Source organism: Maridesulfovibrio zosterae DSM 11974 (assembly GCF_000425265.1).
GTDB lineage: Bacteria > Desulfobacterota > Desulfovibrionia > Desulfovibrionales > Desulfovibrionaceae > Maridesulfovibrio > Maridesulfovibrio zosterae.
Window position 1 is genome coordinate 1 of sequence record NZ_AUDC01000010.1, and the last position, 57,671, is coordinate 57,671.

The 57,671-nt window shown below is 42.0% G+C and carries 47 protein-coding genes, 1 tRNA gene and 1 other RNA gene (1 of these 49 running past the window's edge); 16 read left to right on the top strand and 33 right to left on the bottom strand.

Annotated elements, in window-relative coordinates; genetic code table 11:
- Positions 1-348 precede the first annotated feature (348 nt).
- Positions 349-1,542, bottom strand: coding sequence for an SLC13 family permease (locus tag H589_RS0100650; RefSeq protein ID WP_027720236.1), 1,194 nt, complete (start codon positions 1,540-1,542; stop codon positions 349-351).
- Between the two features lie 192 nt (positions 1,543-1,734).
- Between H589_RS0100650 and dnaE the strand changes: the two genes are divergently transcribed.
- The 9 genes from dnaE to H589_RS0100695 all read left to right on the top strand — a co-directional run bounded on the left by dnaE (position 1,735) and on the right by H589_RS0100695 (position 11,420).
- On the top strand, positions 1,735-5,259 hold the full coding sequence (dnaE, locus tag H589_RS0100655) for a DNA polymerase III subunit alpha (protein WP_027720237.1): 3,525 nt from the start codon (positions 1,735-1,737) through the stop codon (positions 5,257-5,259).
- Positions 5,260-5,342: 83 nt separating this feature from the next.
- Positions 5,343-5,729: a 6-carboxytetrahydropterin synthase QueD gene (gene queD, locus H589_RS0100660; RefSeq protein WP_027720238.1), complete on the top strand. Its 387-nt coding sequence runs from the start codon at positions 5,343-5,345 to the stop codon at positions 5,727-5,729.
- Positions 5,730-5,732: 3 nt separating this feature from the next.
- On the top strand, positions 5,733-6,200 hold the full coding sequence (dtd, locus tag H589_RS0100665; protein ID WP_027720239.1) for a D-aminoacyl-tRNA deacylase: 468 nt from the start codon (positions 5,733-5,735) through the stop codon (positions 6,198-6,200).
- A 134-nt stretch (positions 6,201-6,334) separates the two neighbouring features.
- Positions 6,335-6,766 carry an ATP-binding protein gene (locus H589_RS0100670; protein ID WP_027720240.1) on the top strand — a complete coding sequence of 144 codons (432 nt, stop codon included), beginning with the start codon at positions 6,335-6,337 and terminating at the stop codon, positions 6,764-6,766.
- Positions 6,748-7,077, top strand: coding sequence for an STAS domain-containing protein (locus H589_RS0100675; RefSeq protein WP_027720241.1), 330 nt, complete (start codon positions 6,748-6,750; stop codon positions 7,075-7,077). Before H589_RS0100670 ends, H589_RS0100675 begins: the two co-directional genes overlap by 19 nt.
- 31 nt (positions 7,078-7,108) lie before the next feature.
- Positions 7,109-8,218: a FapA family protein gene (locus H589_RS0100680; protein ID WP_027720242.1), complete on the top strand. Its 1,110-nt coding sequence runs from the start codon at positions 7,109-7,111 to the stop codon at positions 8,216-8,218.
- 7 nt (positions 8,219-8,225) lie between these two features.
- Entirely contained in the window at positions 8,226-8,981 is a 756-nt protein-coding gene (locus tag H589_RS0100685) for a motility protein A (RefSeq protein ID WP_027720243.1), read from the top strand.
- A 15-nt stretch (positions 8,982-8,996) separates the two neighbouring features.
- Entirely contained in the window at positions 8,997-9,743 is a 747-nt protein-coding gene (locus H589_RS0100690; protein WP_027720244.1) for an OmpA family protein, read from the top strand.
- Between the two features lie 9 nt (positions 9,744-9,752).
- On the top strand, positions 9,753-11,420 hold the full coding sequence (locus tag H589_RS0100695; RefSeq protein WP_027720245.1) for a CgeB family protein: 1,668 nt from the start codon (positions 9,753-9,755) through the stop codon (positions 11,418-11,420).
- A 492-nt stretch (positions 11,421-11,912) separates the two neighbouring features.
- Here the strand turns inward: H589_RS0100695 and H589_RS0100700 are convergent, their stop codons facing one another.
- The 9 genes from H589_RS0100700 to rfaE2 all read right to left on the bottom strand — a co-directional run bounded on the left by H589_RS0100700 (position 11,913) and on the right by rfaE2 (position 20,545).
- A complete protein-coding gene (locus H589_RS0100700; RefSeq protein WP_027720246.1) occupies positions 11,913-13,616 on the bottom strand; it encodes a sensor histidine kinase in 1,704 nt (567 codons plus the stop codon).
- Between the two features lie 119 nt (positions 13,617-13,735).
- On the bottom strand, positions 13,736-15,193 hold the full coding sequence (gene cysS / locus H589_RS0100705; RefSeq protein WP_027720247.1) for a cysteine--tRNA ligase: 1,458 nt from the start codon (positions 15,191-15,193) through the stop codon (positions 13,736-13,738).
- A 29-nt stretch (positions 15,194-15,222) separates the two neighbouring features.
- Positions 15,223-16,128, bottom strand: coding sequence for a hypothetical protein (locus H589_RS0100710; RefSeq protein ID WP_035074622.1), 906 nt, complete (start codon positions 16,126-16,128; stop codon positions 15,223-15,225).
- Positions 16,129-16,136: 8 nt separating this feature from the next.
- On the bottom strand, positions 16,137-17,330 hold the full coding sequence (ispD, locus tag H589_RS0100715) for a 2-C-methyl-D-erythritol 4-phosphate cytidylyltransferase (protein WP_027720249.1): 1,194 nt from the start codon (positions 17,328-17,330) through the stop codon (positions 16,137-16,139).
- Positions 17,331-17,413: 83 nt separating this feature from the next.
- Positions 17,414-17,774, bottom strand: an RNA gene (gene rnpB, locus H589_RS20270) — RNase P RNA component class A.
- A 112-nt stretch (positions 17,775-17,886) separates the two neighbouring features.
- Positions 17,887-18,636, bottom strand: a complete 750-nt coding sequence (locus H589_RS0100720; RefSeq protein ID WP_027720250.1) for a zinc ribbon domain-containing protein — start codon at positions 18,634-18,636, stop codon at positions 17,887-17,889.
- 160 nt (positions 18,637-18,796) lie between these two features.
- Positions 18,797-19,606, bottom strand: coding sequence for a Nif3-like dinuclear metal center hexameric protein (locus H589_RS0100725; protein ID WP_027720251.1), 810 nt, complete (start codon positions 19,604-19,606; stop codon positions 18,797-18,799).
- Positions 19,607-19,815: 209 nt separating this feature from the next.
- Positions 19,816-19,891 (bottom strand) — tRNA-Ile (locus H589_RS0100730).
- A gap of 147 nt (positions 19,892-20,038) precedes the next feature.
- On the bottom strand, positions 20,039-20,545 hold the full coding sequence (gene rfaE2, locus H589_RS0100735) for a D-glycero-beta-D-manno-heptose 1-phosphate adenylyltransferase (protein ID WP_084146813.1): 507 nt from the start codon (positions 20,543-20,545) through the stop codon (positions 20,039-20,041).
- Between the two features lie 70 nt (positions 20,546-20,615).
- On the opposite strand from rfaE2, the gene H589_RS0100740 reads away from it, so the two are divergent.
- Entirely contained in the window at positions 20,616-21,269 is a 654-nt protein-coding gene (locus tag H589_RS0100740; RefSeq protein WP_027720253.1) for a CPBP family intramembrane glutamic endopeptidase, read from the top strand.
- 76 nt (positions 21,270-21,345) lie between these two features.
- Here H589_RS0100740 and H589_RS0100745 read toward each other — a convergent pair whose 3' ends face one another.
- The 6 genes from H589_RS0100745 to H589_RS0100770 form a co-directional block, all read right to left on the bottom strand.
- Positions 21,346-22,116, bottom strand: a complete 771-nt coding sequence (locus H589_RS0100745; RefSeq protein WP_027720254.1) for a YkgJ family cysteine cluster protein — start codon at positions 22,114-22,116, stop codon at positions 21,346-21,348.
- Positions 22,117-22,118: 2 nt separating this feature from the next.
- Positions 22,119-23,795 carry a glycosyltransferase family 2 protein gene (locus H589_RS0100750; protein ID WP_027720255.1) on the bottom strand — a complete coding sequence of 559 codons (1,677 nt, stop codon included), beginning with the start codon at positions 23,793-23,795 and terminating at the stop codon, positions 22,119-22,121.
- Between the two features lie 211 nt (positions 23,796-24,006).
- Entirely contained in the window at positions 24,007-26,082 is a 2,076-nt protein-coding gene (locus tag H589_RS0100755; protein ID WP_027720256.1) for a glycosyltransferase, read from the bottom strand.
- A 65-nt stretch (positions 26,083-26,147) separates the two neighbouring features.
- Positions 26,148-27,929 (bottom strand): amino acid ABC transporter permease, encoded by a 1,782-nt coding sequence (locus tag H589_RS0100760; RefSeq protein ID WP_027720257.1) that lies wholly within the window; start codon positions 27,927-27,929, stop codon positions 26,148-26,150.
- Between the two features lie 142 nt (positions 27,930-28,071).
- Positions 28,072-28,893, bottom strand: coding sequence for an ABC transporter substrate-binding protein (locus tag H589_RS0100765; protein WP_027720258.1), 822 nt, complete (start codon positions 28,891-28,893; stop codon positions 28,072-28,074).
- A 73-nt stretch (positions 28,894-28,966) separates the two neighbouring features.
- On the bottom strand, positions 28,967-29,695 hold the full coding sequence (locus H589_RS0100770; RefSeq protein WP_027720259.1) for an amino acid ABC transporter ATP-binding protein: 729 nt from the start codon (positions 29,693-29,695) through the stop codon (positions 28,967-28,969).
- Between the two features lie 460 nt (positions 29,696-30,155).
- On the opposite strand from H589_RS0100770, the gene H589_RS0100775 reads away from it, so the two are divergent.
- A complete protein-coding gene (locus H589_RS0100775; protein ID WP_027720260.1) occupies positions 30,156-31,586 on the top strand; it encodes a sigma-54-dependent transcriptional regulator in 1,431 nt (476 codons plus the stop codon).
- 163 nt (positions 31,587-31,749) lie between these two features.
- Here H589_RS0100775 and serS read toward each other — a convergent pair whose 3' ends face one another.
- Both serS and H589_RS0100785 read right to left on the bottom strand, forming a co-directional pair.
- Positions 31,750-33,027 (bottom strand): serine--tRNA ligase, encoded by a 1,278-nt coding sequence (gene serS / locus H589_RS0100780; protein ID WP_027720261.1) that lies wholly within the window; start codon positions 33,025-33,027, stop codon positions 31,750-31,752.
- Positions 33,028-33,137: 110 nt separating this feature from the next.
- Positions 33,138-33,545 (bottom strand): hypothetical protein, encoded by a 408-nt coding sequence (locus tag H589_RS0100785; RefSeq protein WP_051249560.1) that lies wholly within the window; start codon positions 33,543-33,545, stop codon positions 33,138-33,140.
- Between the two features lie 162 nt (positions 33,546-33,707).
- Between H589_RS0100785 and H589_RS0100790 the strand changes: the two genes are divergently transcribed.
- The 3 genes from H589_RS0100790 to thpR are packed head-to-tail and all read left to right on the top strand — an operon-like array spanning position 33,708 to position 36,013.
- Positions 33,708-34,187 carry a CinA family protein gene (locus H589_RS0100790; protein ID WP_027720263.1) on the top strand — a complete coding sequence of 160 codons (480 nt, stop codon included), beginning with the start codon at positions 33,708-33,710 and terminating at the stop codon, positions 34,185-34,187.
- Between the two features lie 3 nt (positions 34,188-34,190).
- Positions 34,191-35,426: a carbohydrate porin gene (locus tag H589_RS0100795; RefSeq protein ID WP_027720264.1), complete on the top strand. Its 1,236-nt coding sequence runs from the start codon at positions 34,191-34,193 to the stop codon at positions 35,424-35,426.
- Positions 35,427-35,455: 29 nt separating this feature from the next.
- Positions 35,456-36,013, top strand: a complete 558-nt coding sequence (thpR, locus tag H589_RS0100800) for an RNA 2',3'-cyclic phosphodiesterase (RefSeq protein ID WP_027720265.1) — start codon at positions 35,456-35,458, stop codon at positions 36,011-36,013.
- A gap of 241 nt (positions 36,014-36,254) precedes the next feature.
- On the opposite strand, the gene H589_RS0100805 is transcribed toward thpR, so the two are convergent.
- The 3 genes from H589_RS0100805 to H589_RS0100815 all read right to left on the bottom strand — a co-directional run bounded on the left by H589_RS0100805 (position 36,255) and on the right by H589_RS0100815 (position 40,946).
- The gene (locus H589_RS0100805; RefSeq protein ID WP_027720266.1) at positions 36,255-37,607 is read right to left on the bottom strand and encodes a trypsin-like peptidase domain-containing protein; all 1,353 of its coding nucleotides are present in this window, start codon (positions 37,605-37,607) and stop codon (positions 36,255-36,257) included.
- Between the two features lie 33 nt (positions 37,608-37,640).
- On the bottom strand, positions 37,641-38,489 hold the full coding sequence (htpX, locus tag H589_RS0100810) for a zinc metalloprotease HtpX (protein ID WP_027720267.1): 849 nt from the start codon (positions 38,487-38,489) through the stop codon (positions 37,641-37,643).
- Between the two features lie 135 nt (positions 38,490-38,624).
- Positions 38,625-40,946 (bottom strand): cache domain-containing protein, encoded by a 2,322-nt coding sequence (locus tag H589_RS0100815; protein WP_027720268.1) that lies wholly within the window; start codon positions 40,944-40,946, stop codon positions 38,625-38,627.
- A gap of 367 nt (positions 40,947-41,313) precedes the next feature.
- Here H589_RS0100815 and H589_RS0100820 point away from each other — a divergent pair, with 367 nt between their 5' ends.
- A complete protein-coding gene (locus H589_RS0100820) occupies positions 41,314-45,483 on the top strand; it encodes a FecR domain-containing protein (protein WP_027720269.1) in 4,170 nt (1,389 codons plus the stop codon).
- An 82-nt stretch (positions 45,484-45,565) separates the two neighbouring features.
- On the opposite strand, the gene H589_RS0100825 is transcribed toward H589_RS0100820, so the two are convergent.
- The 11 genes from H589_RS0100825 to H589_RS0100875 form a co-directional block, all read right to left on the bottom strand.
- Positions 45,566-45,817: a hypothetical protein gene (locus H589_RS0100825; RefSeq protein ID WP_245577006.1), complete on the bottom strand. Its 252-nt coding sequence runs from the start codon at positions 45,815-45,817 to the stop codon at positions 45,566-45,568.
- Entirely contained in the window at positions 45,804-46,058 is a 255-nt protein-coding gene (locus H589_RS0100830; RefSeq protein WP_027720271.1) for a hypothetical protein, read from the bottom strand. The genes H589_RS0100825 and H589_RS0100830 overlap by 14 nt, the downstream gene beginning before the upstream one ends.
- 54 nt (positions 46,059-46,112) lie before the next feature.
- Positions 46,113-47,441 carry a tetratricopeptide repeat protein gene (locus H589_RS0100835; RefSeq protein WP_027720272.1) on the bottom strand — a complete coding sequence of 443 codons (1,329 nt, stop codon included), beginning with the start codon at positions 47,439-47,441 and terminating at the stop codon, positions 46,113-46,115.
- A 45-nt stretch (positions 47,442-47,486) separates the two neighbouring features.
- Positions 47,487-48,239, bottom strand: coding sequence for an MBL fold metallo-hydrolase (locus H589_RS18875; protein WP_051249561.1), 753 nt, complete (start codon positions 48,237-48,239; stop codon positions 47,487-47,489).
- 25 nt (positions 48,240-48,264) lie between these two features.
- Complete coding sequence (sppA, locus tag H589_RS0100845; RefSeq protein WP_035074628.1) at positions 48,265-49,146, bottom strand: signal peptide peptidase SppA; 882 nt, start codon at positions 49,144-49,146, stop codon at positions 48,265-48,267.
- Positions 49,133-50,881 carry a 30S ribosomal protein S1 gene (locus H589_RS0100850; protein ID WP_027720274.1) on the bottom strand — a complete coding sequence of 583 codons (1,749 nt, stop codon included), beginning with the start codon at positions 50,879-50,881 and terminating at the stop codon, positions 49,133-49,135. Before H589_RS0100850 ends, sppA begins: the two co-directional genes overlap by 14 nt.
- Positions 50,860-51,021: a hypothetical protein gene (locus H589_RS20725; RefSeq protein WP_156891585.1), complete on the bottom strand. Its 162-nt coding sequence runs from the start codon at positions 51,019-51,021 to the stop codon at positions 50,860-50,862. Before H589_RS20725 ends, H589_RS0100850 begins: the two co-directional genes overlap by 22 nt.
- Before the next feature lie 238 nt (positions 51,022-51,259).
- Entirely contained in the window at positions 51,260-51,925 is a 666-nt protein-coding gene (gene phoU / locus H589_RS0100860) for a phosphate signaling complex protein PhoU (protein WP_027720275.1), read from the bottom strand.
- Between the two features lie 90 nt (positions 51,926-52,015).
- Complete coding sequence (pstB, locus tag H589_RS0100865; protein WP_027720276.1) at positions 52,016-52,777, bottom strand: phosphate ABC transporter ATP-binding protein PstB; 762 nt, start codon at positions 52,775-52,777, stop codon at positions 52,016-52,018.
- A 253-nt stretch (positions 52,778-53,030) separates the two neighbouring features.
- Positions 53,031-53,810, bottom strand: a complete 780-nt coding sequence (locus H589_RS0100870) for an AMIN domain-containing protein (RefSeq protein ID WP_027720277.1) — start codon at positions 53,808-53,810, stop codon at positions 53,031-53,033.
- A 236-nt stretch (positions 53,811-54,046) separates the two neighbouring features.
- Positions 54,047-56,527, bottom strand: coding sequence for a glycogen/starch/alpha-glucan phosphorylase (locus H589_RS0100875; RefSeq protein ID WP_027720278.1), 2,481 nt, complete (start codon positions 56,525-56,527; stop codon positions 54,047-54,049).
- 579 nt (positions 56,528-57,106) lie between these two features.
- On the opposite strand from H589_RS0100875, the gene H589_RS0100880 reads away from it, so the two are divergent.
- Positions 57,107-57,502 (top strand): Ros/MucR family transcriptional regulator, encoded by a 396-nt coding sequence (locus H589_RS0100880; protein WP_027720279.1) that lies wholly within the window; start codon positions 57,107-57,109, stop codon positions 57,500-57,502.
- Between the two features lie 123 nt (positions 57,503-57,625).
- Here the strand turns inward: H589_RS0100880 and H589_RS0100885 are convergent, their stop codons facing one another.
- On the bottom strand, positions 57,626-57,671 hold the 3' end of the coding sequence (locus H589_RS0100885) for an OmpA/MotB family protein (RefSeq protein ID WP_051249562.1). It continues 707 nt past the right edge of the window; only the last 46 of its 753 coding nucleotides appear in the window; the start codon falls outside the window, past its right edge — the gene reads right to left on this strand; its stop codon occupies positions 57,626-57,628.

Consider the following 57,671-nt stretch of genomic DNA (forward strand, 5'->3'; position numbering starts at 1 on the left):
GAGCTCCGTCCAGCAAAACCTTCCGAAACCAGCTCGCGTCATCTATTCAAGATATCCGCTCAGCCTGCTGCTCAATTAAACTTTTATTCAATGATCTCAACACCTTGCGTTTTCGCTCAGTGCGGATTGGGAAACTATGTGAACCCGATCCAGAAGTCAACCATTTTATGACCGGTCAGTCAAAAAAAATCTCAGCTGCGCTGTGCCACTTAAGGCCGCACTCAGCCGAGAAAGAGGTTCTAGATAAAACACACCGCCACGTCAACTGCTTTTTGAATTATTTGTTATATATCTTTTATATATCACGCATTACCTCTTCAATGATACGTTTTATTAATATTAACGCACTCAACTGTATATTACAGGCAGAACTCTCCAAATCCAGACAGAGAGTAATAATGCTCCTGAGATATTTAACACCACTCCCAGAACAAACATTATCCGCAGAGAGATACCTCGCATCTCCCCGACTGCTAAACTGTTGCAAGGCGTAGCTACCGGAGTCATGAAAGCGCATGTTGAAGCCGCAGATACAAGGACCATAAGAGGTAATGCATTAAGTGAGTAAGTCGCTGCAACATGGACAGTGATTCCAAAGAAGGCCGTTGAGACAACAGTATTACTTAAAAACTCAGTCAGGGTTATAACTACCAACGCCGTAACCAGATAGAGGGTATATTCACTTTGAACACCTACATTCATATGAGAAAGGACAGAAATAAAAGCTCTAGCAGCGGTCTTATCAAAGTTTAACATATGCACAACAACGACAAGCAGTCCGAGCAAAACCAGAAAGATTATTCCTCGTAAAGGCACACCTTGCAACAGGTCTCTGAATCTTAATACCTTGTTACTGAATATCAGCCATAAATAAACCGCTGTGAAAAATACTGCGACCATAGGCTCATAGTCTCTATATATAGGAACGAATTCTCGAAGGATTGAGGAACAAGTCCAGTAAGCCATGAACAGGGCAAATAATTTCAAGCCTGTTTTCTTAAATGAATCTACTTCATATTTGCCTTCGGACATTTCAGGCAGCTGCAATACTTTGGGTACAATAAATCTTAAAAGCAGCCATGCCAGTAAAAGAAAAAAGATGACCAGAGGAATGGCCCAGATAAACCAGTTAATAAAAGTAATCTGACTCCTGCCGGGTACTTTAAAAAAATCAAGTGCCCCCATAAGCAGTAAGTTTGCAGGACTGCCTATGAGCGACCCCATCCCCCCGATATTTGCGCCATATATAATTGAAAGAGTCAACGGAGTAGTCATTGACTCCAACTCACTATCGAGCCTGCGTATAACGGGCAGCATGGCCAGAACAGTAACAGCATTTGGTATAAACATAGATAGAGCTGCGGAAACAATCATCAGTGAAAGCAGCAGCACATCTGCTCTGCCCCGACTCATGCGTATAGCTTTTGACGCAAAATACTCTGGAAGCCCGACTGTAGCTATAACTCTGTACAGAATATATCCCGTAGCAAAAAGCAGCACCAAAGGTGCCCTGTTATATATATAGATAGTAGAGAATTCCATTTACAGCTCGTTTTAAAAAAATAACACAACTTGTTGCCCTGTGAGAAATATGCGCCAACGGTTTAAGAAATTAACAAATTTCATTCGCTACAGAAAATAATAGCCTGAGCATCATATGATTTAGTGTTGACGTTACGGATTAAATGTAAATACTACCTATTTTTTAATCCACACATTTTCATCAAGGTTAATATGTCAGAATTTGTACATTTGCACGTTCACACAGAATACAGTCTGCTTGACGGTGCTATTCGCATTAAGGATTTATGCCAACAGGCCAAAGACTTCGGAATGCCGGCAGTTGCTATCACCGACCATGGCACCATGTTCGGAGCAGTCAACTTTTACATGACAGCCCTTGAAATGGGCATCAAGCCTATTATCGGCTGTGAAGTATATGTTGCTCCCGGCGACATAGATGATGAGAATGCTCATATAAGTAAAGAGCGTAGAGAACGCTACCATTTAGTTTTACTGGCTAAAAACCAGCAGGGCTACAAAAATATTATTAAGCTCTGTTCATTGGGCTATCTTGAAGGATTTCACTACAAGCCACGAGTCAGCAAATACCTGCTTAACAAATACAGTGAAGGCATAATAGCCCTTTCAGCCTGCCTTGCGGGTGAAGTGTGCCGCACTCTGACTACAGTGGGACTTGATGCCGGTGTTGATATGGCCCGGCAGTATGCTGATATCTTCCCGAACAATTTCTATATTGAAGTTCAGGCTAACGGGTTGCGTGATCAGGAGATTGCTAACGAACTGCTCATCCAGTGCGCCGAAAAAACAGGCCTGCCTCTTGTTGCCACAAATGACTGCCATTACCTTACGCAAGAAGACTACGAAGCTCACGACTTGCTGTTGTGCATCCAGACACAGACAACAGTCGACGCTGAAAAACGTATGCGCATGGACACTGACCAGTTATATTTTAAGCAGCAGGAAGAATTTGAACAATATTTCGCTCATGTTCCAGAAGCAATCGCCAACACTCAAAAGATTGCTGAGATGTGCAATCTTGAGATTGAGCTGGGCAATTACTACTTCCCGGAATATGAACTTTCAGAAGGTATGACCATTGACACAGAATTTGTGAAGCTCTGTAAAGAAGGTCTGAAAAAACGTATTGAATTAGCTCCGTATGAAATTGATGAAAAAGTATACTGGGACCGTCTTGATTATGAACTCGGAGTCATCATCGAAATGGGGTTCCCTGCCTACTTCCTTATCGTTCAGGATTTTATCAACTGGGCAAAGAACAATCGTATCCCAGTAGGACCGGGCCGTGGTTCTGCAGCAGGCTCCATTGTTGCATGGGCACTACGTATCACCAACATTGACCCACTCCCTTATGATCTGCTCTTTGAAAGATTTCTTAACGTAGAACGTATCTCCATGCCGGATATTGATGTCGACTTTTGCGAACGTCGTCGTCTTGAGGTTGTAAAATACTGCTCCCAAAAATATGGATGGGACCACGTAGCCCAAATTACGACCTTCGGAACAATGAAAGCCAAAGCGGTTATCAAAGACGTTGGTAGGGCAATGGGCATGCATTTTTCCGAGACCGACCCCATTGCCAAGCTCATCCCTGATGATCCGGCCCTGCTTGCAAAAATGATGGGAGTCAAAAAGGCAAAAATCAATGTTGAAAATGCAGTCAAAGGGGTTCCTGAACTGCAGAACATGGTGGATACTAATCCCAAGATTGCAAAACTTATCGACATTGCCAAACGTCTTGAGGGAATGTCCCGTCATGCTTCAACACATGCAGCGGGCGTTGTTATTTCCGATAAACCCATGACCGACTACCTTCCCTTATACAAAGGGAAAAAGGGTGAAATCGTAACCCAGTTTGATATGAAGAAGGTCGAAAAAGTCGGCCTGATTAAATTTGACTTTCTGGGCCTGCGCACCATGACAGTTGTCGAGGACTGTCTTGATATCATACGTGAACAAGGTAAAGACGCTCCAGATCTTGATACACTCGCACTTGATGATCCGGATACATACGATATTTTTTGTAAAGGTGATACAGACGGAGTTTTTCAGGTTGAATCATCTGGCATGCGTAAATATCTGCGTATGCTGCGCCCAAACTGCTTTGAAGATATCATTGCTATGCTTGCACTCTACCGTCCGGGTCCACTCGGCTCAGGGATGGTTGATGAATTCATTAAACGTAAACATGGCGAAATCGAAGTATCCTATCTATGGCCGACTCTGGAGCCTAGCCTTGCACCTACATACGGAGTTATCGTCTATCAGGAACAGGTTATGGCTGCGGCAATGACCATTGCTAACTACTCACTTGGAGAGGGTGACCTGCTGCGACGTGCCATGGGTAAAAAAATCCCTGAAGAAATGGCAAAACACCGAGTTCGTTTCCTTGAAGGAGCCCGTGAAAATGAAATCCCTGAAAAAACCGCTAACGACATTTTCGACCTTATGGAACAGTTTGCGGCCTACGGTTTTAACAAATCTCACTCCGCAGCGTATGCTCTGATTTCATATTATACAGCATTTCTTAAAGCTCACTTCCCAGTAGAATTCATGGCAGCTCTTATGAGTACTGAAATGAACAATACTGAAAAAATAATTATGTACATTAATGCCTGCCGGGATATGGACGTTACTGTACGCCAACCTGATATCAATCTCGGTTTGGCTCGTTTCTCAGTATATGATGGAGATATTATCTACGGCATGGCCGGCATCAAAAACGTAGGAGAAGAGGCTATTGATGAGATCGTTATCGAAAGAAAAAACAATGGTCCATTCACCAGTCTTATCGACTTTTGTACCCGTGTTAATCTACGCAGAGTAACCAAAAGAGTTGCCGAATACCTTATCCGTGCTGGAGCTATGGACTCACTTGGAGTGTCTAGAGCTGGTCTTATTGCCGCTCTTGAAAAAGCCTTCACATACGGCCAGAAAAAGAACAAAGAGAAAGAATCCGGTATGCTCAACATGCTGGACATGCTCGGCGGCGGGGGAGGAAGCGATAGCAGTGAGCCCGTTCCACTCAGCTTTGAAGAATTCAATATGGAAGAAATGGATGATAAAGAAAAATTGCGTCTTGAAAAAGAAGCTCTCGGATTCTTCCTGACCAGTCATCCCCTTCTAGCCTTCCGTCATGAGATGCAACGCATGGGACTTGTAACCATAGAAGATTGCAAGAATATGGCTAACGGGACTCAGGTCCGTATTGGAATCATCATCCCGACCTTTAAAGAATATATCACCAAGAAAGGCGACAAGATGGCTTTCTGCCAGATGGAAGACATGACTGGCTCAGGTGAACTGACTATGCTTCCCAACACGTATGAAACTGCCGCACAATTTCTCGGACAGGACCAGCCTCTACTGGTCAAAGGCAAAATAGATCTGCGTGACCAGGAAGATGCACCGGACGATGCACCTAAGCAGGCTAAAATTCTGGCAGAAGAAGTCTCTTTACTGGAAACAGCCCAAGCAGGATGCCAAGAGGCTGTTCCGCTTCCTGTACATCATAAGCTGTGCACGGAGGAAGGAATTACAGAGCTCAAAGCTATTCTGGGAGGTTATCCGGGGTCAGCTCCGGTAACATTGCAACTATTTCTGGATGAAGTCGTATGTACATTACGTTTAGGGCACGGATATAATATCCGACCAAACGGAGACTTTTGGAAAGAATTCAACCAGTGGCGAAAAAAAAGTAATAACAAATCAGCTTAATAATCTCAGTAAAAATGAATACGGCAAAATATAAAACATTTTGCATCCTTACTTTAAAAGATAACAAATGAGTGGAGAACATAATGAGCAAAGGTATATGGAAACTTAAAGTTAAGAAAGATTTCAGCGCAGCACACCAGCTTAGAAATTATGGTGGAAAATGTGAAAATATGCATGGCCATAACTTCGGTGTTGAAGTTGAAGTTAAGGGCAATCGGCTTGACTCAAGAGTTGAAATACTCATGGACTTTAAAGAGCTGAAGAGAGATCTTTCTGAAGTATTGGAAACGCTGGACCATAAGCATCTTAACAGCACAGAGTTTTTTGAACACCAGAACCCTTCATCCGAAAACATTGCCCGCTACATATATAAAGAAATGCAAAAAAGAGTCGAGACCGAGCATGTCAAAATGGTTTATGCTTCTGTTTCAGAAAAAGATTCATCCGTAGCCAGTTACTCTGAGGAATAAATCATGAGACTGGTAATTCAAAGAACCAGCGGCGGAAAAGTTGAAGTTGAAGGAACAACAGTTGGTGAAATAGGTACAGGAATAATGGTTCTTGTAGGATTCGGTAAGGAGGACACCTTAGAACTTCCCAATTCCAAAGTCTGGAACATGCTTATTGATAAAATGATCGGACTAAGAATCTTTGAGGATGCAGAAGGGAAAATGAACCTCTCCCTTGCAGACATAGGCGGTGACATACTGCTGGTTTCACAGTTTACTCTTTATGCCTCATGTAAAAAAGGTCGTAGGCCGTCATTCACAGCTGCAGCAGCTCCTGATCTGGCAAGAGAACTTTGTGATCAATTCACCAAAGCAGTTACACAAAAGGCTCCTGCAAAAGTTGCAAAAGGACAATTCGGGGCCATGATGAATGTTGATTTTGTAAACTGGGGACCGGTTACAATTATGCTTGATTCAAACGATTTTATCTGAAAATTTTGATTTTAGCTTGACTTCCTTTGCTAAAAAGTGAGGATTAGGTATATTATTTTTAAGCAATAGAAGTCTCAATATGTTGTACAATTGACAGAGAAAGTTTTCTATCAGTTTTTTACTTTGGAGCAGTCATGCATAACTATGTGCTGGAAGCAATCCCCACCCCAGAAGAAAGCCGGGAAATTGCACGAAAGGCAGTCCATATTCTGAAAGGTTTCATCACGGATGATGACTTACTTCATGACATTGATCTTGTCCTGACAGAGGGCTGTTCAAATGTAGCACGCCATGCATATTCAACACATGCTCCATGCAACAGGCTTGAGTTAAAAATTACAATTATTCCTGATAAATCCGTTTCTTTTGAAATTTCAGACTGGGGGAAGGGGCTGTGCTCTGAATTAATAGATTTCAGTATGCCTTCTCCGGAAGCGGTTGGGGGAAGAGGGATGTTCATTATGTCGAAGTTAATGGATTCATTTGAGATAACACAAATAAACGGGAAAAATACAATCAAATTAACCCGCAATATAAAGGAAGAACAATGGCTGAGGAAAGAATAAGTATTTCTGACGGTACCCTTACTCTCAACTGCGGTAAAGAAGTAACGATCGAGACAATATACGACTACAAAGAGCAAGTTGAAAAAGAAAGTGAGTCTGCGGAAATACAAATAGTAATAGCAGACCTTTCTGAAGCTTTATTCTTGGACAGCTCAGGTATTGGTTTCCTTGTGTCTCTTAACTCACGTCTCAGAAGTATAAATAAACACATGTATCTCCTCCAGCCAAGTGAGCAAATATGCAAAACGTTGGAACTGGTTCGCCTTATATCCTTTTTTACTATTATTGAAGATGAACGAGAAATTCCTTAGGCCATCGTCCAGTTAGTACGGAGTTCACAGCATGCCTTGCCTTAAGCACTATTTTGATCCGGATTTTGATTACCAGAATCTTAAACCTGTGGAAAAAAACGATGGGAGCGTCGATTATTACAACATGGGTTACGTGCAAAGTGTCATTAAAGACCAAGTTCTAGCCCAATGGGAAGATGAACCTGAAGATGGCTGCCCCATGGGTTATCGGCATTTTCCCGAAAAGAAATTCCCTAAAGGTCCAAATACAAAAGTTAATCCTGAAGACATTAATCAGCTGATAGCAACCCGAAACGGATATGTTTTTTATAATGAAGATGGCCTTATCATGGTCAAAGAACTTCTGAACGTTCGTGGGGATGTGAGCCTCTCAACTGGTAATATCTTTTTTGTAGGCGACATCATAGTACATGGTTCCATAAAATCTGGACTTGATGTAAAAGCTAACAATATCAACGTCAAAAGACATATTGAACAGGCCAATGTTCAGGCTGCAGGTTTTTTAAAGTGTGACGGTGGCATAAAGGGAAACAGTAAGGCTTTAATCCAATCAAAAGAGACTCTTCGCACTGCCTTTTGTGAAAATGCGACACTTGTCAGTGAAGGAAATATTATCATTGAAAAAAACTGTATGCACACTAAAGTATATTGCGAAGGTAAATTTGCTGTAAAGGGTAGATTTGCTGGTGGCAAATGCTATAGTGACCAATATGTCTATATTGGAGAACAGCTTGGAGGAGGACTCAGTACTCCCTCACAAATTGTTGCTGGTTACAACCCGATATATCTTTTACAGATTGATAAAATTTCTGATCAGGTCAAATCGCTTACAGATACAGTAGAGACACTGCAGAAAGTCATTAATAATGGACATTCCACGCCGTCAGAGTACATAGAAAAAATCGAAAAAAATGAAATGAAAATTCGATTTTTAAAGAACAAAAAAAAGAAATTGTGGACTAAGATACAGCAGGCTGAAAAACTGGAATGTTGCAGGATTATGGTCGAAGGCATAGTCAAACCCGGAGTAGAGATAAGCATAGGACAGGCTTTTATGCAGGTTGATTCTCCTTTGGAAAATGTCTTTTTTTATTATGAAAACAACGAAATAAAAGTGGGATCACCCGCATTAAAAAAATAGAACCAATATGGATATAGCAACCCTAATAGGTATTGTCGGCGGATTCGGCCTCATCGTAGCAACCATTTTTATGGGTGGTAATGCTGCAGGTTTTGTTGACCCGCCATCAGCTGTTGTTGTTTTCGGTGGAACCTTTGCTTCAGCCTTTATCATGTTTCCTATGGGCGTGGTTCTCAAGGCTTTTAAGGTTGCGCTAAAAGGTTTTTTTGCCAAACCTCAGGACCCTAAAGCCATAATAGATCAGATAGTTGCTTTATCTGAAACGGCCAGAAAAGAAAGTCTTGTAGCGCTTGAAAAAGTTGCCATTGATGATGCCTATCTCAAAAAGGGCGTAATTCTGGTTGCCGACGGAACGGATGGAGATTTGGTCCGCTCTATTATGGAAATAGAAATAGACTTTATGAAAAAACGCCACTTTCAAGGTCAGGCTGTCATGAAAGGAATGGGTACAATGGCACCGGCTTTTGGAATGATCGGAACACTTATCGGACTTGTAAATATGCTTTCGAACTTAAGTGATCCGGATGCAATTGGACCGGCAATGGCTGTAGCACTGCTTACCACTCTATACGGCGCAGTTCTTGCGAACGTAATGTTTTTGCCGCTTGCCAAAAAACTTGAGGAACGTTCCTTTGAAGAGTCTCTTTACATGGAAATCATGGTTGAAGGAGTTGTTTCGATTCAAAAAGGAGAGCATCCTTCTATTGTAAAAGAGAAGCTGCAAGCTTTTCTTTCCCCTGCAATGCGTGATTCTACAGATTAAACATCAGATAGAATAATGGCAAAAATTGTTGTTCTCAAACCAAAGGACGATAGTCCTCCTCCAGAAGAAGGACTCCCACCGTGGATGGCTACATTTGCGGATATGGTTACCCTTTTACTGTGCTTTTTTGTTCTTCTACTTTCATTTGCCAATAATGATGTTGCAAAGTTCAAAGAACTTCTAGGTTCCATACAAGGGGCATTTGGCGTCAGGCAAGAACGCAAAATGGATGAACATCTTGCTCTCACTCCTGCAGATGTAGAACGTAAAGAAGTCAAAATGGACAGCAATGACAAGCGTCTTTTAGGTCTTGTATTACGTATTAAAGCTCTACTAGATCAAGATGATGCGACGCGTAAATCCTCAGGAGTAAAGGCTGATCAGGACGGAGTCCTTGTGACCAGCGAGTCAGCATCTTTATTCACACCAGGCTCAGCTACATTAAAGCCGGAAGCTAAAAAAATATTAAATAAAGTTATCAGCATACTTAAAGATCATAATTACAATCTGGTTGTACGAGGTCATACCGATAACTCTGAATCAGGGTCACGAAAATATCCAACTAACTGGGAACTGTCAGCAGCAAGAGCAGCAAGCGCTCTACGCTACATAATTGAACAAGGCGGAATTGACCCTAAAAGGCTAAAAGCTGTAGGTTACGCAGACACTCAGCCTCTGGTAAAAAATGACACTCCTCAGAATCGTCAGAGAAATAGACGCCTTGAATTTTTCTATCACAAACCGGCTCAGGATTCGTGGTAGGCCCCGACTATGAGAACCTACACTGCCAAACTACTTAAAAATGACTCAGATCCCGTTGATATATGCATAGAGCAAGATGGCAAGAAAAAGCATATGTGGGGAAAATTCGGTCCTCGTAAAGAAACAGATCTAAGTGAGTCGATAAATCAGGACACTATCCCGTTACTCATCGGTTCAGGACTTGGTATTGCTGCAGAAATTCTTGCCCAGAAAAAAGACCGCCCTATTCTGATACTTGATTGCGAAACACCTATAATTAAAGAAACTGGGCTCAAAGAAAAGTTTAAATCATATCAAAATATTATATGGATAACCACCAGTTCACCACTAAGTGCAGCCCGGCATATTAATGACCTTGAAAATAATTTCAAAAAGAAAATCCAGCTGCTGAAAATTCCTTTTTATCAACGCTTGTCTTCATTCTATACGAATGTTGAAAAACTGCTTTTAGAACAATCCAGACAAAAGGCAGAATTCGACTGCTGGCCTAAATTTCAAAATGAATTCCCCCGTATACTCCTACTGACCAGCCAGTATTTTCTAATGGGTGAAATAGTATCTGCCTGCCAAAGACAATCCATCCCGCACATGTTCATAAATATGGACGCGAAAGAAATGGATTTAGAAATTTTTGTAAGGCGCATCTCGGCAGCTATAAAAACATTCAAACCAGATTTTGTACTAACTGTTAACCATCTTGGAGTTGATCAGGAAGGAGTCTTAAACAGCCTGCTGCAACAATTTGATCTCCCCCTGGCATCATGGTTTGTGGACAACCCAATGCTAATCCTTCCGCTGTATAAAGGACAGGCAGACAGCAACACAACAATATTCACTTGGGATACTGACCGCATGGATTCATTAAGTGATATGGGGTTTGAAAATATTTTTCACCTGCCACTTGGCACCGACCAAACAAGATTTATACCTTCTGGAGGATGCAATAAAAGTCAGTGGGCTCGTGATATTTCATTTGTCGGAAATTCCATGGTCTACAAAACTTCTCGCAAACGGGAAGCAGCAAGACTAACAGGAGCTTTGGATGAACAGTGGGAGAAAATAGCACATAGATTTGGTAAAGAATCTGAACAGTCAGTTTTTAACTTTTTAAAGACTGATTTTCCAAATCTCCTGCCGCACTATGAAGAACTGAAGTCGCCATTTCGCAAGCTATCGTTTGAAACACTGATTATCTGGCAAGCAACACTTGAATACCGCCTATCCTGTCTGAAGAAAACACTCTCATTCTATCCGCTGATTGTCGGCGATGATGGATGGAAGAAAATATTACCTGAAACCAGTTCCTGGGAATACCATAAGGAACTTTCATATTATAATGACCTGCCTCAATTTTACCCCTGCTCAAAAATAAATTTCAATTGCACCAGTCAACAAATGAAAGGAGCTGTCAACCAGCGCGTATTCGATGTTCCTGCGTGTAATGGTTTTATCCTGACTGATCACCGAGACCAGATAGAAACACTTTTCGAGCCTGACAAAGAAATCGTAATCTACCGCTCCCAAGATGAGATACCAACCCTTATCGATAAATATCTCAATGATGGAAATGCGAGAAAATCTATCATCAAAGCAGCAAGAAAAAGAATACTTGCTGAGCATACATACGACAGCCGTATAGAAACTCTTATAGCCTGTATGCGCCAAGTATATGGATAAACGAAAACCCCGCTACATTTGTAGCAGGGTTTTAATTTTCTTTCTATACAGAAACCCAAACGTTCTACGAATCATAGACTAAGTTATTATTTCATCAAGTTCTACAATCTAGAGCAGAACTACCATATCTTGAGTAAGCTCTATCACTCTAAGAAGAAATCAATTTTACAGATTCTGAGTTTCAGTACTCAGGTTAAAGGATATACGCAGGTTAATTACCTCCACAACCGCCACTCTTATTATTCTTAGATCCCGAACCGGAACCTCTGTCACCTATCTGTCAAGGGGAAACACCAAGCTTAGGTATCACGACCTTTACAATAAGGAAGACTACTGCAAAGACGGCGATAAGTCCGAGTATTTCATTCATATCAGACCTCACTTATTTATAAGTTTCTTTCTTTAAAGTAAGTATCTCATACAAAATGTCAATACTCAACAATAAAATCAATCATAGATATAAATAACAAATCAACAGAAATATAAATATGGTTAAGATGGGATACTAAAATTAACATAAAAAATAAACTTTGCCCCCTCCCCTATACTGCTTTCAACAAAAAGTTCACCGCCCATTAGAGATACAAGCTTACGTGAAATTGGAAGTCCAAGCCCCGTTCCGCCATATTCTCTAGACGTTGAAGAGTCTACCTGGGTAAAGCTTTCAAATATAATAGATAATTTTTCTTTTGGTATACCTATCCCCTGATCACGGACTGAAAACATAACTCTATTATTTTCCATATATACAGAAATTTTAATTGAACCTTCGCTTGTAAATTTAACCGCATTACTGATTAGATTTGTCAGTACCTGCCGGACCCTAGTAGGATCACCTATAACTTCTTCAGGAACTTCTTCAGAAATATCACAAACAAGCGAAAGTCCTTTTTTAGTCGCAACAGCCTCAAATATAGTTACAACTCGTAAAACAATCTCATGAAGCCAAAAAAGATGTGATTCAATTTCAAGATACCCCGCTTCTATTTTAGAAATTTCAAGAACATCGTTTATTATTTCCAGTAAAGACTCTCCTGCGACCCCAGCAATATTTAAAAAATCTTTCTGCTCATCATCAACATTAGTTTCTTTTAACAACTCAATCATACCCAGGATAGAATGCATTGGAGTTCTTATCTCATGACTCATGTTAGCCATAAATTCAGTTTTAACCTTATTCGCATTTTCGGCTTTTTCCTTTTCTTCCTGTAGCAGCTCAAGAGTATCACCTATCGAAACAGACAATTCTGTCAGCTCATCGTCCCCGCTAAGCAAGACCTTTCTCCTGTCAGGCCCCGTAAAGAATCCACCTTTAAGTTGAGACTGAAGCATCTTTACTCTAGATACAAAATTATGATTCACAAAAAAATAAGTAACAACGCCAAGAATAAAAAGAGTACCCAAAAAAGAAAGAGCAAATATCCAAATTAGAGAACTGGCAATACTATGCGCTTCTCTTTTCATATCAAGACGTAATAAAACAAGCGGCTTACCTGAGTAATCTTTTATCACTTTGAAATCATGAATAGTATTATCCTCTGGCAATGAGTCCAGATCATTGCTTGGACTTGCACGGTCAAGCTCACTAAAAGATAAATCCAGCAGCAGCTCCTCTCCCAATTTTTTAATAGCAGCATCGCCATAAAAACGGCCCATGACTAAAGTCCCCAGAGGCCGTCCATCACCTTGGCTGGTTAATATTTTTTGAGCAGAAACCATCATGATCTTATGCTTAACTCTAATTAAACCCGTAAGCCCGTTAATTCCGCACTTAGATATAAATTCTTTGCCGCTACACCCCTCCGTGCGGAAACAGTTCTTTACTAAATCTGTACCAGAGTTACAGAATGAACTGAAAATATTACCATGATTATCAATAAAAATTAAAATATCTATATTCAGGTTAGTCAAAACTTCCTTGCTAAAGTTTGATTTAATAAATTCAATATTATGATCGCGCATAAATTCATAACTGTAATCAGACCAAGCCCAATCACGACAAATACTATCTAAGGAATGACTGTCAGCTAAAATGGCATAAGAAACACGACTAAGATTTTCTCTCATGAGAACATCTTCTATCTCATGAGAACTACGCTCCATAAAAATAAACGCATTAGCCCACGCTACGCTAAGAATAATAAGCCCTAAAATAAAGACGCCAATAAAACTTTTTCCTTTGAGTCCAATTCGCATTTACGTGCCTGCTCCATTTCATATAATTTATTGCACGTTGATTTACCCTCTAAACAAAAAAAAAGAAACTGGAGAATTCTCCAGTTTCTTTTCATTAAAACTATTTCTAAGAGAAATTGTTAAATAACGTCCCAGACTGCCCCTTGAGGAGTATCCTTAACCTCGACTCCGAGCTCAATCAACTCATCTCTTATCTCATCAGATCGGCTAAAATCTTTATTTTTCCTTGCATCCTGACGAGCTACTACAAGCTCTTCAACTCTTGCAACTTCAATTCCCTTACGGTCCAACATATTCATTTTAAGATTTTCAAGGAAAACTTTGGGGTCAATGGTGAAAATACCCAGCACATCACCCCATTTCTTCATGTCAGCAAGTATGCGAGTCCATGCATCACGGCCCCCCTCACTCTTTCGCCATGCCTTATCTTCGGCAATACGTCCGGCAAGACGGATAATAGTGAATATATGCCCCATAGCCGCTGCGGTGTTCATGTCATCTTCCATTGCCTCGGTCCAGCCATTCTCTGCATCATCAATTTCTGCAAGAACATCAGCTGGGAGCGCTGCTTTGGACCACTTCTGCTTCTGAAGAGCTTCTTCGATCTGCTCAAGAGCTGTGTAAACACGGCGTATTCCTTTCTCAGCATCTTCAAGTGCTTCAAAAGAAAAATCAAGAGGACTACGGTAATGCATAGTCAGCAAGAAATAACGTAAAGTCTCTGGAAGAAACTTCTCTATAATATCCCTGATGGTAAAAAAGTTACCAAGAGATTTAGACATCTTTTCAGAATTAATCTGCACAAATCCGTTATGAACCCAGAAACGGGCCATTTCTTTTCCAGTGGCAGCTTCGCTCTGGGCAATTTCATTTTCATGATGCGGAAAACTTAAATCCTGTCCACCACCATGAATATCAAAAGGTAAATCCAAATATTTCTCACTCATTGCAGAACATTCAAGATGCCAGCCGGGACGGCCTTCGCCCCAAGGACTTTCCCATGAAGGTTCGCCGGGTTTAGCCGCTTTCCAGAGCGCAAAATCAAGAGGATCTTTTTTTTCTTCCCCGGGCTTGATACGTGCCCCAGACTGAAGATCTTCAATATTCCGACCGGAAAGCTTCCCGTAGTCATCAAAAGAACGGACCTTAAAATAAACATCTCCGGAAGGGGTGGAGTACGCATGATCCTTTGCAATCAGAGTTTCGGTAAGTGCAATCATTTCAGGAATGTGCTCTGTACACTTAGGCTCTATATCTGCGCGCAGAATATTAAGCCTATCCATATCAACATAAAACTCGCCGATAAATTTTTTAGCCAATTCATCGGCTGATACACCAGACTCATTAGCACGATTAATTATTTTATCATCAATATCAGTAAAGTTACGAACAAAAGTCACATCGTAACCTTTAAAACGCAAGTAGCGAACTAGAACATCAAAAACTACTGAAGAACGGGCATGCCCAATATGACAAAGATCATATGCAGTGATGCCACATGCATAAAGACTTACTTTATTACCATTAGCAGGAACAAATTCTTCTTTTTTTCTCTTAAGTGTATTGTAAAGGCGCATAGCCAACTCCTTTTTATCTAAAATAAATATCAGCTGTCACCGGCATTTGATCCCAGCTCATCCGATTCAACAGTTACCCCGTAAAGTTCAAGCAATTCTTCAAAACTGCGCCCCATAAACATGTACAACAACGGCACAGGTTCAGTAGGCTCCACCCTGACAACCAACTTTCCGGGTTTCGCAATAAATTTTATAATCTCAGCATAAAAATTCTCAGCAAAACCATTACCAAGACTTTTAGCCTTCTGCATCTTAAGCTGCATCCCTTCCATTAACTTTGAGCGGTATGAGAGAAAGTCGCTATTCTCCGCTGCTGCTGCTAAATCAAGAAATTTTACCGTCAACGACTTGTCTACCAAAATCATACCGCCATCCAGCATACTGACCCCGATAAGACCATTAAACCCTGAATTTATTAACTTCACATCTCCAAGATCAAATCCGGTACTTACCTGAAGGGAGTCTACTCCGTCAAAACAAAGCTTTTTCACCGTCAGCCGTTTTGTTTCGTCTTCATATATGTAGTCGGCCAAGAGGTCAAAAGTCAGTTCCTCATAGCCCATTTTACGAAACTCTCCGGCGTATGGTCCAAGATTCATGAAATCAACAGGAACAGATATACCTTCAATAGAACCCTTAAAAAATAATGGAAAACTATGCTCACGATCAAACTTATCGATCACAATCCTATCAACAGAAAAACTGGACCCCATAGAGAAAGAACAGTGTATGCCCCAAATATTCAAAGTTTGATCAAAAGGATTAATCAAGGCCCTATCAAATTCGACCCTGACAAGATCTGAATACTTATCCGTGAATTCATGAACTTTTTGCGCAGAAAATTCTTCCAGCTTGAAATATCCGCCTGCCATAATTGCAAGCAGAACAAACAAAAATACAAACCATTTAAAAAATGACTTCACTGCACTGCCCATAGAACCGCCTAGGAATATTTTCTCAAACCGGTAACAGCAGCAACCGCCTTGATGCCTTTCTTTTCACCGGTAAAACCAAGCTTCTCTTCTGTTGTAGCTTTTACATTGACCTGATTTTTATCCAGCCCCATCAGTGAAGCCACATTCTTGCGGATCAATTCGCGATGAGGCGAAAGCTTTGGAATCTGAGCGATAATGGTCATATCTACATGAACAATTTCAATTCCGGCATCTTCAGCTTTAACCAATACTTCCTTAAGAATGATTCCGCTGGACATGTTCTCACATTCAGCAGAGGTATCAGGAAAATGATGTCCAATATCACCACCTCCAAATAAGCCTAAAACAGCATCAGCCAGAGCATGAAGTAATACATCCCCATCAGAATGGGCTATAATTTCAGGACCTCCTGGGATAGGAACTCCGCCCAGAACCATAGGCCGACCTGCTCCGTATTTATGCACATCATATCCCCATCCCACACACGGCAGAATTCGGGAATCTTCTTCAATACGTTTCAGATCTTCGGGATTGGTAATCTTCACGTTGCCTTCCTCTCCACTGCATATGTGAACGTTCTTTCCTGCCATCTCAACCATTGAAGCATCATCAGTAACATCCCAGCCCTCTTTTTCAGCCTGTTCATGAGCAGCATAGAGAACTGGAAGTGAAAATCCCTGCGGAGTCTGGACAGCTTTAAGACTTGAGCGCACAAGAGTTTTTTTCACAATATCGCCATCAACTTCCTTGATGGTATCAGTGACTTCTACCGCAGGGATAACCGCATCCCGCCCATTTCTCATCATATCCACAATCGAGCTCATCATTGCAGCAGAGGCAAAAGGACGAGCGGAATCATGCACAAGCACATGCGAACACCCGGAGGGCAGCTCGTTCAACCCATTAAAGACTGAATCCTGACGACGTTTACCGCCGGCTGTAACCTTAAAAGGCATGCCGAGAGAATCAGTTCCATCCAGATCTGCAACAACTTCTTTCATCTCATCCACCTGATCCGGTGGAAAAACAAAGATAATGCCCGTAACAGCCGGAGTTTTAGAAAAAGTAAGTGCAGAATGCCAGAAAAGCGGAAAGCCCTTCCAGGAAAGAAATTGTTTTTTTACGCCGCCAACGGCATTTGCCAGACGGGTACCGCTTCCTGCTGCGAGTAAAACGGCCCAGACTTCACCTGATGCGCTCATGGAATCTCCCTGATAATCAAAAATCACTTAACGGAATTCCTAAAAAAAAGGCAGCCCAAGGGCTGCCCGAATATTCAAACAAGTAATGGAGTCGGACTATAAGCCGGGTCCTGTATCTGCCCGAAAGCAGACGATCATCATTCCTCTAGGGTGCACGTTACCATACACCTCAAGCAACCTACCCGAAAGCTCGGCCGGGCCGGCCTCAAACACTTCCCTATTTGGTCTTGCTCCGGACGGGGTTTACCTGGCCGGATATGTTACCATATCCGCCGGTGGGCTCTTACCCCACCGTTTCACCCTTACCTCCATAAATGAAGGCGGTCTGCTTTCTGTGGCACTTTCCCGGAATCGCTTCCGCTGGGAGTTACCCAGCGCCCTGCCCTGCGGAGCCCGGACTTTCCTCCCCGACAGTAAAGCCGCGGCGATGATCCGTCCAACTCCAAAAAAAGAACGCCTCCGGAGGCATTAAAATCATGTTTGTATATCTGTCAAACTACAACGACGAAGCTTTGGAACATCCGGAGGTTTCAAAGCTTCGTCGCTGCACTAAATATTAATCCTGCTGAAGAGCTTTAGGCTTAGCAGCTTCAGGAATATGCTCAATCCAATAAATTAATCTCTGACAGTTTGGACAACTGAGAATCTGTTTTCCTTCCTGCAGACTGTTAAAATCCTGAGGAGGAATCATTATGTTACACCCTGCGCAAACCGCACCCTCAACAGGAACGATAACCGGATGTGACAGGCGGGAGCGGATGAACTCATAACGTCCAAGAATAGGGGCTGGAACAGCTTTTCCAGCTTTATCACGACGCTTAGTGAGTTTTCCAAGATCACCATTTGCTGCAGCAAGTCTTTCTTTAAGGTTAGCCCGTTTTTCAGCTAACTCTTCATTGAGTTCCTTGATCTTAGCATTGATATCATCAATCATCTCAGTCTGACGTGCTGTTTCCTCAAGAATTGTTATTTTCTCTTCTTCACGCAGTCTGTTGAGTTTTTCGAGGCTATCCATCTCGCGCATCATGGCGTGATATTCTTTAGTGGTGCCGACAAGCATCAGCTTACTTTTACTTTTCTTGACTTTGACGGCATCTTCTTCGATCTCAACGTCTAATCTTTTCTTCTGCTCTGTGAACAGATCAAGTTTTTCATCAAGCTGCTGTTTACGCTTTTCAAGGGATTCATAACGAGCTTCGAGAGCGGCAACCTCTTTAGGAGCCTGATCGATTTCTGCTTCAAGCAAAATAATTTCGTCATCAACCTTCTGCAAAACTACAAGCTGTTCTATCTGTTTTTCATACATTATGGGGTCCCCTTTTCGCGGATGAGCCTTATGGCCTCCGCCACATCGATGTTCGGAAACTTAATTTACCGCCAAAGCGGCTTGTCCCGTAATAAAAACACATACAGTCCCGTAAGGCCTCTACGTGACCGTTAATTCTCTAGAGTTTTTAATGTCCCTTTCAGGACCTGCGTACGCCTTCCCCCTGCACATAATAGGCAAAAGGATTACATCCGCCGAAAAATTTAACTTCTGTTCCACCGCCAAGATCAGCTCTTAAAATAACGGCAAAACGGCGCATCATCTCTTCTTCAAGAGAAAAATGCCCCACATCAAATATAGCACCCACAGTCTCCTGTGCCGCATGATATTTAACGTCTCCAGTAATGAATACATCTGCGCCATCGGCAAAAGCTTTATTCATCAGTGAAGAACCTGACCCAGGACAAATGGCCACCGAACTGATATTTTCTGGTTTTGGACCGCAAAGTCCTATCACATCACATCCGGTTAACTGTGATACCTGATCTACAAAATCAGTATAACAAACCGGATCAGAAAACTGCCCGATACAACCATATCCTAGAGTTTCACCAGCTTCATTTTCTGCGACCGGATCAAGAACCCTTAAACTTTCAAGCCCCAGATCACGACCCAACCAAGATACAACACCTTTAAACTGAACGTCCAAAGAGGTATGGGAGGCAAATAGGGTCGCATCTGCGCATAAGATTTGTTTCATAACGGTGTGAAACCAATCTAGTTTAAATGGCAGCTTAGCCTCAATTGCCAGAGGGTGATGAGTCAGTATAAACTGGGCTCCCCACTCCAAAGCAGATGAAACAACTTGTGGCAATGGGTCAAGAGCCACTGCAATTTTACGGACTTCCTTTTCGGAGCCAGCAATCTGAACACCACAATTATCCCATGAAGCAGCATAGCTCGAAGGGACAAGAGATTCAATCCGGTTGATAACTTCTATGGTCTTCATAACAACCACCGTATTGCGTGCAACATGGTTATTCATTGCCATGCTAGCAAGATGTTCAATTATTACCGCTTGTAGACCACTTTTTCACATCAAAGTCCGAGAAAAGAAGATGCTCCCGCAAGGGTTGTCCCCCGGGAGCACAACTACTTTCTTAATATAGAAAGTCTAAAAATCTGGATTGTATTTGATATGTATCCATCTACTATAAGTGGTGGGCCAACCAGGATTCGAACCTGGGACCATCCGGTTATGAGCCGGGGGCTCTGCCAACTGAGCTATTGGCCCGTTCTGTCAAGCGAGTCGAGCTTAATAGCCCAACATTTGACAATATGTCAAGTCTAAATCAAGAAAAAAATAATTTCTTCAAACAAGATAATAATATCTAGCACATAAATATACACATTGAAACTACCAAGCTGAAGGCAGAATCAATTATTCTATCTCATTCTCACGAATATACCTGATCACTGAAGTTGTTGAATAGCCCGGCAAAAGAGGAAGTGAAAGGACTTGCCCTCCACGATCTTCTACAATATCACGCCCGACAATATTATCAACTGTCCAGTCCCCGCCTTTTACCAGCACATCAGGCTGAACTTTTTTTATCAGACTGTATGGAGTGTCTTCGTCAAAAAAAATAACGTAATCAATACAAGCAAGTCCTGCCAGCACAAAAGCACGTTGCTGCTGCTTTGTTACAGGACGTTTATCGCCTTTGATTGAGCGGACAGAGCTATCACTGTTCAATCCGAGAACAAGAAAGTCACCCTGCTCTCTGGCGCGTGATAAAAGGTCCACATGCCCTGCATGAAGAATATCAAAACAGCCATTGGTAAAGACAATCTTACTGTCTTTTGAAAAATCAGCTCTGATCTTTTCAAATTCAGCAGCAGAGAGTATCTTCGGGCTGTGAAGATTAATATTTAATTCCTGAGTCAAATTTACTTCTCCCGTTTCATGATGAGCAGATAATAATCAACAAATACGACTTGGCAAGGAGTATCACTCGGTGAATTTAAAAAACAAAACCATTATCCTGATCATTGCTGCTCTTCCCTTCTACCTAAATGATATTTCCAATATCTTTGTTAAGAAGGAGTTGCTCTGGATCAGCATTGATTACTGCCTGAAAATAGTTCCGCTGACTTTCCTTTTCTATCTACTGAAAAAAGAAATCCTATCTCGTAATGATCTTGGACTAATATCCATCTCGCCATTAAAATTAGTCAATTGGACAATCGGCGTCACAATTATTGGGCTGAGCCTTGATGAGCCCGGCTTTGCTCTATGGGCAAAGATACTGCCATCCTTCAGGCTTGGCTCAATACCTATCGGCCCGGACTCTCAATTCTACAATCTAGATATGACCGTCGGACTTATGCTGGTAGCAGTAGCAGAAGAAATTATTTTTAGAGCTCTTGCATTCAGTGCGCTAAAAGAACGAGGTTGCTCTACTCAAAAGATATTTATAATCTCAGGATTAGTCTTCGGATTAATACACTGGTCACAAGGCCCTGTAGCAGTTGCAGCAACCGCTGTAACAGGATCTGCCCTTATGATCTGCATGTGGCGCACCGGATCAATATATCCAACAATCATAGCTCACTACCTGATTAACTACCTTTCATTTTCGGGTAAGGCCTATATCTTTTGGGGTTTATAACCTCCTGCAGCTATCCGAGGCCAAAAGAATATTTCCAAAAAAGGTCTCTTACCATCGAATGCCACCAGATATTTTGCTATTTTTTAGGCTGTAAATTTTCAGAAGCTCCGAGCACAATCAGCTCGACCCAATCAAGAGCAAAATTAAGACATTCTTCTTCATCGCTGAGGATAGCTTCCTGTCTTTCTTCGGAAATATCAAGACGGGAAAAAACATTCATGTCTTTGATAAAATTAACAAAGTTATCTACCTGATAAAGAGCCAGAAAGACCATGTTCAGCTTTCTTTCGTCAAGAACTATTCCGGCTTTACGAGCCCGAGTCATGATGCGCATGTAACGGTCATTAACTTCATTATACGGCTCAAGCCCCTGATCTTTGAGCCATTCATTACTGGTCCATTCCTTATCCTCTTCAAACCCACGACAGTGTGGTTCCTGTACGATAAAGAACTGCTCAATGGTCTCACCTTCTTCGTTCATACGGGAAGCACGGCCTAAAGGATAAGTACGGCAGGCACCTGGGCGGTTTTCATAGATAGAGCACCCTTCATCGCGCACAAAAGGACAACTGCGCTTGGAATTATCGAGCATCCGCAGTTTGGTCATGGGAAACCCTGCCCCCGGAGTGCGTGAAATATCCACATGATTGTGGATGAATTTCTTACTGTCATGCCCCAGTCCTTTGCGTAAGCGCAAAACATCATACGGAGTAAGCATAAGGTTTAAATCACCACAACAGGCGTTGAAACAACGAACTTCAGGGTGGCAGGCAAAACCGAAACTTTTACCGGCTTCAAGTTCAGGCAGATTATTTAAAAATTCTTCGGTGCTATCATGTTCAGACATTTTCATTCTCCCGCTATATTATAACTAGCAAGAACCCCTTTCTCACACAGAGACTCTAACTTTCTTATTAAATCAGACTGAAGAAGCCCTTCCTCATCAGCCATTATCTGCAATATTTCACTTCTGGGGTGCATCGCCTGCATTTTATACTTATTGCCCAGTGCATTTCCTTCCTGAGCAACTGAAACTCTACTGGAAGTTCCTGTTTTCTTGCGATGCAAAATACGCAGATGTCCCTGATAAACTGCAAACTCACCTTTCAGGCAGCTACGTAAATCATGCTCCATATCGTCATATTGCGAGGGAGAAAGGAACAGGGAAAAGCCTCCGTTGTCAAGTAACTTAGCAGTTCTGAAAAGGTGACAACATCCGGTAACAGATGCACAAGGTCTCATAAAATCAAAATATCCCGCATCAAGAAGCTGGTGATGGATATCCGAAACACGGAATGGATTTGGAGCAATCTGGGCCAAATCAACTTCCGGACCAGCTCCCTCATCTCCTTTAGGCTGAATTATATGCAGGTCTACAGACTGCATAACTGCCGAAAAATTATAATCAACAACCTTGCATCCCCAAACCCCGGCATCAGGATATTCCTTAACCGCCGCACTAAGTTTTGAGAGCCACTCAGGATCGACTTCCACATCATCATCTAGATAAACTGCAAACTTACTATTCTTAACATCTGGATGATTCATAAGCCAGTTACGCGCAGCAGCAGCCCCTACATTAACGGGAAGATCAATACGAACCATCTGCTGACCGAACTTTTCCTGCCAGCGACTTATAACTTTGGATGTTCCGTCACTTGAACCGTTATCAAGCATGAAAATTACAGCTTTATATAGTTCCGAGCGATGCAGAGAAGCAAGAGTTGCGTCCAACTCATCAGCCTTGTTGAAGGAATATAACAGAATTGCCAGCGAATCTGAAAACGGCTCTATTTTTTTATCCAGCTCACGCTCAAGATCATAAAGCCTTAAAGCTTCAGAGACTCGCCATGGCTGCGCTTCAACCGAGCCTGAAAATATACTCCGTGCAGTTTCACGATCTCCAAGAGACAAAGCTATGGAAGCTGCAAGGTGCCCAACATTAGCAATGCCAAAGACTTCAGAAGCAGCAAGCAGCAACTTAAAAGCATTAGCAGCATCTCCATTCATATAAGAAAAAAATGCCTTGGCAGAATTTACAGCTGCTGTAATTTCAGAAGGAAAATCTCTGTCCAGCAATTCAAGTCCGAATTGAAAATCAGAACAGGCTCCTGCATAAATTAATCCCTGCTGAATCCAGAAAATATTAGCTGATTCCTTTTCCAGACATGATAAAATATATGACCGTACTTTATCATTATCCCTCTTAGCGGTAATGCGTAAAAAATATGAAAGATTATCAGGTCGTTGCCAGTATTTTAATAGGCCTTTAATACAGGGAACGGCAGAAGCAGGAAAAAGAGAAATCAAACCTTCAATATCAATAAGTTGCTGAGCCATATTTCCATCAAGAGGATTAGCCGTATAAGCTGCAAATAATAATTCCACGGCAAGTTGTGGGTCACTTTCAAGACTTCTTACGCCGACATCAAATAAATGTTTTGAGCCAACAGACCCAAGCAGCAAACGCCGTCTGACTTCAGCAGACATGTCCGACCAATACTTTTCATATGAAGTTACGCCCATCTCTTTCTCCTATACTAATTTCAGCACTCTCAGAGCATATATCATTCATCCCTCTGGAATGAAATAAGCTTATACCTACAGCTCCTTAAGGCGAATAGATATCAGTCTCACTCTCAGGTAAATAAAAAAGCTGCTTTAACTTAACAGTCAAAGCAGCCGTTCATAACTTCAATTAAAAACTATAATGACCTTATCACCAGATAAAAAAGAGCTACTCTTCAATCAAGCTATCGATATCAGGTAATTCGGTCAGAGGAGTATCCTCTGGCAGCGAACTATAGACTCGAAGTAACGCCTGAACTTTTGCTGAAGAACTGAGATAAGTACGCACAATCTTGCGATTGATACGCCCCATATTCTTACGCAAATCTCCATCATCTATGAGCCTCTTCATTGCAGTAGCAAGGGCATCAAAATCTTCAGCTTCGCAAAGAAAACCGTTGATCCCGTCACGAATAAGCTCGCCTGTGCCTCCTGCATTAGTACATACAGTTGCAAGCCCTGCATCAAAGGCTTCAAGCAAAGTATTCGGCATGGACTCCTGCCTGGAGCTCATGACATAGACATGTGAAATAGCGAGTTGTTTGACAACTTCTTCATGCGAAATGTAACCGGGACATTCGATACGTTCGAGAGTGGAGCCTGCAACCATACCTTGGTATGCTGAAAGGTTTTCCAGTCCCACGGCAGTAAACCTCACATTATCGCAAGAATCCTGAGAAAGAAGCTTATCCACAGCTTTTATGAAGACATCAGGTCCTTTTGCGTGACCTGAATTACCTACATATATGACTGAGGTCTCAACACTGCGGCGAGGTTTGCGCCCTCCGCCGATAAAAGAATTATAGACAACATGCGCACGCTTGGATGGCACATAATTTTTAAGCAACACATCACGGCTTTTAGCTGAGTTGCATATGTAACCATTGCCAATTAGAGAAAAGAGCGGAGCCAGGGGATTAGGTTTATATATAACGCCGCGATTAAAAAACAGTTTGAACTTGCGTCCCCCCAGCAGAGAGAGACCTTTTGAAATACATGCTATTTTAACCGCTCGGTTATGAAAAGTATGAACCACATCAATCTGCTTATCTTCAATAACTTCAGATAGAAAACCGGCAGCAGCAAACATATTCTTGAAATTATCAAGAATTACGACTTCCGCGCCCATCTCCTCCAGCTCAGGAATAAGCTTAGACTCAGGTGGCAAAACAGCAACAACATCTAATCCGGCAGACCGCATAGCTCTTGCACTATTGATAAGCTGACGACTACCACCGGAAAGCTTACCGGTATCCGTTATATATAGAATCTTGTTGATTTCATTGCGTTTACTGAAAAATTTAAAACAAGCCATTGCGGAAGCTTCATTGGAGTACATCAGTAAGCGTTTTTTGATCCATGCAGCATCCTTACTTGACGCGACTCCTATGCGGTTAAAGCGCATAGGATCAGTGCCGAGCATATTTGCAGACCGCTCTAGAGTGAACGTACCTGAAAATCCACAGGCTATAGCCTCCTGCATAGAGATTGAATCAAAATCCCCCCATGGCCAGCAAAAAAACTGCCGCCTGGCTCCATTAATCTTACGTATTTTCTTAAGACATTTTGCAAAATCATCGCGACAAAAAGCACGTCTTTCCTCATCAGTGCGCCTTTTGAAAAGGACTTTACCTTTGCGGAATACAGGCCAAAAGCCATTGTAAGCAAATGCACTGCCAGTCTGAAAAACAGGCAAAGAAGGATTAAATTTACGGTAGATCCCCCAAATGGACCAATGGGAATCGGCATTATAACTGTCAAAGAAACGGAAGTCTTTAAAGCACCCCTGATGACGGCAGGTGTGGGCATAAACTTCCATTCCTTTATCATGCACAAGGGATTTAAGCTCAGATTCGTTCATAAACTGAGTATTATCTTTTTCAGATAGAGCCTTTATAAAGGCTTCACGCAGGGGAAGTATTTTAGGAACATCGGCCCGCGTTCTTATTTTGCCACTATCTATAAAATCGCTGATTGCAAAAAAGACTCCTGTCATCCCCCGCTCTTCCAACATGGGAACAACATTAATCCAATTACTTATATGGCAGTCATCAAAAGTCAAAACAACATACTTGTCATCAATCTTTTTACGACCCATACAAATTTCAAAAAGGTGATCAGCAGTAATGGTCTTGAAGCCCATCTCAAGAATCATATCGAGATGGGACGCAAAGGTTGCGGGGGAATGGCCATCTTCTTCACAGACAGCATGATAACAGAAAACAGGAATACTCTTACCGAACATGAAACGACTCCGAACGCTTATATTCAAAAACCTTCCCCCCACCTGTGCAGGGGGAAGGAAATCAACTACATTTGCAGGCGGAAAGTATCCGTGGACAGTTTCCGTTCGAGTCGTCTTGCCACGAGACTCATCAGGTAGCAACAAATAAAGTATAAAAATGCGATGGTAGTATAAATCTCGAAAGGATAGATCATAAGTCTATTATTGAGACCCTGTGCTACAAAAGTAAGTTCCAGAACACCAATAACAAAAGCCAATGAAGTATCTTTAAAGATAGAAATAAACTGTCCCACAATAGCAGGAAGCATCTGCTTCAATGCCTGCGGCAAAATGATTTTACGCATGGTCTGCCAATAAGTGAGACCTGTACTTACAGCAGCTTCAAACTGGCCGGGAGGCAGATTCTGGATACCTGAACGCACAATCTCAGCCAGATACGCTCCAGTGAATACAGTCAAAGCAATTGTTGCACTCCAGAAGACGTTCATAAACTGTCCGGTAAGGATCGGGATAAAAAAGTAAATCCAAAAAATAACCATGATAAGAGGGTTACCGCGAATAAGCTCAATATAAAGAGTAGACGGAATCAAAAAAAGCTTGTTTTTCGACGTACGTCCTATCCCCACGATAAGCCCGATGAAAAAGCTTACTGAAATGGCAATAACAGACATAAGAATTGAAAAAGAAAGTCCGCCAAGTCCCCACAGAATTTCATTTGGCCCACCGTTAGGGAATTTCCACCAGATCATAGTCCCGAGGTTGTCCCAGATAACCTGAAAATTAAATTTGGAAACACCGTAAAGAGCCATTATCAGCAAAAACCCAATACTCCCAACGAAAGCAGTCTTCCAGACATAAGAAAGAACTTTCATAACTTTAGCAGTAAGAGCCTTTCGAGCAGCCTGAGCACGAGTCAGATTAAAATTTTCCTTGCGTTTACGCATAAATCTTCTGTGCATTTTTGAAATATAAACGAAAGGAGCTTCGATAGGGCAGAAAAGCATATGCGCAAACTTGTGACCGAACTTACGGTTCTTAACAGGGACAATTTGAAGCTTCCAGTTAACAAGTGTAAGAATTCCGGCAATGGTCAGGGAAAGAGAAAGATAAATAACAGTTGCAGCAGTTGTTGCTTCAAAGCCTTTAAAAGTCAGTGACTCTATCTGCTGTGAAGACCAACACAATTCGGCTACGCCGACGACCATTGCCAGCGAAGAGTTCTTCATATTATTGAGAAATTCACTGCCAAGAGGTGGAATAATAGCTCTGAAAGCCAGAGGCAGCACAATCTTAGTCAAAGTCTGAAATGCTGTCAGACCGGAAGAATATGAAGCTTCAAGAAGTCCCTTTGGAATAGACTGAATTCCGGCGCGTATAACCTCAGCCATAAAAGAGCTTGTGTAGATACCAAGTCCAACTGTGGCAGAAATCATCTCAAAATTACGATCAAAAAGAAAGCTGCGCACACTTTCCGGAAGAGCCATAGGAAGAGCGAAGTACCAAAAGAAAAGCTGAACCAGTAAAGGAGTATTTCGGAAAAACTCCACATAACAGGTTGAGAAATAGTAAACAGGCTTGAATTGTGAGAGCCTACCCAGACCAAACAGGATACCCAGTCCCAGCGCAATAGCCGAACTCATAAGAGTTATACTTATAGTGAGCCCAAGGCCGGTGACAAGCATATCCCCAAGAACCATATCATATGATGGATCTTTCTTAAAAAGGACAGTCCAGTCAAACTTGTAGCCAAAGTCAAAGACCCAGCCGAAATAATAAACCAGCAAAGCGGTCACAGCAGCCAGACATAGGTACTGGACCCATGTTTTTTCCAGATAACGATTGATCATTGCAGAAACTTTCTCTTTTGTGGAGCTAAGGCATAGCCACATTTTATAATCTTTAATGAAATAGCGGGGCCGATATTCACCGGCCCCGCCTTATCACGCAGAAATGCGTTCTAAAAAAACCGTGTGGTTTTCAAATGAGCGCTTAGGGCCACATTTCAATTTTTTCAGTCAGCGGGAAGTAGTACTTTGTTTCAGGACCATACCACTTGTTGTAGATATTTGCGTAAGTACCGTCTTTCCACATATCCTGAAGTGCAAAGTTTACAGCATCACGAAGTTTGGAATCATTTTCAGGAAGACCGATTCCATAAGGCTCATTGGAGAAGAATTCACCTACGAGTTCATACTTGCCGGGAACCTGTGCAGCGTAACCGAGCAGGATGGTGGAGTCTGTGGACCATGCATCAACGCGTCCCATCTGCAAAGCCTGAAAACACTCAGATTCTTTCTGGTAGGAGATAACTTTAGGAGCAGCATCACCGAGGTCTTTAAGCAGTTTTTTAACATTAAGTTCAGAGGTAGTACCCTGCATAACTGCAATTTTTTTACCTACGAAATCTTTAAGAGATGAAAACTTGCCTTTAGGAGCAAGCATCTTCTGACCATCAAAGAAGTAAGTGATAGAAAAATCGATTGAATTGTCGCGAGAGCGCTTGTGAGTCATGTTAGAAACAGACATATCAATGCGGCCCTGCTGAAGGAAGCCGATACGGGTTTTGTTGTTAACAGGTACTTTATCGAGCTTAACACCTAAACGCTTAGCAATTTCAGTTGCGATATCAACGTCAAAACCGACCCATTCTTTCTTAGCATTATAAAAAGCACCGGGGATGGAATCAGTCATAATACCAATACGTACGACTTTATCTTTCATAATCTTGTCGTAAGTAGCTCCTGCAAAAGATGTAGCAGCGAAAGCCATAACCAGAGCGGCTGCGAGAGCCAGAGTCAAAATCCTTTTCATTCTTTCCTCCTGCGTGGAAAAATAGACAGACAGTATAAAAAAAGCGATTCCCGACACCGGGAAACGCGGACTACTAGTGTGACAGAATCTTACTGAGAAAAAGTTTGGAACGCTCATGCTGCGGATTATGGAAAAATTCATCAGGAGTATTCTCCTCAATCAAGGTTCCCTCATCCATAAAGATTACCCGGTCAGCCACTTCACGGGCAAATCCCATCTCATGAGTAACGCAAACCATAGTCATGCCTTCACGAGCCAGAGCTTTCATAACATCTAGAACTTCATTGATCATTTCTGGATCAAGTGCAGATGTAGGTTCATCAAAAAGCATTACATTGGGACGCATTGCAAGACCGCGGGCAATTGCGACTCGCTGCTGCTGACCGCCGGAAAGCTGTGAAGGATAATCACCGGCTTTATCAGGGATGTTGACTTTGGAGAGTAATTCCATTGCCAACTCTTCAGCATCTTTTCTCTTCATGTTACGCACCATCGTCGGAGCGAGTATTATATTTTCCAAAACCGTCATATGCGGATAAAGATTGAAGGACTGAAAGACAAATCCTATTTCTGCACGCAGAAGAGGCAGGTTGACTCTAGGACCGTTAACATCCATACCTTCAACAATTATCTCACCTTCCTGAATTGGTTCAAGACGATTGATGCAGCGAATCATAGTACTTTTACCGGACCCTGAAGGACCACATACAACAACAACTTCACCCTGCTTGATATGAAGATTCAAGTCTCTCAGAGCGTGATAGTCTCCATAATACTTATTGACATTATTAAATTTTATCACTTTTGTATAAATCCTGTGAAAAATGTTCTGATACAGAGTCAGTGAATTACCAAAAGGAACAAAAATCGGCAAGTCCATCTTAATTTAGGATTAAATACGCTTTTTTTAGCGTTTTGCGCATTATACATCAGTTGAAAAGTCATTTTTGTTAAAAACAAGGCTTCTTTTTCCACTTAATAGCAAGATAACACAATTTTGTTTATTGCGTAACTCGAAATAAATTTAATTTTCTTTGCGTTTTCATTAGAAAAAAAACCATTTTAACCAATATGACAGAAATTATGGACATACACGCAAAAATCTCAAAAGCTCCGTATTCATATTTTTTTGCAACAATATAACCTTAGACAATGGGATCAAAAAAACATTTTTATTTAAATTTACCATTTTTCTCATATTTATTAGTCTTGATAATAGATATGCAGTTGAAAAGGTTGCTACTTAAAGATATGGAATGCACATGCCTGACAGTACACTACTATTTATAGCCGAACCCCAATCGGTGACATCCGTATTCTCCCCGCTTAAAGAAGCCGGGTATCAAGCCGGACTTGCCGACAATCTTGCCGGAGCCATCAATTTTATCAAAAAATCAAAACCATGTCTGATTTTCACTAGACCGGTAATGCAAGGGTATTCTGCCCAGGCCCTGCTAGCGGAAGCTGTAAATATTGAAAATTTTCCTCCCGTAATTGTTTTTTCACGCACAGGTTCAGCAGACGAAGCGCTTAAATTTATGGAACTTGGTGCTCGTGATTACTGGCTTGAGCCTCTATCGTGGGAGAAAATTAAGCTAATGCTCCCGGATGAGAAGCTACCGTCTATGCCAAGTGAATCAGACTTAGGTGCGCTTAAAACACCTAAAGACCCCACGAGCTCAGGCACCCAGGGACGCTATCAAGTTATCGGGCAACACCCGGCAATGACACGGGTACTAGGGCTTGCCAAACAAGTAGCCAAATCAAAAGCAACAGTCCTTATTTCAGGAGAATCTGGAACAGGTAAGGAAATGTTTGCAAGATTTCTGCATCATCATTCGGACCGCAACGATAAGCCTTTTGTTGCCATCAACTGCGCTGCTCTGCCGGAACATCTGCTTGAATCTGAACTATTCGGTCATGAGAAAGGAGCATTTACGGGAGCAATCAACCGCAAACTGGGTAAGTTCGAACTTGCATCAGGCGGAACAATCCTTCTTGACGAAATCACAGAGATGGAATTGGGACTGCAAGCTAAACTACTTAGAGTTTTACAAGAAGGTGAAATAGATAGAGTAGGCGGAGTTGAGACTGTTAAAGTAGATGTACGCGTATTGGCAACCACCAACCGTGCTATTGAGGAGACTGTTAAAGGAGGCCAGTTCCGTCAGGACCTTTTTTATCGTCTAAATGTTATCCCTCTTAAATTACCAGCTCTCGCCCAACGCGGCGATGACGTAATGCTGCTTGCAAAATTTTTCGTAGACAAAAACTGCATTGAGTACGGCCTTCCGCCTTTAAAATTCTCTGAAGAAGCTGTTAGCTGGCTGTTAAATTATGAATGGCCAGGTAATGTTCGAGAATTGCAGAACCTTATGGAAAGAGCCGTTCTTCTTGCCGGAGGCGGTCCCATTGAATCCAAGCATTTCCTGAACGATCCAGATGCATGGATGCCCGATGAAAACTATATTCCTTCAGAAAGCAATGAAACAGCTCCCACAACAGCAGGCAATGAAGCAGCTGGATCATCATTTGAAGTTATGCCCATTTCAGAAATGGAAAAACATCTCATCATAAAAAGCCTTGATCAGACCAGTGGCAACAGAACCAAGGCAGCGGAACTGCTTGGAATATCTGTACGCACATTACGCAACAAGCTAAATGACTACAAAAAACAGGGTATTGATTTATAACCATTATGGCTGGTTACTAAGCAGCATACCAATACTGTAAAATATATATTGTAACTTTATATTCTGCACCGACTTCTATTCATATTCCTTTCGACGCCAAAAACAAAAAGTGCCTTTCTGCGCAGACCGCAGAAAGGCACTATAAATCTATTTAAACTTAAGTTTATTCAGCAGTAATAACTTCCATTCCACCCATGTAAGGACGCAATGCCTCAGGAATTACAATAGAACCGTCTTTTTGCTGGTAGTTTTCAACAACAGCAACAAAAGTACGCCCTACAGCAAGACCAGATCCATTAAGAGTATGTACAAATTGTGCTTTCTTGGCACTCTTGGATTTAAACTTAATATTAGCGCGGCGGGCTTGAAAATCACCACAATTTGAACATGAAGAAATCTCGCGATATTTATCCTGTCCCGGCAACCAGACTTCAATATCGTAGGTTTTTACAGAACCAAACCCCATATCACCTGTACATAAAGTTATAACACGATAATGCAGGTTCAATCTTTTAAGAATTTCCTCTGCATGACCGGTCATAAGTTCAAGATCTTCAAAAGATTTTTCAGGATGAGCAAACCGGACCATCTCAACTTTATGAAACTGGTGCTGACGGATCAGGCCTTTGGTATCCTTACCATAAGAACCGGCCTCTGAGCGAAAGCATGGAGTTGGAGCACAGTATGTAACAGGCAGTTCGTCCTCGGTAAGAACTTCGTCACGATGCAGGTTGGTCAAAGGGACTTCTGCTGTGGGGATCATGTAATAATCCCAGTTTTCAAGTTTGAAAAGATCATCAGCAAATTTAGGAAGCTGGCCTGTTCCGTACAGGGAATCCCGATTAACAATGTAAGGAGGTATTACCTCAGTGTAGCCATGCTCACCACCTTGAATGTCAACCATAAACGAGGTTAGAGCTCTCTCTAACTTAGCACCCCATTTTTTAAGGACAGCAAAACGGGCTCCGGTAAGTTTGGCTGCACGCTCAAAGTCAACGCCACCAAGCTCAACGGCAAGGTCCCAATGCTCCCTGGGCCCAAAATCCATCACTGGTTTTTCACCCCAGGATCTGATTACAGGATTGTCATCCTCTGTTTTACCGTATGGGACTGACGCGTCAGGTATATTTGGAACAGAGACCAACCAGTCATTTTCGGCAGACTCAATATCTTTCAGATCTTCATCAAGGGCTTTGATCTTACCTGAAAGTTCACCCATACGGGAGATAATTTCAGAAGCATCTCCACCTTCTTTTTTAATTTTAGCAATATCACCGGAAGTAGAGTTACGTTCGGCCTTAAGAACTTCCACTTCCTGCACGAGTTCCCTGCGACGGGAATCAAGTTCATTAAATTCATTTACATCAAGCTTGGAGCCTCTTTTTTCAAGGCTTTCACGGACTACGTCCAGATTATTACGAACAAATTTCAAATCAAGCATGTCATACTCCTCATATCATATATAAAAAGGCTGTTCTGAAGCCACTGCATAGCTAGTACCCAATGTCGGCCTACTTTTAAAGTCTATTTTGTGTCAAATCAGATGAAAAGCTACAATTCATCAATTCCCATAGCCTTATTCCCGTAAACACAGCTGATATTAACACATATACCGATAAATAAAAGCAGTGCCATAACACTACCAATCCAACAGACCCAAAATACGTAAAAAATAGAGACTGAAACTCCGAAAGTTTGTAAACCTTTCTTCCATCCCCAAGGCTTTCCGAGCCATTTACGTTCAAAATCGAGCATTTTTTCTATACGGGAAAATGGTGGGTCAGGGTCAGGAAAATCCTGTAAAGAAACAACTATACCCGCCGCAGTAATAAAAAAAAGAATTATTGAATGCCACAACAGAGCCATCAAAAAGACCACCAGAGAACTGGTCATTATTATCCAGTTCCAATGTGATTGATGCCTTCTCCAGACAAACTTTGTAATGCTCTTTACTGACATACCCCTATTCCAGTTCTTTTCATAACCAGCCAGTACTGCCTGACCACGAATTATCTACACTTGAAAAACAAAACTGCCAACTTTGAAATTGCACATTATGCCTGCCAGCAATATAGCACAGTTCTACTTCAAATCGTCCTGAAATAAGTATAGACTCCCTGCATGATTGAAAACATTGTACCATCTATTGGAAAAATACTTATCGAAAAAGGCTGGACCTTAAGCACTGCCGAATCCTGTACAGGGGGCCTTGTTGCTGCAACTCTTACTGATTTTTCCGGCAGCTCTGCCTGGTTCTCGGGGGCAATTGTTGCATATTCAAACGAAATTAAAATGTCCTTACTTCATGTACCAGAATCTACACTTATTGATCATGGAGCAGTTAGTGAAGAGACTGTTATGGCAATGGCTGAAGGAGTATGCAATGCTCTGGGAACCAACGCAGGACTATCTCTTTCCGGTATAGCCGGCCCTGGAGGCGGTACTCCTGACAAACCAGTTGGAACTGTGTGGATGGGATGGCATTTAAACGGCCAGACCTATGCTGAAAAGTTTGTCTTCACCGGAGATCGAATGGCTGTAAAGAAACAAAGCCTGCAAAAAATTCTTGAACGGTTTCTTAAAATACTAAAAAACAGCTAAAATATGAAAAGACTATTACTCATACTGATCTCACTTATTATTTTACCATCTGAAGCAGCTATTGCCAATGACTCCCTGCGTGAACATATTGGCCTGCACGGTAAAAGCTCAAGCTCAAAATCCGTATTGCTACAAAATTTTAATGAGACATGGGATAAGGTACAAAATTCGACAGGCCCCTTGACTGTTGACGGAGATATTTTCGGGTACTGGCAAGGATACTCGAACACCAGAATTAGCGATGTAACGAAAGAAGGGCGTAACTACGCAGGGGTAAAAGCACGCCTGCGTATCAACTGGAAACCTATTGAGAACGGTGTCTTTTTTGCTCAAATGCAAGGAGGATATTCTGATACAGGCAGTAATCCATCCAGTCGTGGACTGGTAGCAACCCCTTTAAATGCACAGGCTTCGCGTACTACTGCAGGGGGCCAAATATCAATATCAGATGTACTTTACACCCAGCATTTTGCTGACAACCGTATTTATATTTCACTGGGATGGACTGACCCTGAATCATTTATGGATGGCAACCGTTTTGCTGGTAACAGCCGCATTCAGTTCGTAAATACAATGTTCAACAACGAACCTATCTTTGACTCCATAGATGAATCACTTCCTATAGTGGCTGCAGGGTTCAGCCCCGCTGAAGAATTCAGCTTTACAGTTCTGACGCAGGCCACAAGACGATCTGCACTGAGCAGTGAGCAACAGAAAGAAGCCTTTGAAGATATTGCTGATGATCCACTTATTGGCGGGCAGCTGACCTATTCTCCAAAGTTTGGTAAACTACAGGGTAATTACCGTATTTTTGGATGGACAAATACCTACAAACAGTCCCGCCTGGATGGAGATGGAGACTCTGCTAACTGGGGAATAGCCTTCAATATGGATCAGGACATTACTGATGACTTCGGGGTCTTTGCAAGGCTGGGCAAAGGCAACTCAGCAGTGAACGATATCTCATGGTCATGGTCAGCAGGAACTCATTGGGAAGGTCCTCTCCCGGACCGCAACGAAGATGTCTGGGGAGTGGCTGCCGGAGGAGTGAAAGGGAACAAGCACACTGTCAACACAGACATGGAATACCATTACGAGACATACTACCAAGTCAAACTTACGAACAATTTTTCCATTGTACCTGACGTAACTTATGTTACTAATTCTAATGCCAACAATAACAATGATGACATTTTATTCGGAATGCTGAAATTTTTCTTCACTTTTTCCACACCCTGATCATAAACACACTAACAGGATGGAATATCATGAAAAAGATAAGAACATTTATTGCACACCCTGTTCCTGAGGAATGGAAAGAACGTATCAACGAGATGAATTCAGTTCTGAAAAAAGGCCTCGACTCAAAAATAGCCTGGGTGAAACCGGAAAATATGCATTTCACTCTCAAATTTATGGGAGATGTAAGCGAAGAACGTATTCACGATATACAGAATGCACTGCAAACAATTGACTTTACACCAATTGAAATAACAGCAGGCAGTGCAGGCTACTTTCCTGACTTAAAAAAACCTCGCATTATCTGGATCGGTCTAAATAAGGGAGCTAAAAAATTCTGCAGCACAGTCGCGACTATTGATTCAATGCTTGGAAATCTAAATTTCGAGCCAAACCAGAAAGAATGCCATGCTCACCTTACTCTTGGAAGAATTAAAAAACACGCCAAGGACGATTGGAATATGCTGCTTTCCCAAATAGATAAGTTTGACTTTCCTCCGGCAACACTCAGCACCTTTGCTCTATACAAAAGTAAACTTACACCCGAAGGTCCTATTTACTCTGTTATACATAAATACGGAGAATAAATGGATATGCTGACGATCCGGGAACAGAATATTCCTTATTAATATTGAGCTGAGCATTTTTTAAAAAGGTCTCAGCAGGTCAATTAGAAATTAATCAATCCCAATTAATTCACCATCAAGTTTTAGCTATTCTCAAAGATTACCAAGTTGGAAAAGACTAAAATAATAAAAGTGATATATGCAAATTATTTAAATCAACATATATCACTTTTATATTTACTTATTATACTTAAGTTCTGATTCAGGAATTCAGTTTTACAAAATAAAAATTGCGCCCTCGCTGAACCTTAAGCATGACTTTGTTGTTCATGCGATAACGCAGAAAGGAATCGAGAAAATCCTTATTTGAGCGAACTCTACGGTTACCTATCTGGTGAATCTTATCACCGGATTGCAAGCCGAGTTTCGCCGCGGCACTCCCCTTGCGGACTGAGGTTATGAGCATACCCTGCCCCCGGCTGTCTTTAGCGACTGCCATCCCCCATCTGGACCAAGCAAAATTCTGAACCTGCTGAGAAGAAAGGGACTGCGGACGAATTTTAATTTTCCGTATTTTCCCAGATTGCAGCACATCAAGAGCAACATCCTCACTATGAGTTTGGACACGCATCAAGCCAAGATAACTATCCTTATCTTCTACTTCAATATCATTAACTTTGAGAATAACATCACCGGGAGCCAGTCTAGCCTTGTATGCAGGTGTACCTTTATAAACATCGGAAACAAGAAGGCCTTGTACTTTAGATAATCCAAAATAGCTGGCTGAACTCTGATCCAGATCCTGACCGCTCACCCCGAGCCAGACAGGCGAAACTTTGCCGGAAGTAAGCAGCTCTTTGACAACACGCTTAGCTCTGTTGATAGGTATAGCAAATCCAATACCTTCAGCTCTGGCCTGAATAGCGGTGTTTATTCCGATAAGCTCGCCCATGATATTAAGCAGCGGGCCACCGCTGTTACCGGGATTGATGGCTGCATCAGTCTGGATAAAATCAGTAAAAGATCCATCCTTTGACTTAACGGTGCGTTTAAGAGCTGAAACAACCCCTGTGGTCACTGTGTGAGTATAACCAAAGGGATTGCCTATAGCGATAACGGTTTCTCCTATGTAGATATCAGAAGAATCACCCATTGCGACTTGTGGAAGATTTTTTGCATTTCTGACCTTAAGGACTGCAAGATCAAAATCAGCATCCGAACCTATAATATCAGCGCTGTATTCTTTTCCATTAATCATCTTAACTTTGATATCACTTCCACCGGCGAGAACGTGGGCATTGGTAAGAATAAGCCCCTTCCGACCATTAATGATAACTCCGGAACCGGTGCTCTCAGAGCGGTATTTCCGCTTCTGAACAGGGAATCCATCAAAAAAAGATTCAAAGGAATCCCCGCCGAACATTTGTCCGAAAGGAGAAACACCCCGCTCGACAATACTGGTTACAGTAATATTAACAACAGCAGACGAGGTTCTTTGCACTGCCCGTACGACAGGAGTTACTCGTAAAGAATCACCTGTTGCAGCAAAAAGAGGCTGAACAAACAAAGTAGTCCCAAAACACACGATTAAAAATATTCTACTAACGAAATTCATCACTCAATCCTGTCCATCATATGAATAAAAAAACTATCCGCGAGCCATAGCCATCAGTCTTGCTATGCGCTCCTCAGTTGAGGGATGGGTACTGAACCAGTTAGCCATATTACCACCACTGAATGGATTAACTATAAACATATTCTCAGTAGCAGGATTGGCGTCCATAGGAATATTTCGAACGGTAGCATCAAGTTTGTAAAGGGCCGATGCAAGGGCTTTTGGATCGTCAGAAATCCGTGCTCCGGTTGAGTCTGCAAGATATTCACGAGAACGGGATATAGCCATCTGAATCAATGAAGCAGCGACTGGAGCGATAATAGCCAAGGCGATTGCAGCAATTGGATTTACTCCGCCCTCTTCGTCATCACTACCAAAACCGAAGATCGCAGCCCACTGCATCATGTTGGCAATCATCATGATCGCCCCGGCAAGAACAGCTGCAACAGATTGGATAAGGATATCGCGGTTAGTGATATGGCCTATCTCGTGAGCAATTACTCCACGCAACTCTTCTGGAGTAAGAATACGCATAATTCCGCTGGTGACCGCAACAACAGCATTTTCAGGATTACGCCCGGTAGCAAAGGCGTTAGGTGAGTCCTGATCAATTACGTAAAGGCGAGGGGTTGGTATACCGGCATTAGCTGCCAGTTCTTCAACCATGGCAAAGACTTGCGGTGCATCAGTAGCTGAAAGCTGACGGGCTTTATACATTGAAAGAACTATTTTATCGGAGTACCAGTAACTGCCAACATTCATAAACATTGCAAGCCCAAAAGCAATTATCAACCCTGTACGACCGCCCATAACTCCTCCCAGGAAAAGAATGATCGACGTAAGTACAGCAAGCAGAAAAAAAGTTTTAATCTGACTGGTCATATTTTTAACTCCTGTATTTTCTCAATTATATCCTCAAAAAATGATCTGTAACAAAAGGGCTACCGTACCTATGGTACGCTAGCCCTAAAGATACTTACTCAAACTGAACCGTCAAGGGTCAGCAGATCAATAAGATTACTCGGTCACCACAATTTCTTTAGGTAACAGTATGGTAAAAGCTGTCCCCTGCCCCGGTACACTGGAACAACTTATAGTCCCGGACAGTCTGTTTGTCACAAGGTTGTAAACGATATTCATGCCAAGTCCGGTACCTCCCTGCCCCCTTTTAGTAGTAAAAAAAGGCTCGAAAACCTTGCTGAGATTAGTTTCATTCATTCCCTTTCCGTCGTCAGTATAACGAATAACGACATGCTCATCAGTTACTTCAGCCCCGATATCAATATGCCCCTCCTCAATTCCTTCAAAACCGTGGATAAGAGAATTGATTATCAGGTTTGACAAAATCTGCATAAGTGCCCCCGGAAAAGTATTTAGCAACAAATCTTCAGGGATGCTGATATTAATTGTATGCCTAGTACGTTTATACTTAGAACGCAGACTGAGCAATATTTCATCAACATACTTTGCAAGATTTATGGTCCGCTGCTGACCTGAAGCCTGATCAACTGCAACCTGTTTAAAATTACCTATCAATTCGGCTGCCCTGTGCAGATTGAGCATACTGGACTTGGTTGCCTCTCTCACTATAGATAAAAATTTATCAAAATCGGATTTACGGAGTGTTCCATCAACGACTTTATGGTCTATCTCTCTAAGTTTCTCCTCCATAAAGCTGATGCTGGTTACGCTGATTCCTACAGGAGTATTTATTTCATGCGCAACCCCGGCGACAAGATCACCTAAGGCTGCCATTTTCTCAGATTGTATAAGCTGATTTTGAGTCTGCTCTAGAGATCCAATAGTTCTCTTTAACTCAGCTGTTCGCTCTTCAACTTTATGCTCAAGATCACGGTTAAGATCACTAAGCTGATCCTGCACAGATCGTAACTCGGTTATGTCCCGCCCCTCGGCAAGAAGAAAAATCATATCTCCATTTGGCCCGAAAGCAGGTTTGAGTGAAAAATCTATATACCTATCTTTAAGGCCAGCCGGAGAATTTTTCACTTCCCGTCTTACCATATGTCCGTCTAATGCTCTTCGAATATCTTCCTGCAGAGTCACTGCCAAAGACGGGGGTTCCTGCCACCAAGGCCCATCAGAAAAATGTTTCCCGATTACATCCTCTGATTTAACCGAATAAACTTCCAAAGCAGCATTGTTAACTTCAAGCAATATGCCATCCAGTCCGACAACACCCATAAATTGCAACGACTGATTAAAAACTCCTTTAAACAATGCTTCACTCAAAGCCAGTTGATCCTGAGCTTCTTTAAGTTCAGTGATATTGTGCCCTTCGGCAACCAGAAACATTACTCCGCCAGCATCGTCCAGAACAGGCTTTACTGAAAAATCAACGTAAAGGCTTTTCCCTTCAAGACCATAATATTTAAAAACACCTTTACCAACCCCCCCAAGAGAAGCAATCTGAATTGCCTCTTTTAAAGCCCGTTGTACTTCTATGGATGAACTCCACCAAGGGGCTTCCCAAAAATATTTTCCATTTATTTCTTCTGCAGATACTTCAGCAAAATCGAGCAGAACCTTATTGACCATAAGCAGCAAACCTTCAGGGGTAAGCACTCCTATAGAATGCTGGCTATGATTGAATATCCCTTTAAAAAGAGCTGCACTTTCCTGAATCTGACGTCCGGCACTACGGCTTTGAATGATCGTATATAAAGAAAGAAAAAACATTACCCCCAGGAGAGCAAAGGTTAATATGATTAAACCACGGTTACGGACAGCAACATCGTTTTCAATATCTTCCAGATAAACTCCTGTGCCTATAATCCAACCCCATGGTAAATACCTTCTTACATATGATATTTTTGATCCAACTTTATCGGGCAGATCCTGCCATTGCCAGATATATTCAACATACCCATCACCATCAGCAGCAGTGGCGTTGACCATATCCTGAAAAATCAACCTGCCTTTGAAATCAGCAATCTTCCGCATATCACGTCCATCAAGCTCGGGCATATATGGATGCATGATCATTTTAGAATGAACATCACTTATCCAGAAATAATCTTTATTCTTGCTGCCGAACCTCATAAGGCTAACAATTTCAGCAGCTTTTGCCTGAGCTTCCTCTCGGGACAGTACCCCTTTTTGCTCCTGTTCATATAAGTAATTCAGGACGCCAACAGCTACGTGCGTCATATCCTTAAGCGTGTCTTTACGTTGACGGACCATATTATCTCTTACTGCCGGCATATGTACTGCAAAAAGAACAACAAGAAAAATAATCAGAGAAGCAATCGTGGGAATAGTCACCCTAAGCCAGACAGGAAATATATTTCCTGCTCCGTTCACATTTTTGAGAACTCCCATCCACTCCTCCGCTCATCCATAAAAATTGTTTGATATCGGGGTTAAGTATACACCATCTTATTAATATTACACAAGCTGCAAAGCTTCTCCCGCACAATGTTAAAAAATTATCTCTGTAAAAACATTCAACACCAACACTAAGTACAAACGACCATATCCATATATTTAAACTAACTATTTTTTAAAAATTACACGTTATTCAAAACAAAGACAAAACTTAAATACTATATCTTTTGTAACACAAACACTTTTTAACTTGCCCAAGTTTATAATTGTGCTTACTTTTATAGTTAGAAAAAACCTATTACATAAACTTTTTCTTCATCTGACCGATTAGATAGAAAGTAATATTCTAAACGGAGCATAAATGCCTGAAACACTGAACACCCCTGCCGGAATCGGAATCGTTTCCGGGGTAACAGGTGAAGCATACGCAGTATCCGCCTCTGGTCAACGATTGCTGGAACCGGGAAGCCCTGTTTATCAAGGGGAAGAACTGGTCACTGGTAGCGATGGTAATGTGGAAATCAGGTTTAATGATGACACCCTCCTCTCTCAAGGCGCAGATTCGAGCATCTCCCTTGACGACTACACATATGATGAATCCAATGCTGGAGCCTCAGATTTCATGGTCAATATTGCGGAAGGTACCTTCCGCATGGTTACCGGTAAGATTGCTGAAAACAACCCCGAAAGATTCAAAGTAGGCTCCCCGCTGGCTACAATCGGTATCAGGGGAACAATTACCATTCATGAAGTAGAACCTGGCGGAGAAGAAAAACACGGAGTTGAAGAAATTCATTCCGGCAAGGCTCTGATAGTTCAAAGCAACATTACTGGAGCGATCCGACAGATAGGACAACCGATGGGACTGGTTGATATAAGCAGTTCCGGCACGCTCAGTGCGGTTCGCCCTGTGACTATGCAGGAGTTCAACTCTTTCCGTGACATCGCACAGGGAAATATACTGCAGGAAAGAGAAATTGAAGAAGAGCGACAACAACAGGAAGATAACAATAACAACGATGACGAACGTATTGATGACCAACCTGATGAACAGCCTCAAGAGCAGCCTGACGGCGAAGCTCCAGGTGGTACCCCTGAACCGGACGGTGCGGAAGCTGGAAGTGTTTTACATATCCAAAGCAGCCTTGATTCATCACAGGCTCCGCTTGTAGACCAAAGATTCTTTGATCCAGCTGAAATTGATAACCCCATAGTCCCAGGTGATGAAGTAAAGGTAGAAGACCCCCAAGAAGTTAAACAAAACATAGTAGATGAAGGGGATAACGAAGAGAATGGAGAGAATGAAAATAATGTTATTGAATTAACTACCATAGAAGAAAAAGATAGCTCAAAAAAACAAACCGCAGAAACAGAAATTATTCAGGAGGAAACCACAACCGATGGAAACACAGGGACAGACGATCCTGCCCCCGATCCTGAACCTGAGCCCCAACCTCCTGTCTCTACAATAACCATAATGGGAACATCTTCAGCTGACACACTCACAGGCACCGCTGAAACAAATTATATTTATGGTCTTCAGGCTGATGATGAACTCAAAGGTCTTGGTGGCGATGACACACTTAACGGAGGACTTGGTAACGATTCTCTGGACGGTGGCACTGGGTTTGATTTCGCTTCCTATGCTGATGCAACAGGAGCTGTTTCTGTCTGCCTTACTGATGGAACATCAACAGGAGCAGATGGAGCAGACACCCTTGTTAACATAGATGGAATTATCGGCTCCAACTATGACGATGTTCTTGCTGGAAACAGTAATGACAACATATTTCAACCACTGCTTGGCAATGACTCTATTTCCGGAGGGGCAGGCTTTGATACTATATCTTTTGAAACTCTGACGACCGACGTAAATGTCACATTATCAACAAGTACCGGTTCTGCAACTATTGAAAATGCAGGTGGTACTGTCATAAATACCTTGGGCCTTGACAGTATTGAAAATGCGCAAGGAGGTTCTGGAAATGACTACTTCCTCAGCACCGGTTCTGAAAATAATGTTATTAAGGGCGGAGCCGGGGACGACAGTATCAGCAGCGGGATTGGAAACGACACCGTATATGGTGATTCCGGGGCAGATTCAATAATCGGCGGCGATGGCAGTGACTATATTGAGGGAGGCATCGGGAATGATATTATAGATGGTGAGGCTGATAACGATACCATCAAAGGCGGAGATGGGGATGACTCCATTATTGGAGGATACGGTCTGGATGTCATTTACGGTGATAGCGGCAATGACAACATCGATAGTGGAGAGCAAAACGATTTCATAGATGGTGGTGACGGCAATGATTCTATTTTTGGAGGCGCTGGTGATGACACTATCTACGGAGGTCTCGGCGACGATTCCCTAAATGGCTATCAAGGGAATGATATTATTTACGGAGGTGATGGGAACGACATCATCCGTGGTACATATGATAATAATACCCTTTATGGCGGAAATGGCAACGACACTATCCACAACGGGGAAGGAAGTGACTATATTGAGGGCGGAGACGGAGACGACTGGATTTCCCTTAGTCTGGGAACTGACACCGTTTACGCAGGCAGTGGAAATGATACAGTTGTAGTAAGCCATGACACTGCGTATATTTATGCTGGAGACGGAAATGACCATATAACTTTCCTTGCTCCAGCAGGGCACACTGCCGCACAGGGAACCATTAATGGAGAAGGTGGCGATGACACGATTATAGGTGGTGTCGTCCAAGATTATCTTGATGGTGGTGAGGGTAACGATTCTATTGCAGGAAACGCTGGAAATGACACACTTAACGGTGGCACTGGTGATGACATTATTAGTGGTGGAGACGGTAATGATACAATCATGGGTAATGCCGGCGATGACACAATCTATGGTAATGACAACAATGATACAATTTCCGGAGGCGATGGCATAGATTCCATTGACGGCGGGGCCGGATTTGACACCATATCATATGCATACGCAGCCAACGGCATCAACGTGGACTTAAGTACAGGAAGTGCAACTGTAACAGTAGCTCCTGTAACTGACATTGATACAATCACCGATATAGAAAATGTCATCGGCTCGGACTATGACGACACCATTAAAGCCGGCAATTCAGGTAGCACCATCAACGGTGGTGCCGGCAATGATACTATTTCCGGCGGCGATGGAATGGATAGTCTGGACGGTGGAACCGGAATAAATACTTTAGACTATTCGTACTACACGACAGGAGGCGTCAGCGTAGACTTACTTGCCGGAGCAGCCACTTTAGTAGGAGGCACTGATGAAGATACACTTTCAAATTTTCAGGTTGTCATAGGAACTGTAAATGATGACGTTATCAGTGCCGCAACTTCAGGTGTTACGCAGACCCTGCTTGGCGGGGGCGGTAATGACTCAATTCTGGGAGGATGGAGTTCAGACTATATCGAAGGAGGTATAGGGGACGACAGTATCAACTCACATGAAGGAGATGACACTGTATATGGAGGTGCAGGAAACGATACTATAGACGGATCAAACGGAACGAGCACAATATACGGTGAAGACGGTAATGATAATATCACAACTCACGGATCAAACGATTTCATTGATGGTGGAACTGGAAACGACTACATAAACAGTGGAGCCGGTGACGATATTGTTCATGGAGGAACCGGTAACGACCAGATCTTAGCTGCCTACGGAAATAATATTTTCTGGGGAGATGAAGGTGATGATTATCTTGGAGATGGTGCCCATAACGGCACCTTAGACGGCGGAGACGGTATTGACACCTTGTTTGGTAATGACGGTAATGATCTTCTCTATGGTGGTAATGATAATGACTCCATACATGGTGGGACTGGAAATGATACCATTTTCGGAGATGCTGGAAATGATACCCTTGATGCAAGTACTAATGATGACTTCGTTGACGGTGGTAGCGGTGATGACCGCATAATGGGAACCTCCGGTAATAATATTCTTATTGGCGGAGATGGTCTCGACTCAATAATAGGTGGAACAGGATTAGACACAATCAGTTATTTATACGCCGCCAATGGTGTCACCATAAACCTAGATTCCAGTGCCACGGTAACAACCGGAACTGATGTTGACACATTCTCTTCCATTGAGGCTGTCATCGGCTCAGACTTCGATGACACCATCACCGGAAGTACCATAGCAGATCACACAATAACAGGCGCAGGCGGCGCAGATAAAATTTACTTGCAGTCTGCTTACAACTCGACTTTGATGTATAATGCTCCAATTGAAGGTGGAGATATCGTTGACAACTTTGCTGTTGCCAAAGACAATTTCATGTTTGATAGTATGAACTTCGACTCTACTGCTGCTTCACGCTTCCAGACTATTTCAAACTTTGACGGGCATACAGGGCTCACTGATACCCAGACATATTTTATCTATGATGACGTGAACACTAAGCTCTACTATGATGCAGACGGTAATGCTTCTGCCGATGCAACTTTGATTGCAGATTTAACTAATAGCGAAGACGTAACAGCTGCGGACCTGACCTTTTAATTAAACTTCTTCCTGTTGAATAAAGAAATCCCTTATTAACTTAAAGTTAATAAGGGATTTTGCATTTATATACCAAACTTTATCAGTCATTTTTGAAATCTAACATATCATCATCAATCATACTTTCATAATTGATAATCTGCGCTTTTACATCCCTCAAAATAGTCAAAGCCTGTTTCTGTTCGCTTATTGCGGAAGCAAGACGCTGGCGTAAATTATCTTCATCCTGCTGAAAAGACTTAATTGTTTCATCATGCCAGTTGGAAATCATCGCATTCACGGCCAAGGCTAACAAAAGAATTCCACCTGCAAGAAGTAACTCAAGGATCATCATTCAGATTACCCTCCTCACCCAAATAATGCTTTATATCTTCAAGGCGGGCAACAGCGTCTTCTGTTTCCCGATGTATCTGCGCAGTTCCGCTTTTAAGATTCTTTACTCGCAACTCCACCTGATCTCGCAAATTACCAAGCTGAATTCTGCGTTTGGAAAGACTACCGCAGACATTCATATAGCGAGCATAAAGAATTACAAAAACTATGAATCCAAAAACAAGTGAAGTTAAAAGATACATCGCACTCTACTTAGAAAGAAAGAGGACATCTGAATCCCCTGATACTTTCATAATTTATAAAGCCACCTTCTTCAGCAAAGCTTTAAGCCGTGCGTCATCAGGAAACTCAGTTAATGCTTCCTCAATTACAATACGGGCATCATCAGTCATTCCAACCTTAAGAAAGATACCTGCAATATTTCTTGCAACAGAAGGGGCACTTTTATGAATCATTTGTTCTGAACGGGCAGCCATTCTAAAGAATTTAGCACATTTAGAATATTCCTTACCATCTGAATATGCTAATCCTATGTTATAATAGAGACCGGCCTCTTTAGGAGCAACACGCAAAGCCTCCTGATAATTCTCAACCGCGCGCTGCCATTTACCCTGCTTTCTAAGGGCAATTCCCAATCTATTATATGTCTCAAGATCGTCAGAACTTAAACTGGCACCTTTAACGGATAAAAGCTTTGAGTAGTACTTCTCTGCCTTATCCGGTGCAACGTCAAACAAAGACTCAGCAATACCACTCATAACCTGCGACAGATAGCTGTGAGCCTCTCTCACAGCGCAACGAACAGCCTGATCAAAGAACGTTTCTGCTTCTTCAAGCTCTTCGCGTTCAAGATAAACACGTCCGATTTCGCATTTACGTTCAGTATTAAGAGGACTGATTTCATCAAGTTTCTTCAAGTAGCGGAGGTACTCTCCTGTATCGTTATCTTTATAAAATTCAGCCAGTTTCTTAATAGGATCCATAAAAACTTTCGATTGCTCATGAGCTTTAAGATACGACTTTAAAGCCTCATCACGACGCCCAAGACCGCTTAATGCGTCACCTAAGAGCATCAAACCGGCAGGACTACCAGGCTTAATTTCAAGAATTTTAGCACTGACCTGCATCACTTTTTCAAGTTCACCACGCCGAAGAAGCTGCTTACCAACCTGGACAAGCTGATTCAACTTGCCTTGCGGTTTTATAGTGAATGCAAGTTTTTGGACCAGACTGTCCACAGATACAGGTTTGGTGATAAGATTATTTACACCAAGCTCATGCAAAAAAATAAGTTCATCTTCACCTATCTCCCCAGTAAGAACCACCACCTTTACTTCAGGAAAAACCTTGCGAATATTCAAAATAAAATCAGCTGTCGGCCTTCCTTTAAGAAGACGCTCCACGAAAATAAGTAAAGGAACGCCTGTTGCCTCTCTATCTTTAATTTCACGCATAGCAGAGGCCTGTTCCTGAAAGAAACCCAGACAATCCCTGCGGATAGCCAAAATTTTATAAAGAGTTCCTCTTAGAAGCTTATAAAAAGAAGGTTCGTCACTTAAAAGAATAGTATAGCCGGATCGACCTTCGAAATAGTCCCGTACTATCTGATCATACTTAGTTGCCACTTATTCCTCACTTTTAAAACTAAACACCTATTCGGCCGTTCGCTTTTATATATCAACGTACTGATTCTCTTCCGGCAAAATAACTTTGAAAGATGTAAACAACTTTGCTGCTTCGGCAACCTCAGCAAGTTTGCAGGTTCGCATAAAAGGCTCAAGATGCACAAGTGCCACACGAGATATTTTTGCAACATCTACAAATTTGAGACAACTGATTACACTTGAATGACCTTTGATCGAATCCTTGAATTTATAGGCTTCAAGCACTGCAAAATCGGCATGCTGTGCAAGTGACATACAACTTTCTACGAGCTTTCCATCTCCACTGTAAAATAGAGAACGTCCCTCAGACTGGACCCTGACAGCAAGTGCATACTCAGAATGATCAATTATACAGGTTGAAAGATCAAACCCGGCAACAATTTGATTATCATGCTCGCTAAACACATAAAATACAATTTTAAATGGAAGCCTGGAAAGCAAATTAGGATAAGCAAGATTCACCAGTAAGCATACTTTTTCCTGAATTCCATGAGGCCCGCAAATAGCCAGCTCATCAACTCTTCCTACTGAAGCAAGATACCCAAGTAAAAAAGGGATACCAAAAAAATGATCCCCATGAAAATGAGAAATCCAAACTGAATCTAGCTTATGCGGATTTTCAGCAAGCTTCACGAAATTATGCGCCGCGTTGAAGCCGCAATCAAGCAGGAGAGAATTCCCTCCTGCTTCAATAAATAATGATGTGTTGGTCTGCGTCTCATCAAAAGCAGACCCAACTCCAATAAAAGTACATCTCATAGTAGAATAAGGTTAACTAACTTTTTTAAAAAGAAAGCATAACACCAGTACCGTCAATAGATCCGACTGGTTTTAATCCCAGATATCCCAAAATTTTTTGAATTAATGGTTTATCCTCTTCAGGACCTTCCACAACTGAGACATCTCCTTCAAGACCACACAGTGCTTTAAGCACTGTAACAGCCTCTTCAAACCCGCCGATCCTATCGACAAGACCAAGTTCTTTGGCCTCACGTCCAGTGACAGCCCGCCCATCCGCAATCTTTTCCACATCTTTGCGGTCAAGCTTACGGGCCTTAGCTACATCATCCACAAACTGATTATGAATGTCCATAATCAGACCGGTCAGATACTCTTTCTGTTCAGGAGTTAACTCTGAATAAGGCGAGCCTGCACCTTTGAGCTTACCGCTGGTTATCATCACCGGTTTAACTCCCAGCTTATCCAGCAGTTGGCTGAAGTTTACATATTCAGCTTTGACTCCGATACTTCCGGTAATAGAACCGGAGCTGGCAATAATCTGTGTTGCCGGGGCCGCAGCATAATACCCGCCGGATGCCGCCACAGTGCCAAAAGAAGCAACAATAGGCTTAACTTCGGCAAAACGTTTTACCGCGTGATAAAGTTCCTGTGAAGGAGCAATGGTCCCACCTGGAGAATTGATCCGTAACAGAACTCCTTTTATAGAATCATCCCGGCGCAGTTCACGCAGAAATTTGACCGTAGGCAATGATTTGGTGATAGTCCCCTGTACAGTAACAATCCCTATCTTTCCTGAAGTAAACAGTGATGACCCACCATTAAAAAAGGCTGTGGCTCCCCAAATGAGAGCCACAGCCATTAATAGCAGACTGAAACCGAAAAGAAACGGATGTCTGACAGAGAAACTATTCTTAGGACTCTTCATCCTCAGTCTCTGCAGCAGCCTTAGCTTCGGTTGCATCAGCAAGCTTCTGCTTCAGGAGTTCGCCCAGAGTGTTGCCGCTATCGGCAGGTCCTGAACGGAATTCTTTAGGCTTACGCTTGTCATCGTCTTCCTTGAGCTGCTTGATGGAGAGGCCGAGACGACGCTCATCAGCAGATACGTGGATGACTTTAGCCTGGATGGTAACGCCTTCTTTAAACATCTCAGAAGGATTTTTGATCTTCTTGTGAGAAATTTCAGAAACGTGAACCAGACCTTCAATACCTTCTTCTACTTCTACAAAGAGGCCGAAGTCAGTAATATTGGTGATAAGACCCTCAAGGGTGCAACCGACGGGGTACTTTGTAGGTACCTGAGACCATGGGTCTTCGGAAAGCTGCTTAACACCAAGAGTGAATTTTTCGTTTTCTTTGTCAACGGTGAGGACTTTAGCCTGCACGCTGTCGCCAACGGCGTATACTTCTGAAGGATGACGCACTTTGCGTGTCCAGGAGATATCGGAAACGTGAATCAGGCCGTCAATGCCGTCTTCAATACCGATAAATACACCGAATTCAGTGATGTTTTTGATCTGACCTTCAAGGATAGTTCCTTCGGGGAACTTCTCAGCAACAACATCCCAAGGATTCGGCTTAACTTGCTTCATACCAAGAGAGATGCGTTTTTTGTCAGGATCAACACCCAGAACAACTACGTCAACTTCGTCGCCTACGCGAACCATCTGAGACGGGTGACGCAGTTTACGTGTCCAGGACATTTCAGAAATGTGAACGAGTCCTTCAACACCGGCTTCGAGCTCAACAAAAGCACCGTAGTCAGCGAGGTTGGTAACCTTACCGGAGTATTTAGCACCTTCAGGGTACTTTCCGGAGATATCTTCCCAAGGATCTGGAACAAGCTGTTTAAGTCCAAGAGAAACTTTCTGGCCTTCTTTATCGAAGTTCAGAACTTTCAGCTCAAGCTCATCACCGAGTGAAACCATTTCCTTAGGATGCTTGATACGCTTCCAGGACATGTCTGTGATATGCAGAAGTCCGTCGAGACCGCCGAGGTCAATAAATACACCGTATTCGGTGATATTTTTGACTTTACCAATAACTGCCTGCTCTTCTTCAAGAGTTTCAAGCAGCTGAGAACGCATTTCGTTACGCTGCTCTTCAAGAAGAACACGACGAGAAACGATCACATTGCTGCGGCGACGGTTAATTTTAAGAATTTTGAATTCGTAGGTCTGATCAACGAGTGCGTCCATATCTGGAACAGGACGAAGATCAACGTGAGAACCAGGCAGAAATGCTTCAACGCCACCGAGATCAACGGTGTAACCACCTTTGATACGACGAATGATTCTACCTTCAACAACGCCTTCTTTTTCCTGCAGTTCTTCGAGCTTGTCGAACAGCTGCATGCGTTTGGCTTTGTCGCGAGAAAGGTGAATGGTGCCTTCGTTTTCGTTTTTGTTTGCAACAAATACGTCTACTTTATCACCGACTGCAACAGTCATTTCACCATCAGCATCCAGAAATTCAGATACTGCAATCTGGCCTTCAGACTTGAAGTTAACGTCAATAAGAACAAAGTCTTTATCAACTTTAACAACTTCACCGGAAACGATGCTTCCTTCGTCCAGATTTCCGAAATCGGCATTTAGATAATCTTCAAGGGCAGCCTCGAAGTCCATTTCCATTTCGGCGTTCATGTTTTCATTGTTTTCCATGGGTTACCTCCAACAACGATGTCCTCGGACAAAATTTCGGCACATATGTTATGGGAGAGTACATTGGAGTCAACCTGCTCATGCGTTCCGAGGCAGCCGATGCCCAGACTGTCCTTTGGCCCGATAGGACCGTACTTCATCCCTAATGCCCGTTAAGGGGAATCTCAAGAAATCATTTTTTTCTCACCACAAGCCTGAGCTATGTAGTCAAAAAAATTTCAACTTGAGATTAAGAGAACTGCTTCTATCCTAAAAAGTGTCCTATGTAAACACAATTCGAACCAGCTCCTATGGTATAACGCCAGTCAGAGTCCCCGTCATAAACAAAAAAAGAGCCGGAGAACTCCGGCCCTTTACACTTTTATATGCAATAATTGACTATCCGCGACACTGATGTTTTATATTCACACCCTGACTTATAAAAATTACTGACTCAGCAATATTCGTAGCCTGATCAGCAATTCTTTCAAGATGATTGGCTGCCATGATCAAATGAACTCCCCGTTCGACAATTCTGGTTTCTGTAACCATATTTTCGATTAACCCCTTAAGAATTCGAAGATTAAGGCTATCAGCTTCATTATCCCTGCCACAAACTTTTGCAGCCAGATCATGATCTTCATCAGCAAAAGACTTTACAGCCATACCGACCATTTCTCTGGTAACACCTGCCATCTGCTCCAACAACTGGTTAAATGGCATCGGAGGTCGTGTACTGAGGAAAACTGCACGGTGAGCAAGGTTGACTGCCTCATCACCAATCCGTTCAAGATTACTTGTAATACGCATGGAGCCTACAATGAACCGGAGATCTCTAGCCATAGGCTGATCAAGTGCCAATAACTCAATATTAAATTTATCAAGTTCACACTCAAGCTCGTTGATCTGGATATCATTCATAATAATTTCCTCAGCAAGCTCAGCATTGCACTCAGCTAAGGCTTTTACAGAATTGTGCATTGCAGTTTCAGCCATGCTGGACATCCGTAAAACCTGCACCTTCAGATCATCCATTTTTTTTGTAAAGTGAGCTCGCTGCTCCATACCATATTTCTCCTCAACTAAATAATATTTACCCGTCACATACTGTTTTGCAAAATAACTGCCTGATCTTTCTCGATCAGGACACAGACTTTAGCCAAAACGCCCGGTGATATAATCTTCTGTCTGCTTGTTTTTAGGCTTGGTAAACATTGTTTCAGTATTACCTGTTTCAATAAGCCGCCCCATATAAAAAAACGCAGTTTGGTCTGAAACTCGTGCAGCCTGCTGCATACTGTGAGTTACAATAATGATAGTAAATTTTTTCTTCAACTCATGAATTAGATCTTCAATCTTCTGTGTAGCTATGGGGTCAAGTGCCGAAGCAGGTTCATCCATAAGCAGAATTTCAGGCTCTACGGCCAAAGCCCTGGCAATGCAAAGGCGCTGCTGCTGTCCACCGGAAAGACCTAATGCTGAAGAATGAAGCCTGTCTTTAACTTCATCCCAGAGAGCACCGCCTTTAAGACTTTCTTCAACCTTGCGCGCAAGAAATTCTTTATCCTGAATACCATTAACACGAAGACCGTATGCTACATTTTCAAATATTGACTTAGGAAAAGGATTCGGTTTTTGAAAAACCATGCCTACACGCCTTCTTAATGTTACTACATCAAGTCCGTGTGCGTAGATATCTTCCCTGTCAAGAGTAAGCTCACCATCTACCCGCGTTCCGGGAATAAGATCATTCATGCGATTCAGACATCGTAAAAAAGTACTTTTGCCACAACCTGAAGGACCGATCAGTGCTGTAACTCTATTCTCTTCAAAGTCTATAGAAATATCTTCGAGAGCTTTGAAATCACCATAATAAAAATCAAGTTTTTTGGAAGCGATTTTAACAGCTTGCCCCATTAGAACACTCTCCATAAAGAAGTTTTATATAACAATAAAAAAGAGCCAGAACCCTTCCAGCTTCAGATTTAGTTTACAAATCAAAAGCAGTGCCTCTTGGTCACCGCTAGACAATATCTAACTATCCACCAAGAGTTACAGGGCAATGACTCAATCGTTACATTTATGTTACACAAAACAACAAAAACACCGGAGTGTCGGACAAGAGAAGACAAAACACCCAAGAAAGCTAATCATTCAAAAAAACAAGCCCTTAGAATGACAAACCTATAGTAATTTTTTTAGAATCTTTTTTTACAGATGGGGCTATGCTTTTAGACAAACCGGGTTTATCCAAATAGAATACCAACCGTAATTTATCTGGATGCTCGCCGGTTACAATTTTATTAACAACGCAATTCTTATAAATATACACAGACTTACCTGTATTGCTCCATTTTCCAAGAATATCCACTACCAGCCTGCGCGGATTCTGCATATTAAACCATTTAATCCGCCCGGAAGTTGCTGATATAGGCACCTGTACGGAGAACTTCTTTTCAGCACATTTTGCTGCAAGTAATCCTACTTTTCCTTTAGATAACTTAGCTTTTTTAGATTGAGATTGTTTTTTAATATCTTTAGCACCAGCACTATCAACGGCCGACGATTTAATTTCAGCATTTTTCTTATCCGCATTTTCAACAGCGGCCTTCTCAGCCTCGTTTGTATTGCTGGCATTGCTTTGAGGAACTATTTTCTGTGGGACAGTTGCGCTCTCGATTTCTGTACTGCTTTCACTTGAAATATCTGTTTCGAGCATCCCTTCAGCCGGAGGAATCTCTACACTTGAACTGGAGGATTGAAGCGGCAGAGTGAGATTGCTGATCTCTTTACGAACAACAGGTCCTTCACCTTCCTGAGTATGCTGTTTCTTATCCATTTCAGACAAAAAAGAATCAAACAGACCCAAAGAATACAAGCCGGAACTAATTCCAGCAACCAGCACAATTATCAATAATAAAAAAGCTACAGGACGTATATTCATTTTCATTTTATAACTTCCGTTTATAATATTTTTGAAAAATTAATATATGGAAATTTTCAATCGAAAGCAAAGGTTACAATTTAGACTGTCCTGCTTGGAATAAAAATTGGGGTATGAATCTCAAAAAAAGATCTATGCTAAAGTGAAGTCAGATATTTTAAAACACACTCTATCAACAACAAAACAATCCCCCCTACGTTTATAAACATAGAGGGGGGATTGTTTATAGCTATTTATTAATGTTAATTATCCTTGTTCATTGGACGGACGCCCCAAATACTTTTAGCGTAATCCATTATAGCCCTGTCACTGGAGAACTTCCCAGAACCAGCTGTATTTAATATTGAACACTTTAGCCACTGCCTACGATCCAGCCAAAGCGAATCAACCTGATCCTGAGCATCAATGTAAGCTCTATAATCTGCGAGGACCATATATTGGTCACCATTGACGAAAAGAGAATCAAGAATCGGTCTGAAAATTTCGTGATCTCCTTCCGAGAAAGTACCATCACCTATATAGTGCAAGGCCTCTGCAAGATCTGCATCATCTGATGCTACTTGTGAAGGATCATATCCATTATACCTTCGTGCTTCAACATCATCGGCATCCATTCCGAATATAAACATATTATCACTGCCGACTTCTTCCATTATTTCAATATTAGCCCCGTCCATGGTTCCAATGGTAAGTGCTCCGTTAAGAGCAAACTTCATATTCCCTGTCCCCGAAGCCTCAGTCCCGGCGAGGGAAATCTGCTCTGAAAGATCAGTTGCCGGAATAATACGTTCAGCTTGTGAAACACGGTAGTCAGGCATAAATGCGATACGAAGTTTATGATTAACAGCAGGATCTGAATTAACAACCGCACCTACTGAGTTAATCAGCTTGATTATTTTTTTTGCCAAAAGATAACCGGGAGCAGCTTTACCAGCAAAAATCTTAACTCTGGGAACTGCCACACTGGCAGGATCTTTTTTCAATCGACAATAAAGAGTTATCGCATGCAAAAGATTGAGTACCTGCCGCTTATACTCATGAATACGTTTCACCTGTACATCGTAAAGCCAGTCAGCCGGGAGATAAAGGCCATAATCTTTGCGGGCGTACTCGACTAACTTTTTTTTCTCATGCAGTTTGCACTCATACCAGCGGTCCTGAAATTCATGATCGTCAGCCAAAGGCTCTAATTTTCTCAAAACAGATAAATCTGTTATCCAATCGGTTCCAATTTTTTCTGATATCAAATCAGAAAGGGATGGATTGCATTGCTTCAGCCATCTTCTAGGAGTGATACCATTAGTGACTGAGGTAAATCTACCAGGATACATTTCCACAAAATCCTGAAAAATATTCTTTTTAATTAGCTCTCCATGTAATGCAGAAACTCCATTAACAGTAAAGCTGCCCACAACAGCAAGCCAGGCCATCCGCACAACAGGAAACTCACCGTCCCCAACTATAGACATGCGTTTAAGTCGGTCCTCATCTCCTGGAAAACGACTTTTCACATCTTCGATAAAACGTCTGTTAATTTCAAAAATTATAGAGACATGCCGTGGAAGCACTCTGCGCATCATTTCAAGAGGCCATGTTTCAAGAGCTTCAGGCATTACGGTGTGATTTGTATAAGCAAAAGTCCTACGACAAATCCGCCATGCCTGATCCCAATTGAGCATATGATCATCGATAAGCATACGCATAAGTTCAGGTATAGCTATCGCAGGATGTGTTTCATTAAGCTGCACCACAGCACGATTCGGCAGCTCAGAAAAATCAAGTTTGAGTTTTGCAAACCGGCGCAACATATCTTGAATTGTTGCAGATACAAAGAAGTATTGCTGAACCAGACGCAGCTCACGTCCTTCACTCAATTTGTCACTAGGATAAAGGACCTTAGATATGGTCTCTGATCTGACAGCATCCTCCATCGAGCGAATATAATCTCCACTGTTAAACAGATCCAGATTGAATCTCCGGGCAGGCTGAGCTTCCCAAAGACGCATATTAATAACATTTCCATTTTTATATCCGGGAATGAGCATGTCTACCGGCATCGCCATAACTTTAGCTGTGTCTGCCCAGCGATGACGCTTTGAACCATCCTCATGCGTATACTGTTCCTCTCTACCATAAAGGCGCACCGTGAACATAAAACCACGCCTGCGAAACTCCCATGGATTGCCGTAGTGCAGCCAATCATCAGGCAACTCAACTTGTTCACCATTTTCAATTGCCTGTTTGAATATTCCATATTCATATCTTATTCCATACCCGTATCCTGAAATACCCAATGTCGCCATGGAATCAAGAAAACATGAGGCTAGACGTCCCAGTCCTCCATTACCTAGACCCGCGTCAACCTCTGCACTTTCTGCATCATCAAGAGTTGCCCCAAAATGAGTAAGAGCCTGTTCAGTCTCATTTTCTATACCAAGGCTTAGCACATTGCTGCCCAAAGATTTACCGACCAGAAATTCTAGAGAAAGATAATAAACACTTTTGGCACTCTGATTGTAATATGAACGTTGAGTTTTTATCCAATTACCAACCAGTCGATCACGAATAGTATACGCCAGAGCCTGATATAGTGAAAAAATCTCTGACCGACTGTAGTCCCTGCCAAGATTTGAAAGATGATGGCGGCATATGCACTCAATCAAAGACTCAACATCCATTCCCCCCATCTGCTCAAGCAGTTCACTGGGATCTTTCTTAGCCATAACTTATCCCCATTTTTTTCAATTGCTGCATTAAGAATAAATGCAAAAGTGAATTCCGGTGTTATCACCATTCCATTTTCACATGAGAATTTTTTATAATAGTCAGTTATAACCCAAGAAAATAAAAAATGTAATATAAACATTAACAAAACTGGACTAGGCATAATCTTGATAAAAATATTATGTTATCTAATTGTATAAATACACTATTTAAAATTAAAGAAGGGACACCACTATATTACTTTTTTTAGCAGATAAAAATATGTCAACTAAATCAGTACAACATGGGGATAATACACCTATATAAATTTATAATTCAAATTACGGCCCAACATGCTATCGTAGTATACGATGGTTATGTCTATTAAGAGGGAGAAGTTTTTCTATATTCTACTTCACCTTTATAGCAAGTTAATGCTAACAATACTCGATCTTGGACTAATCATTTATTTATAGCTGATACATGACATTTTATCAGCAGGAGCACTTAGTTCCGCATTTAATGAAGTATTATCAAATTACAATGATAAACAAATTCATAACACACTAAATTCAGATTAATGACGAAAAGGAGGCATAATGGAAGACCATTTAAAAGAAGCACTTGAAATAGTAAAAGCACAAGCCAGTGTAAGAACCATGACTGAGGAAGAAATAACCTCTATGGTTCAAAAACTAGCATCCGGTATTCAAAAAATAAGAGAGGAAATGAATAATCCAGGAGCAAACGCCCCGGTTCCTCCAGTTGATCCACAAAAAGCTATTAGAGAAAAATCAATCATCTGCCTTGAATCCGGCAAATCTTTTAAGGTCCTAACCAAAAGACATCTTGCAAAATACGACCTTACCCCTGATGAATATCGCGAAAAATGGGGTTATGCCAAAAAAACACCTTTGGTCTGTAAGTCGCTGCAACGTGAACGCCGCAAAAAGATGAAAGAAATGAAACTATGGGAAAAACGTAAAAAACAATAAAAATATTGTATCATTATATCTACCTGAACTCGCATTTCATATATGACTTAATCCCTGTTCAAACAAAAAGCCCGGAAACATGTAAAATGATCCGGGCTTTTTTGAACTCAAATTTATATAATTCTACCACTTGTCGGATGGAGGCTGATAATAAAACTCAACTCTGCGA

Coding starts and splice junctions, on each gene's coding strand:
- H589_RS0100650 (WP_027720236.1), bottom strand. CDS start 1,542: ATGGAATTCTCTACTATCTATATATATAACAGGGCACCTTTGGTGCTG.
- dnaE (WP_027720237.1), top strand. CDS start 1,735: ATGTCAGAATTTGTACATTTGCACGTTCACACAGAATACAGTCTGCTT.
- queD (WP_027720238.1), top strand. CDS start 5,343: ATGAGCAAAGGTATATGGAAACTTAAAGTTAAGAAAGATTTCAGCGCA.
- dtd (WP_027720239.1), top strand. CDS start 5,733: ATGAGACTGGTAATTCAAAGAACCAGCGGCGGAAAAGTTGAAGTTGAA.
- H589_RS0100670 (WP_027720240.1), top strand. CDS start 6,335: ATGCATAACTATGTGCTGGAAGCAATCCCCACCCCAGAAGAAAGCCGG.
- H589_RS0100675 (WP_027720241.1), top strand. CDS start 6,748: ATGGCTGAGGAAAGAATAAGTATTTCTGACGGTACCCTTACTCTCAAC.
- H589_RS0100680 (WP_027720242.1), top strand. CDS start 7,109: ATGCCTTGCCTTAAGCACTATTTTGATCCGGATTTTGATTACCAGAAT.
- H589_RS0100685 (WP_027720243.1), top strand. CDS start 8,226: ATGGATATAGCAACCCTAATAGGTATTGTCGGCGGATTCGGCCTCATC.
- H589_RS0100690 (WP_027720244.1), top strand. CDS start 8,997: ATGGCAAAAATTGTTGTTCTCAAACCAAAGGACGATAGTCCTCCTCCA.
- H589_RS0100695 (WP_027720245.1), top strand. CDS start 9,753: ATGAGAACCTACACTGCCAAACTACTTAAAAATGACTCAGATCCCGTT.
- H589_RS0100700 (WP_027720246.1), bottom strand. CDS start 13,616: ATGCGAATTGGACTCAAAGGAAAAAGTTTTATTGGCGTCTTTATTTTA.
- cysS (WP_027720247.1), bottom strand. CDS start 15,193: ATGCGCCTTTACAATACACTTAAGAGAAAAAAAGAAGAATTTGTTCCT.
- H589_RS0100710 (WP_035074622.1), bottom strand. CDS start 16,128: ATGGGCAGTGCAGTGAAGTCATTTTTTAAATGGTTTGTATTTTTGTTT.
- ispD (WP_027720249.1), bottom strand. CDS start 17,330: ATGAGCGCATCAGGTGAAGTCTGGGCCGTTTTACTCGCAGCAGGAAGC.
- H589_RS0100720 (WP_027720250.1), bottom strand. CDS start 18,636: ATGTATGAAAAACAGATAGAACAGCTTGTAGTTTTGCAGAAGGTTGAT.
- H589_RS0100725 (WP_027720251.1), bottom strand. CDS start 19,606: ATGAAGACCATAGAAGTTATCAACCGGATTGAATCTCTTGTCCCTTCG.
- H589_RS0100745 (WP_027720254.1), bottom strand. CDS start 22,116: ATGTCTGAACATGATAGCACCGAAGAATTTTTAAATAATCTGCCTGAA.
- H589_RS0100750 (WP_027720255.1), bottom strand. CDS start 23,795: ATGGGCGTAACTTCATATGAAAAGTATTGGTCGGACATGTCTGCTGAA.
- H589_RS0100755 (WP_027720256.1), bottom strand. CDS start 26,082: ATGTTCGGTAAGAGTATTCCTGTTTTCTGTTATCATGCTGTCTGTGAA.
- H589_RS0100760 (WP_027720257.1), bottom strand. CDS start 27,929: ATGATCAATCGTTATCTGGAAAAAACATGGGTCCAGTACCTATGTCTG.
- H589_RS0100765 (WP_027720258.1), bottom strand. CDS start 28,893: ATGAAAAGGATTTTGACTCTGGCTCTCGCAGCCGCTCTGGTTATGGCT.
- H589_RS0100775 (WP_027720260.1), top strand. CDS start 30,156: ATGCCTGACAGTACACTACTATTTATAGCCGAACCCCAATCGGTGACA.
- serS (WP_027720261.1), bottom strand. CDS start 33,027: ATGCTTGATTTGAAATTTGTTCGTAATAATCTGGACGTAGTCCGTGAA.
- H589_RS0100785 (WP_051249560.1), bottom strand. CDS start 33,545: ATGTCAGTAAAGAGCATTACAAAGTTTGTCTGGAGAAGGCATCAATCA.
- H589_RS0100790 (WP_027720263.1), top strand. CDS start 33,708: ATGATTGAAAACATTGTACCATCTATTGGAAAAATACTTATCGAAAAA.
- H589_RS0100795 (WP_027720264.1), top strand. CDS start 34,191: ATGAAAAGACTATTACTCATACTGATCTCACTTATTATTTTACCATCT.
- thpR (WP_027720265.1), top strand. CDS start 35,456: ATGAAAAAGATAAGAACATTTATTGCACACCCTGTTCCTGAGGAATGG.
- H589_RS0100805 (WP_027720266.1), bottom strand. CDS start 37,607: ATGAATTTCGTTAGTAGAATATTTTTAATCGTGTGTTTTGGGACTACT.
- htpX (WP_027720267.1), bottom strand. CDS start 38,489: ATGACCAGTCAGATTAAAACTTTTTTTCTGCTTGCTGTACTTACGTCG.
- H589_RS0100815 (WP_027720268.1), bottom strand. CDS start 40,946: ATGGGAGTTCTCAAAAATGTGAACGGAGCAGGAAATATATTTCCTGTC.
- H589_RS0100820 (WP_027720269.1), top strand. CDS start 41,314: ATGCCTGAAACACTGAACACCCCTGCCGGAATCGGAATCGTTTCCGGG.
- H589_RS0100825 (WP_245577006.1), bottom strand. CDS start 45,817: ATGATGATCCTTGAGTTACTTCTTGCAGGTGGAATTCTTTTGTTAGCC.
- H589_RS0100830 (WP_027720271.1), bottom strand. CDS start 46,058: ATGTATCTTTTAACTTCACTTGTTTTTGGATTCATAGTTTTTGTAATT.
- H589_RS18875 (WP_051249561.1), bottom strand. CDS start 48,239: ATGAGATGTACTTTTATTGGAGTTGGGTCTGCTTTTGATGAGACGCAG.
- sppA (WP_035074628.1), bottom strand. CDS start 49,146: ATGAAGAGTCCTAAGAATAGTTTCTCTGTCAGACATCCGTTTCTTTTC.
- H589_RS0100850 (WP_027720274.1), bottom strand. CDS start 50,881: ATGGAAAACAATGAAAACATGAACGCCGAAATGGAAATGGACTTCGAG.
- H589_RS20725 (WP_156891585.1), bottom strand. CDS start 51,021: ATGAAGTACGGTCCTATCGGGCCAAAGGACAGTCTGGGCATCGGCTGC.
- phoU (WP_027720275.1), bottom strand. CDS start 51,925: ATGGAGCAGCGAGCTCACTTTACAAAAAAAATGGATGATCTGAAGGTG.
- pstB (WP_027720276.1), bottom strand. CDS start 52,777: ATGGGGCAAGCTGTTAAAATCGCTTCCAAAAAACTTGATTTTTATTAT.
- H589_RS0100870 (WP_027720277.1), bottom strand. CDS start 53,810: ATGAAAATGAATATACGTCCTGTAGCTTTTTTATTATTGATAATTGTG.
- H589_RS0100875 (WP_027720278.1), bottom strand. CDS start 56,527: ATGGCTAAGAAAGATCCCAGTGAACTGCTTGAGCAGATGGGGGGAATG.
- H589_RS0100880 (WP_027720279.1), top strand. CDS start 57,107: ATGGAAGACCATTTAAAAGAAGCACTTGAAATAGTAAAAGCACAAGCC.